Below are 57,671 nucleotides of genomic sequence, written 5' to 3'. Positions count from 1 at the left end.
ATCGGATTATATGAATGCAATTGATACGGCCATAGGCCAGCAATCGCAACATATTATTACAGATACAAGTCAAGATGCTCGACTGGCAATTGAGTGGTTGAAAAAGAAAAGGGTGGGAAGAGCTACCTTCCTTCCATTACAGGTTATGAAGTCTCGTAAATTAACGGAGCAAGCATTGGCCCCTATTAAACAGCATCCATCATTTGTAAATACTGCTGATATGCTAGTGAATTATAATCCTGATTATAAAATTATTATCGAAAGCCTGCTAGGAAATATCATTATAGCGACTGATCTAAAGGGTGCTAACGAAATGGCAGCCCGATTACAATATCGATATCGTTTTGTAACGTTAGATGGAGATGTAGTAAATGCTGGCGGTTCCTTGACTGGGGGTTCCGTGAAGCAGCAGTCATCCGTCTTTACTAGAAAAGCTGAGCTAGAACAATTGAATGACAAGCTAGTGGAGCTACAACAATCTGTTCTACAAGCCGAAAAATCCGTTTCCTTTAAAAGGCAACAGGTTCAGCAACTGAAAATAGAGCTAGAGGAAGCTCGTCTATCCGGAGAAGCATTGCGCGAGGAAGAGCATAAGCTTTTATCAGAAGACAGAGAATGTGTGGCAATTATTTCTCGGCTGACCAATCGATTATTAGAGTTTGACGAGGTGCAGACTGAAAAAAATCACCTACATGAGGATTTAGTCCGCAAAAAAGAACAAACAGCTAAACGTAGTGCAGAAATTAATGAATCATTAAATTCCATTCAGCAAACAATTGATCAATTGCAATTATTAAAACAACAGTCGATGCAGGAAAAAGACCAAGTACAAAATGAGCTTGGTGAACTTTTATCCTCTATTGCTGTAGTCAATGAACAAGTAAATCAGCAGGACAAAGAAAAGAAACAACTGGAACAAGAGATTCAAACTTGTTCACAAAAAATCGGTACATTAGAAAAAGAAATTAGCTGGTTTGAAAATGATGATCAGTCTGGACCGTCACCGGAAGAAATCAGTCAAATGATTATAAACTTTAAAGAGAAAAAAGATTATTTAATTGATCAAATCAAAACTGACAAAGAGAAAAGACTAGTACTTTCTCAAAAAGTTAATGATTCCGAAAATCATCTAAAGCAACTTCAGCAGCATGTAAATATATACGCCAATGATGAGCGTACATTAGAATTAAGGCTTGGAAAGCTAGAAGTAGAATCTAACTCGCTTCAAAATCAACTAGAAGAAACATATGAATTAACTTTAGAAGAAGCAAAACGAGATTACCCATTTAATATGGATGAGGAGCTTGCTCGTAAAAAGGTCAAATTGTTAAAGCGTTCTATTGAAGAGTTAGGTCCTATTAACTTAGGGTCTATACAAGAATTTGAACAAGTAAGTGAACGCCATTCTTTCTTGACTGAACAACGGGAAGATTTGCTTTCTGCTCAAGAGACACTTCATGAAGTCATTAAGGAAATGGATGAAGAAATGACCATCCGTTTCGAAACTACCTTTAATGAAATTCAAAGGAATTTTAAAGTGGTATTTAGACAATTATTTGGTGGAGGACAGGCAGACTTAGTGTTAACGGATCCTAGTTCAATGCTTGATACTGGTATAGATATCGTGGCGCAGCCACCAGGCAAAAAGCTCCAAAATCTTTCTCTCTTATCTGGTGGAGAGCGTGCGCTAACAGCTATTGCCTTATTATTTTCTATCCTGCACACACGTCCGGTTCCATTCTGTATTTTGGATGAGGTGGAGGCTGCACTGGATGAAGCTAATGTAACTCGCTATAGTGATTACTTGAAGAAATTTAGTCATGATACGCAGTTTATCGTTATTACTCATCGCAAGGGCACTATGGAGGGAGCGGATGTCCTGTATGGAATCACTATGCAGGAATCAGGAATATCCAAGCTCGTTTCTGTAAAATTAGAAGAAGAATTAGTAACTTAAAAGGAGTTTAACTATGAGCTTTTTTAAAAAAATGAAAGAAAAGATGTTAGGTTCTACACCAGAGGCGGAAGAAACAGTCTCCATTACCAATAAATTTAAAGAAGGTCTATCGAAAACACGAAATCAGTTTACTTCTAAAGTAAATGACTTAGTAGCAAAGTATCGTAAGGTCGATGAGGATTTCTTTGAGGAATTAGAAGAAATTTTACTTCAAGCAGATGTTGGATTTGAAACAGTAGTGGAGTTAATGGACAAACTCCGCTTTGAAGTTCAACGAAAAAACATCAAGGATACAGCTGGTATTCAATCGGTTATTTCAGAAAAATTGGTAGAAATTTATGAAGCTGGAGATAAAGATTTAACAGAGCTTCAGCTAGAAGAAGATGGGTTGACTGTTATTCTTTTTGTAGGAGTAAATGGAGTAGGAAAAACTACGACCATTGGCAAGCTTGCACATCGATTAAATAATGATGGCAAGAAAGTTATGCTTGCTGCTGGAGATACATTCCGTGCGGGCGCAATCGATCAGCTTCAGGTATGGGGAGATCGTGTAGGAGTTGAGGTTATTAAGCAGGCGGAAGGATCGGACCCTGCTGCTGTTATGTATGATGCAATTCGAGCTGCAAAGACAAGAAAGGCGGATGTCTTGATTTGTGACACTGCTGGTCGCCTACAAAATAAGGTCAATTTAATGAATGAATTAGAAAAGATCCATCGTGTCATTTCAAGAGAAGTACCAAATGCCCCTCATGAGGTATTATTAGCTCTAGATGCCACTACAGGTCAAAATGCGCTTGTTCAAGCTCAAACTTTCAAGGAAGCAACAAATGTTACCGGAATTGTTTTAACAAAGCTTGACGGCACGGCTAAGGGCGGTATAGTACTTGCCATTCGTAACAAACTGCATATTCCAGTTAAATTTGTTGGTCTGGGAGAGCAAATGGATGACCTTCAGCCTTTTGATGCAGAGAAATACGTATATGGATTATTTGCAGAAGGCTTAGAGTTAGAAGAAACAACAGAAGACAAGTAATTTTACTTGACAGTTAAAGACTCTGTTTATAAACTATAAGATGAACCATTACACATGGTAAGGAGAGATGGGCATGATTGAAAAAACAACTCGCATGAATTTTCTCTTCGATTTTTACCAGGCTTTATTGACAGATAAACAACGAAGCTATATGCAGCTTTATTATTTAGATGATTTATCACTTGGAGAGATTGCAGAAGAATATAATATCTCTAGACAGGCTGTTTATGATAATATTCGTCGCACTGAAGCAATGTTAGAAGAATATGAAGATAAATTAAATCTTCTATCTAAGTTTGAAAAACGACAAGAAACCATTAAACAGCTTTTACAAATAGCAAAAGATAAATCATCAGTAGAACTGACTCAACTCATTGAGCAATTAAAAGAATGGGATTAGGAGGCGAGCTTGCATGGCATTTGAAGGATTAGCTGAGCGTCTTCAAGGGACGATTCAGAAAATCAAAGGAAAAGGCAAAATTTCTGAGGCTGATGTCAAAGAGATGATGCGTGAGGTTCGCTATGCGTTATTGGAAGCGGACGTTAACTTAAAGGTAGTAAAAGAGTTCGTCAAAAATGTTTCAGAACGAGCTGTTGGTCAAGAGGTTATGAAAAGTCTAACTCCAGGTCAACAGGTCATTAAAATTGTAAAAGACGAATTGACCCAGTTGATGGGTGGAGAACAAAGTCAAATAGCTTTCTCTTCTAGACCACCAACTGTGATTATGATGGTGGGGCTTCAAGGTGCCGGTAAAACAACTACTACAGGTAAGCTAGCCAACGTACTTCGTAAAAAATACAATAAAAAACCTTTATTGATTGCTGCGGATATTTATCGTCCTGCTGCTGTTAAGCAGCTTGAAACAATTGGAAAACAGCTTTCTTTACCTGTTTTTCAACTTGGTACTGATATTTCACCAGTAGAAATAGTTAAAAAGGGTCTGGAGCATGCAAAAGAGGAGCATTATGACGTTGTGATCGTCGATACGGCTGGTCGCCTTCATATTGATGAGACTTTAATGCAAGAGCTTAAAGATATTCGCGCCTTAAAAGAACCAGATGAAGTATTCTTAGTAGTAGATGCAATGACAGGGCAGGATGCAGTCAATGTAGCTAATAATTTCAATGAATCGATTGGAATAACTGGGGTAGTTCTTACAAAGTTAGATGGGGATACTCGAGGCGGAGCAGCTCTTTCCATACGTTCAATCACTCAAAAACCGATTAAATTCGTCGGAATGGGAGAAAAAATGGATGCTCTGGAGCCGTTCCATCCAGAGCGCATGGCTTCTCGGATTTTAGGCATGGGCGATATGATGTCTCTAATTGAAAAAGCACAAGCGAATGTGGATGAAGAAAAGGCGAAGGAATTGGAAGAAAAATTCCGTACGCAGTCTTTTACATTCGATGACTTTTTAGAGCAGCTTAGCCAAGTTAAACAAATGGGTCCACTAGATGAAATTTTAAAAATGCTTCCAGGAGCAAATAAAATTAAAGGGTTGGAAAATGCAAAGGTCGATGAGAAGCAAATGGATCGTGTAGAAGCGATTATATACTCTATGACTACGCAAGAGAAGACGAATCCTGAGATTATTAATGGACCAAGAAAGAAAAGAATTGCTAAAGGGTCTGGAACAACAATTCAAGATATTAACAGACTTTTGAAGCAATTTGAAGACATGAAAAAAATGATGAAGCAAATGACTAATATGCAACAAAAAGGAAAGAAAAAGATGAAAATGCCTGGTTTTGACTCTCTTTTCAAGTAAATTTCCTAGAAAAAAATAAGGTGTTAAGAAAAAACACTTTACAAACAATTAAAACCTTGATAATATACTATCTTGTGTGAAACTATTCGGAGGTGCAATAAAAATGGCAGTTAAAATTCGTTTAAAACGTATGGGAGCAAAAAAATCTCCTTTCTATCGTATTGTAGTAGCAGACTCTCGCTCACCACGTGACGGTCGTCAAATTGAAACAGTAGGTACTTACAACCCACTTACTAAACCAGCAGAAGTTAAAATTAACGAAGAATTAGCGTTAAAATGGCTTCAAGATGGTGCAAAACCATCTGATACAGTACGTAACTTGTTCTCTGAACAAGGTATTATGGAAAAATTCCATAACGCAAAACTCGGCAAATAATCGGAGGGGACATTGTGAAGCAGCTGATCGAAGCAATCGTTAAACCATTAGTTGATTATCCGGACAAAGTTCAGGTGGAAAAGGAAGAAAGTGCAAACCGTATAGTTTACAAACTTTCTGTACATCCTGAAGATATGGGAAAAGTAATTGGCAAACAAGGAAGAGTAGCTAAATCTATTCGTACTATTGTTTACTCAGCAGCAGGCAGTCACCAAAAGAAAACATATGTCGACATATTAGATTAACTTCATTTTATAATGAAGCTAATACCACTAGCGAATATATTTTGCTTTAGGTAAATGTAATATTAAGAAGAGGGAGAACAATTTGTTCTTCCTTTTTTGATAGGAGGAAATATATTATATGGAATGGTACAATGTTGGAAAAATCGTCAATACCCATGGGATTTGGGGAGAGGTACGTGTCATTTCTACTACAGACTTTCCGGACGAGCGTTATCAGGTAGGAAATGAACTTGGACTTTTTAAGACAGATGGCTCTAAGCCGATTATCGTAAAGATTACAAGTCACAGAAAGCATAAAAACTTTGATTTGCTAACTTTTGAAGGTTATACATTGCTTAAGGATGTGGAAGCTTTCCGTGATGCGACATTGAAAGTATCAGAGAAATATCTGACAGAGTTAGACGAAAATGAATATTACTACCACGAAATTATTGACTGTACAGTTATTTCTACTGAAGGAGAAACAATCGGAACAGTTACTGAAATTCTACAAACGGGTGCGAACGACGTTTGGACAGTGCAACCTTCTAAAGGAAAGGCGCACTACATCCCTTACATTGAGGATGTAGTGAAGAAAATAGATGTGGACAAGAAGGAAATCACGATTGAAGTGCTAGAAGGTTTATTATCATGATGAAAATTCATATTCTTTCGCTATTTCCAGAAATGTTTACAGGTGTATTTAACTCATCTATTTTGAAAAAAGCGCAAGAGAAGAATGAAGTATCTATTGATGTAGTAAATTTCAGAGAGTATTCAGGAAACAAACATCATCAGGTGGATGATTATCCTTATGGTGGTGGAGCAGGTATGGTATTAAAGCCAGAGCCTATTTTTAATGCAGTAGAAGCTCTTCCTCCAAGTACTAATGGGAAAAGAAGAATTATATTGCTATGTCCCCAAGGAGAGCGTTTTAACCAGCAAAAAGCAGAGGAATTAGCGAAGGAAGAGGAGCTTGTTTTTATATGCGGTCATTATGAAGGATATGATGAGCGTATCAGAGAGCATTTAGTGACAGACGAAATTTCGATTGGCGATTTTGTTTTGACAGGTGGAGAATTAGCAGCAATGACAGTAGTGGATAGCGTTGTGAGATTACTGCCAAATGTTCTCGGTAAGGCTGCATCTCATGAACAGGACTCTTTCTCGACCGGACTTCTTGAGCATCCTCATTATACACGTCCAGTAGAATATCGTGGATATAAGGTACCTGATGTTTTATTGTCAGGTAATCATGCTGCTATAGATAAATGGAGAAGAGATCAGTCCTTAAAACGGACGTTCGATAGAAGAAATGATCTACTAGAGAATGCTGATTTAACTGAAGCAGAAAAACAAATGCTTCAATCTATCAAAGGGTTATAAATTATGATTGCATATTGCTAGTAGGTATGATATATTTTACTATGTGCTTTTATGTAAAGTACTGATTTTGGGTGTTCCGCTGCAACAGGTAATGTGTGTAAGAGCATTCTATATAAGGAGAGAAAATGATGCAAAACATTATTTCAGAAATCACAAAAGAACAATTACGTACGGATCTTCCAACTTTCCGTCCTGGTGACACAGTACGAGTACACGTTAAGGTTGTTGAGGGAACTCGCGAACGTATCCAAATGTACGAAGGTGTTGTAATCAAACGTCGTGGAGGCGGAATTAGCGAAACTTTTACAGTTCGTAAAATCTCTTCCGGTGTTGGTGTAGAACGTACTTTCCCAGTACACACACCAAAAATTGCAAACTTAGAAGTTATTCGTCGTGGTAAAGTTCGTCGTGCTAAATTGTACTACCTACGTGAACTACGCGGTAAAGCTGCTCGTATTAAAGAGCGTCGCTAATAGTGTAAGTAAGGCAGAAATGCCTAATGTAAATGTTGTAGTGGAAGTGAACTCACTTTTGCTACAACATTTTTTACTTTTAGGAATTTATAGTCTAGGTGTTTTATTAATCTAATATATAATTCTTGCGTTTTAGGGCATATATAATTAAATAGCTTTTAAAACTATGTCAAAAAACGCATTCATTTACCTCTGTTTGTTGTAATTACAATAATGGAGTACATAGTTCTAAATTTAAAATGACTTAAGCATTAAATTTATGAGAATTTATTATTGTCGATGGAAATCTTTTTGCCTCTCTAACATTTTCCTTGTACAATATAAAGAGTATATAAAGGGGGCAAATGAATGAGACAAGCACAAAAAGAAAAGAAGAATGAGTTATGGGAATGGTCAAAAGCACTTTTAATTGCTTTTGGACTAGCGGCAATAATTCGCCTCTTTTTGTTTACCCCTATAATTGTGGACGGAGAATCAATGATGCCGACCTTAGAAAACGGGGATAGTATGCTAGTTAACAAAATTGGTTATATAGTTGGTGAGCCAAAACGATTTGACATTGTTGTATTTCATGCTCCTGAGCAGAAAAATTATATTAAACGTGTAATTGGACTACCTGGTGATCATGTTGAATACAAAAATGACCAACTTTACATTAATGGTAAAGAAGTATCTGAACCCTATTTAGACCAGTATAAGGATGATATAACTGAGGGAACACTAACCGATGACTTTACTCTTGAAAGTATAACTGGGGATAAAGAAATTCCGGAAGGTTATGTTTTCGTAATGGGAGACAACCGCAGATATAGTAAAGATAGTCGAATGATTGGTTTAATTGAAATTGATGAAATTATAGGAAAAACAAACTTTGTTTTTTGGCCAATTGGTGAGGTTGGCTTTGTTAAATAAGCATTTACGAAAGTAAGGAGGTAATTACCTCTTCCGGCTATTTTGACGAATTAGCTGAGTGCTTCAAGAAGGAGGTGCGATATGACGATACAATGGTTTCCAGGTCATATGGCCAAAGCGAGAAGAGAAGTTACCGAAAACCTAAAGCTAGTAGATATTATATTTGAATTAATTGATGCACGTTTGCCTTTGTCTTCAAGAAATCCAATGTTAGACGAGGTAGTCCATCAAAAGACAAGGCTACTTATTTTAAACAAAATGGATATGGCAGACGATACTCAAACAAAAAAATGGATAGCGTATTTTGAATCAAAAGGGCATCCTACAGTAGCGATAAACTCTTTAGAAGGAAAAGGTCTACAAACTGTTTTTAAGGCCTCTAAAGAGCTTTTAAAGCCTAAATGGGACCGTATGAAAGAGCGTGGGATTAAACCGAGAGCTATTAGAGCCATGATAGTGGGTATTCCGAACGTAGGGAAATCCACATTGATTAATCGATTCGCTAAAAAGAACATTGCTAAAACTGGAAATACTCCAGGTGTAACAAAAAGACAGCAATGGATTAAGGTTGAGAAGGAAATAGAGCTGCTGGATACTCCGGGTATTTTATGGCCGAAATTTGAAGACCAAGAAATAGGTTACAAGTTAGCTCTTACTGGCGCTATCAAGGATGCGGTCATAAATATGGAAGACTTGGCGATATATGGACTGCGCTTTTTGGAGAGCCATTATCCGAGAAGAATGGAAGAACGATATAAAGTTACAACAGTGAGTGAAGACCTAGTGGAAACCTTTGATCATATCGGGAAGCTAAGAAGATGCTATGGACCCGGTGGAGAGGTTGACTACGATCAGGTTGCTGAGTTAATTGTTCGTGATATTAGAAATCAGCAATTAGGAAAGCTAACTTTTGACTTTGTAAATGAATATGAGTGAAAAATTTTACCCTTTTTACCTTTTGGTAAAGAGGGTTTTCTCGATTTATAATATTTTTAGCCGATACATATATAAATTGAAAGAAAGATGAAGTGAATAAAATGCTACGTTTACAGGAATTAAAAGAAAAATTAAACTTTGCAGATGGTACAGAATCGTGGATGAAAGAATTAGAACAGGATCCAAGGGCAGGGGCGCAGAAGTTATTAGGAAGCTGGAAAAGAAAACAGCTAATTCAGCAACTAGAAAGAGAAGCGCATATAGAGAAAGTAATGTTTGATAAGAGTTTTGACATTAACCAAAGTGGACTCATTGCAGGAGTAGATGAGGCAGGCAGAGGGCCATTAGCGGGCCCAGTTGTCACTGCCGCTGTGATTTTAAACGACAATACAGATAGCTTAATTGGCCTAAATGACTCTAAGCAGGTTTCTAGGGTTAAAAGAAACGAACTAGCTATGAAGATTAAAGAAAATGCTATAAGCTATTATGTACATTTTCAACCTGTTGAAAAAATTGATGAGTTAAATATTTATGAAGCAACGAAGCAATCGATGGTTGAAGCTGTCTATAACCTAAAAAAACAACCTGCTGTTGTATTAGTAGATGCTATGAAGTTGCCAATAGAAATAGAGAATCATTCCATAATTAAAGGCGATGCACAAAGCTTAGCGATTGCAGCGGCTTCCATTCTTGCCAAGACGGCAAGAGATGAATATATGGACGAACTTCATGAAAAGTTTCCTGTCTATCTATTTAACAAGCATGCTGGTTATGGAACGAAAGAACATATTGAAATGATTATGCAGCATGGTCCAACCGTGCACCACCGTAAAACTTTTGAACCGATTAAAACTTTATTGAGCGAGGTGAAACTATGACTGGATCCTCTTTTTCATCTATTCAAGCGCATATGCCAAACGCCATTTCTTCGAAAATGCCAATGACTATGAAAGATGGACAAGTAGTACATGGTACTATTAAGAAGCTTTTCCCAAATCAAACAGCAGAAGTTCAAATAGGTAATCAAAAGATTATTGCTAAGCTAGAGACTCCTTTGAAGGCAGGAGATGCTCACTTTTTTCAAGTAACTAAATCCGAACCTGAAGTACAGTTGAAAGTAGTCGCAGGTCCCTTAGGCGGAAACACAGCAGTGCAACAGGCACAGCAACTGCTACAGGCGATGAACCTGAACAAGTCTAGTGAACTACAAGCAATTGTTCAGTTTTTTATAAAAGAACAAATTCCTATTTCCAAGGAATTGCTATTACAGGCAGAACAGCTGATCAAGCAACTTCCTGCCAATATTTCTGTAAGAGAAGGATTGGAAGCAATTCAAAAAATGATAGACTTGAAGGTTCCTTTGACATCAAATATGTTTGAAACAATATTGAGTGGGAAATCTACTGATGGTTTTTCTTCCTTAATTGCTAACATGAAAAATGTATTACAACAGGATCAAATACTCTCTCCCTCCTCTAAAACACTTATTCTTCAAAGTCTACAGAAGGTAGGAGAACCTTTTAACATGCCCGTGGCAGGTGCTATTTTAGGTAAACAGCTGGAAATACTTCAAAATTTACAGCTTCCTACAAGCACCCGACTACCAATATTACAACAGTTGAAAAATGCTGCTATTTTACCTTCAGAAGCTACATTAAATAATCCTGTGCCAACTTCAAGCAAGCAGGCACTAACACAAACAGCGGGTGAAATAGTTAGTAAATTAATACAACCTAATATAGAAAATAGAGGTGGGGCTATAGAGCAAGTGCGTCAATGGATTCAAGCTCAGCCTTTGCTTACAGCAACACAAAAGGATCAAATTTTAGCAACCTTGAAAAATGGGGAAGTTAGTCCGAATGTTGTAGCACAATCCTTGGTAAAAGTTTTTTCAGAGCAAAGTCAACAAGCTATTTTTATGAGGGACTTAAATGGGTTTACGCCTAAAGATCACTTAGTTTCTTTGTTAGGAAAAGGTTCTTCAAATGAAATGATTAACCAATCCTTAGACCAAGTAAGCCTATTAAGTAAGGACTTATCCTTTGCTACTCAGAGAAATCATGCAGAGCAAGCAGTGCTAAGTCAATTAGATGGCAAGGCTTTTGAACACGCGATGAAAGAAGTATTAAAATCTCTTGGCTTTAGCTATGAGGGGAGTCTTGGAAGTGAAAAAGAAAATGTTAGACAACTAGCAAACCAGTTAAAGCCACAACTTGTTGAGCTACTGCAAATGTCTAATTTACCTAATGTCATTAGAGAAGGAGCAGAATCAATTCTTGGAAGAATGAATGGCTTGCAGCTCCTTTCTGGAGAAAATGGTCCACAGCATCAGTTACTAATGCAAATTCCGTTAGAATTTTTAGGCAAACGAATGGATGCGACATTAGAATGGAATGGAAGAATGAAGGAAGACGGGAAGATAGATTCAGAATTTGCAAGAATCATGTTCTATCTTCAATTAGACTCTCTAAAGGAAACGGTTGTTGATATGCAAGTTCAAAACAAGATTGTCACTATTAATGTCTTCAATGATGATCAAACGATTGGTATGATTGCTAATCAGTTTAAAGCTTCACTCAAGGATGGTCTCGCTTCCACAGGGTATCAATTATCTGGAGTTTTCGTAAAAACATTTGATGAACAAAAATCTAATGCGCTATGGAAACAAAAAAACACTTCTATAGAGCAAGGAGTGGATATACGAATATGACAGAGGGGAAGTTCGTCAGAAAAGAAGCAGTTGCTTTAACTTATAAACCAGGGAACAATGAAGCTCCAACAGTTGTAGCAAAGGGAAAAGGGAAGATCGCTGAGAACATATTAGAAAAAGCTAAAGAGCACTCAGTACCTATACAGGAGGATGCTAGCCTAGTGGAGCTCCTTGGACAACTAGATATTAATCAATCTATTCCAGAAGAGTTATACCAAGCAGTTGCTGAAGTTTTTGCATTTATATATAAGGTGGATAAAGAAAAGGGCAAAGTATAATATTTTTTCCTTTTTCGACATCTATTTTGAATATTCTATGTTTTTAAGAATCATTAGACTTTTGTGGACAAGTTGTGACAGCTTTATTACAATGATAGAGGTAGCAGATTAGTGACATTAGTTTGAGGGAGGATGTATAAATGAATATCCATGAATATCAAGGTAAACAGCTCCTTAGACAATATGGCGTAGCAGTTTCTAATGGAATCGTTGCTTTCTCACCAGAAGAAGCGGTGAAGGCAGCTAAAGAATTAGGCTCTGACGTTATTGTTGTAAAAGCGCAAATCCACGCAGGTGGACGTGGTAAAGCTGGTGGAGTTAAAATTGCAAAAAATTTGGACGAAGTACGTGAATATGCTAAAGAACTTTTAGGCAAAGTTCTAGTTACTCACCAAACAGGACCAGAAGGTAAAGAGATTAAACGTCTACTTATCGAAGAAGGTAGCAAAATTAAAAAAGAATATTATGTAGGCTTAGTATTAGACCGTGCAACTTCACGTGTAACATTAATGGGCTCTGAAGAGGGCGGTATGGACATCGAGGAAGTAGCAGCAAATTCTCCAGAAAAATTATTTTATGAAGAAATTGATCCTGTTATAGGATTAACTGGATTCCAAGCTCGTCGTATGGCATTCAACATGAATATTCCAGCGAAACTTGTGAACAAAGCAGCTAAATTTATGCTTGGTCTATACCAAGTATACAAAGAAAAAGATGCATCTATCGTTGAGATTAACCCATTAGTAGTAACTGAGGACGACAATGTTTTAGCGTTAGACGCAAAATTTAACTTTGACAGTAATGCATTGTACCGTCATAAAGACATTTTAGAACTTCGTGATTTCGATGAAGAGGATCCAAAAGAAATCGAAGCATCTAAATATGACTTAAGCTATATTTCTTTAGATGGGAATATCGGATGTATGGTTAACGGAGCAGGTTTAGCTATGGCAACTATGGATACAATTAGCTACTATGGCGGCTCACCCGCTAACTTCCTGGACGTTGGGGGCGGTGCTACAGCTGAGAAAGTAACTGAAGCATTCAAAATTATCTTAGCTGATCCAAACGTTAAAGGTATTTTCGTAAATATTTTTGGTGGAATTATGAAATGTGACGTTATTGCTGAGGGTGTTATCATCGCGGCAAAAGAAGTTGGACTTCAAGTACCACTAGTAGTTCGTTTAGAAGGAACTAATGTAGATTTAGGTAAAAAATTATTAAATGAATCAGGCTTAAACATTGTTGCGGCAGATTCAATGGCAGACGGTGCTCAAAAAATCGTTAATCTTGTAGGATAAGAAAGGCAGGGACATAAAATGAGCGTATATATTAATAAAGATACTAAAGTAATTGTTCAAGGAATTACGGGCTCAACTGCTCTTTTCCATACAAAACAAATGCTAGAATATGGTACAAAAATCGTTGCTGGGGTTACTCCTGGTAAAGGTGGAACAGAAGTAGAAGGCGTACCTGTATTCAATACAGTAACTGACGCTGTAAAAGCTACAGGTGCTAATGTATCTGTAATTTATGTACCAGCACCATTTGCTGCTGATGCGATTATGGAAGCTGTTGACGCTGAGCTAGATATGGCTATTTGTATTACAGAACATATTCCAGTTTTAGACATGGTAAATGTGAAGCGCTATATGGAAGGTAAGAAAACACGTTTAGTGGGACCAAACTGCCCAGGTGTTATCACTGCTGATGAGTGTAAAATTGGTATTATGCCAGGATATATTCATACAAAAGGTCATGTAGGAGTTGTTTCACGCTCTGGTACTTTAACATACGAAGCTGTTCATCAACTAACTCAAGAAGGCATTGGTCAAACTACTGCCGTTGGTATTGGTGGAGACCCAGTAAACGGCACAAACTTTATCGATGTATTAAAAGAATTTAATGAAGATGAAGATACTTATGCAGTTGTTATGATCGGAGAAATCGGTGGTACTGCTGAAGAAGAGGCTGCTGAATGGATTAAAGCTAACATGAAAAAACCAGTAGTTGGATTTATCGGTGGACAAACTGCACCTCCAGGTAAACGTATGGGTCATGCTGGAGCAATTATCTCTGGTGGCCAAGGTACAGCAGAAGGTAAGATTAAAGCAATGGAAGCAGCTGGCATGAAAGTAGCGGCTACACCATCTGTAATCGGTGAGACTTTAATCGAAGCTATTAAAGAAGCTGGAATTTACGACGCTTGTAAAACACATTAATAATATTTGTGCGGCTCATCAATGATGGGCCGTGCTTTTTAATAAAAATTAAAACAGCTAGTTATAATCATCCCTAACAATCCAATTATAAAGGAGCAAATAGATGACAGTACCTCGATTTAAAAACCGCATACTTGCCCTCCATTATGTATTCCCAGTCCCTCTTCCCAAAATATACTCACTTCTTAAGCAAGATCCGGATTTATCACAACTTGAAGAAATCCAACCAAGCCTACTAGCAAAATTGTGTAATATTACTATAGAACGAGCTAATCATCTGAAGAATATGTACAAAGAGTTTATTCGTCATCCAATCCTCGAAACATATGAGAAGCACAATATCCTTCCGATTATTTACAATGATGATATTTATCCAGAAAGTCTTCTAAATTTGTACGATCCTCCAGCTATTTTATACGTACAAGGGGATATTCGTTTCCTAGCAAACAAAAGGAAGATTGCTATAATTGGCTCTAGAAAGGCAACCTCTTATTCTGAAACTAGTATTGAGAAGATATTACCTCCTCTAATTGAAAATGATTTTATCATAGTAAGTGGACTAGCTAGCGGTGCAGACACAATAGCTCATCGGAAAACGATTGAAATGGGCGGCAAAACAATAGGAGTGCTAGGCACAGGGCTTTTTAATATGTATCCAAAAGATAATAAGGAACTAGCTAATTTTATGTCGAAGCATCACTTATTAGTAACAGAATACCCTCCATATATTACCCCTAAAAAGTGGAATTTCCCCATGAGGAATCGAATTATTAGCGGTTTGTCGTTAGGTGTCGTTATTACAGAGGCGAAAAAAAAGAGTGGTACAGTTTCTACAATGGAGCATGCCTTAGAAAATGGAAAAGAAATTTTCGCAATCCCGGGTTCAATCGATTCAGGTCTTTCAGAAGGGCCACATCACCTTATTTTAGAAGGCGCAAAGCCAATTTGGAACGGTCATCAAATCATAGAAGAATTGATCAAAATCACCTAAATTTTGCTTTTTAAAAATGAAAAGTCTTGCATTTCTCAGAAAACTGTTATACATTTTGCAACAGGTATTTGTTTTGCAGATTGAAGCGAGTTACCTTCTATAAGGAGGCACATCTATGTCGGATTATTTAGTAATAGTAGAATCGCCAGCGAAAGCAAAAACGATTGAGCGATATCTAGGGAAAAAATATAAAGTAAAAGCATCGATTGGACATGTAAGAGATTTACCTAGAAGTCAAATGGGTGTCGATGTGGAAAATAATTATGAGCCCAAATATATTACAATACGCGGTAAAGGTCCTGTCCTTCAGGATTTAAAAAATGCTGCCAAAAAAGCGAAGAAAGTTTATCTCGCAGCTGACCCCGACAGAGAAGGGGAAGCTATTGCTTGGCATTTAGCTAACTCTCTAAATGTGGATATAGATTCAGACTGTCGAGTTGTATTTAATGAAATAACAAAAGATGCTATACTAGAATCTTTTAAACATCCAAGACCACTTGATTTGGATTTGGTAGATGCACAGCAAGCAAGACGTGTTTTAGACCGTTTAGTTGGATACAATATAAGCCCTATTCTATGGAAGAAAGTAAAAAAGGGTCTTTCGGCGGGAAGAGTTCAATCAGTTGCTCTGCGTCTAATAATTGATCGTGAACAAGAAATAGAACGATTTGTTCCTGAGGAATACTGGTCTATCGAAGCTGAATTTGAAAAGGGTAAAAAAACCTTTGAAGCGCTTTATTTCGGAAAAGAAAAAGAGAAAGCTAAGCTTACTAACGAAGATGAGGTTAATGCAGTATTAAAACTCATGAAGGGCAAAAAGTTTGAAGTCACTAATGTGACGAAAAAAGAAAGAAAACGTAATCCAGCTCCATCATTTACTACTTCTTCCTTACAGCAGGAGGCAGCAAGAAAGTTAAACTTTAGAGCAAGAAAAACAATGATGCTTGCGCAACAACTATATGAAGGAATAGATCTTGGTAAAAAAGAAGGTACCGTCGGTCTAATAACTTATATGAGAACGGATTCTACTAGAATCTCAGATACAGCTAAGACAGACGCTGCTGAATTTATTAAAAATGAATATGGCTCAGAGTTTCTTTCGATTAAGAAAGCTGAAAAACAAGATAAGAAAGCGCAGGATGCACATGAGGCTGTTCGACCTACAAGTGTATTAAGAACACCTGAGTCCTTAAAGGCTATATTATCACGTGATCTTTTCCGCTTATACAAACTGATTTGGGAAAGATTTATAGCAAGCCAAATGGCTCCAGCAACATTAGATACCGTTGCTGTGGACCTTAAAAATGGAGAAGTTATTTTTAGAGCAAATGGTTCCCAAGTGAAGTTTCCTGGTTTTATGAAGGTATATGTAGAAGGCTCGGATGACCAGACGGATGACAAAGATAAATTGTTACCTGTTATGGAAGTTGGAGATAAAGTTAACGCTATAGAAATTGAGCCTAAGCAGCATTTTACTCAGCCTCCACCGCGTTACTCCGAGGCAAGACTTGTTAAAACACTTGAAGAACTGGGCATAGGTAGACCATCTACATATGCTCCAACATTAGATACAATTCAAAAAAGAGGTTATGTGACTCTAGAAACGAAGAGATTTGTTCCTACTGAACTAGGAACAATCATCCATCAACTTGTATTAGAATTCTTCCCAAATATCGTAGATATAAAATTTACTGCCCAAATGGAAAAAGATTTGGATAGTATAGAGGAAGGGCAAGTGGAATGGAAAAAAATAATAGACGAATTCTATGTAGAATTTGAAAAACATTTGAAGCATGCTGAAGCTGAAATGGAAAAAATAGTGATTAAAGATGAGCCTACTGGTGAGGACTGTGAAGAATGCGGTTCTCCTATGGTTTACAAGCTTGGTCGTTATGGTAAATTCATGGCATGTAGTAATTTTCCAGATTGTAGAAATACAAAAGCTATCGTTAAAGAAATTGGAGTTAAGTGCCCAGCGTGTGAAGAAGGACAGATCGTTGAACGAAAAAGTAAAACGAAACGCTTATTCTATGGCTGCGATCAATATCCTACGTGTGATTTCTTATCATGGGATAAGCCGATAAGTAGACAATGTCCAAAATGTAATGAGATGCTGGTAGAGAAGAAGTTGAAAAAAGGAATACAAATACAATGTGTTGCGTGTGATTATAAAGAAGATCCGCAAAGTTAGAAAGAAGGATACGACATGACTGAAATAGTAAACGTTATTGGTGCTGGCTTAGCAGGAAGCGAGGCGGCATGGCAAATAGCTAGTAGAGGTGTGAAGGTACGCCTCTATGAAATGCGACCTGTTAAACAGACACCGGCTCATCATACTGATAAATTTGCTGAATTGGTTTGTTCCAATTCATTAAGAGCAAATAATTTAACTAATGCTGTAGGCGTTATTAAAGAAGAAATGCGTATGCTCAACTCCCTCATCATATCATCGGCAGATAACAGTAGTGTGCCGGCTGGTGGCGCACTTGCGGTAGACAGACATGACTTTGCGGGAAGAGTAACTGATTCAATTAGAAACCATCCGTTAATAGAAATAATAAATGAAGAGGTAACTGAAATACCTGAAGGAATAACAGTTATAGCTACTGGTCCTTTGACATCTCCTGCACTAGCAGAAAAAGTGAGAGAAGTTACTGGACAAGAATATCTTTACTTTTATGATGCTGCTGCGCCAATCGTAGAAAAAGACAGTATTGACATGGATAAGGTATACTTAAAGTCTAGATACGACAAAGGAGAAGCAGCTTACCTAAACTGTCCGATGACTGAGGAGGAGTTTAACCGCTTCTACGACGCATTAATCGAGGCAGAGGTTGTTCCTTTAAAAGAATTTGAAAAAGAAATTTATTTTGAAGGTTGTATGCCAGTAGAGGTAATGGCGGCAAGAGGAAGAAAGACGCTGTTATTTGGGCCAATGAAGCCAGTTGGTCTTGAAGACCCTAAAACCGGTAAACGACCATATGCGGTAGTCCAGCTTAGACAGGACGATGCTGCAGGGACTCTATATAATATTGTAGGGTTTCAAACACATTTAAAATGGGGACCTCAAAAGGAAGTATTAAAGTTAATTCCTGGTCTTGAAAATGTAGAAATCGTTCGTTATGGCGTGATGCATCGAAATACGTTCATTAATTCGCCATATGTTTTAAAGCCGACATACCAACTAAAAGCCAACCAAAATGTGTTCTTTGCTGGACAAATGACAGGTGTCGAAGGCTATGTAGAGTCTGCAGGAAGTGGTTTATTAGCAGGCATAAACGCTGCGAAATTGGCAAAAGGTGAAGACCTAATTGTGTTCCCAGCCGAGACGGCTCTAGGCAGCATGGCGCGTTACATCACTGAGGCAAACCCGAAGAATTTCCAGCCGATGAATGTTAACTTTGGTTTGTTTCCTGAACTACAACCGAAAGTTAGAGACAAAAAAGTTAGAACTGAACAACTTGCAAATAGAGCGTTGACAACAATTCAAAATTTTATGAAAAATACAGCGATATAATTGCTAAAAGCCTCTAAAAAGTTGTATACTTTTAGAGGCTTTTACAATGTATAAATTGGAGTGGTTAGTTGTGATTGGGAAAGATGAACTTCATTCTTTTATTGCACACATACAACTGGAAAAAAATTATTCTAATCTTACAGTCCGAGAGTATGAAAAAGATATTATTCAATTTTTAAAGTTTTTAGAAGCTGAGGGTGTTGAGGAATTAAATGACGTCGAATATATTCATGCGCGATTGTATATTACTAAGCTATATGAAGAAAAATTAGCAAGGACGTCTATTTCTAGGAAAATTTCATCCATAAGATCATATTATAAATTTTTAAACAAGGAATATAGTATTCGAGACGACGCTTTCCAGTCATTGTATCATCCAAAAAAAGAAACAAGATTGCCACAGTTTTTCTATGAAGAAGAAATAGAGAAGTTATTTGAAGAAAATAAAGGGACGGATTTATTGTCTGTTCGAAATATTGCCATACTTGAATTATTATATGCAACTGGAATGCGTGTGAGCGAACTTATTTCGATTGAAAACAGTCATATAGATAGTAGCTATGGAATAGTGCGGGTAATGGGTAAGGGAAGGAAAGAAAGATACATACCTGTTGGAGATTATGCACTTGCTGCGGTAGAAGAATATATGCAAAATAGTCGACCAAAATTGATGAAAAAAACTACTCATCCATACTTATTTGTAAATAGTCGAGGTGAGCATCTTACCACAGATGGTGTACGTTACATTCTTAATAGCATGATTAAAAAAGCTTCTCTGCATACGAAAATATATCCTCATATGCTACGCCATACATTTGCTACTCATCTGCTTAATAATGGAGCAGATTTAAGGAGTGTCCAAGAATTGTTGGGACACACTCATCTTTCCTCGACTCAAGTTTATACACACGTTACGAAAGAGCATCTAAGAAAAACATATATGAATGCCCATCCAAGGGCGTAATTATAGGAGGTCATACAAATGAGTTCAATTCATGCAACTACTATATTTGCGGTAAGTCATAATGGAAGTTGTGCAATGGCAGGCGATGGTCAAGTTACTTTAGGAAATCAAGTGGTAATGAAGCATACTGCTAAAAAAGTTAGAAGACTGTTTAACGGTCAAGTCATAGCAGGTTTTGCGGGATCTGTCGCAGATGCATTTACGCTTTTTGAAATGTTTGAAGGTAAACTGCTAGAGTATAACGGCAATCTTCAAAGAGCAGCGGTTGAGCTAGCCAAACAGTGGCGTGGTGATAAAATGCTCCGTCAGTTAGAAGCAATGCTATTAGTGATGGACAAAAACAATTTATTGCTTGTATCAGGTACAGGAGAGGTTATAGAACCTGATGACGGAATATTAGCCATTGGTTCCGGTGGTAATTATGCACTGGCAGCAGGTAGAGCGTTGAAGCAATTTGCGGGTGATAAATTAACTGCAAAGGAAATAGCAAAGGCCTCTTTAACAACGGCGGCAGACATTTGTGTTTTTACAAACCATCAAATAGTTGTGGAGGTATTAGGTGAACATGAAGGAAACTAACTTAACCCCGAAACAAATAACTGAGCACTTAAATAAGTATATTGTAGGCCAGGAAACGGCTAAAAAAGCAGTGGCAGTTGCTTTACGAAATCGTTATAGAAGACAACTGCTAGACGAGGAATTAAGAGCAGAAGTAATTCCTAAAAATATTTTAATGATTGGTCCTACAGGAGTAGGGAAAACAGAAATAGCTAGAAGAATTGCTAAACTGACTAAAGCTCCTTTTGTAAAGGTTGAAGCGACTAAATTCACAGAAGTAGGGTATGTAGGTAGAGATGTAGAGTCTATGGTTAGAGATCTAGTAGAGGCTGCTATACGTATCGTTAGAGAAGAAAAAATGGAAGAGGTAAAGGATCAGGCTGTTCGATTGGCCAATGATGCCATTGTAAAGCTTCTTGTACCTTCCTTAAAGAAAAAGAATGTTACGCAAAATCCATTTGAGGCTCTGTTCGGTGGAAAACCTGAAGATGATTCATCTGACAATGATGATACAGAAGTAAGTATAAAACGATCCCAAATTGCCGAAGACTTAAGAGATGGCAAGCTGGAAGATGAAATGGTAACAGTTGAAGTGACAGAACAAGCTCCTTCCATATTTGATGCATTGCAAGGCGGCGGTATGGAAAGTATGGGAATGAATATGCAAGATGCTTTTTCTAACTTAATGCCAAAGAAAAAGAAAAAAAGAAAAATGAAAGTAAAAGATGCAAGAAAAGTATTAATTCAAGAAGAAGCGGGTAAATTAATAGATAACGATGAGTTGTCACAAATTGCCATTGAAAAGACTGAACAAACGGGTATTATTTTTATAGACGAGATGGATAAAATCGCTAGCAAAAGTGGTGGAAGCTCTTCTGTTGACGTCTCTCGCGAAGGTGTCCAAAGAGATATTTTACCAATTGTAGAAGGTTCGACGGTGACGACAAAATATGGAGCAGTTAGAACGGACTATATATTATTTATAGCTGCTGGAGCTTTCCATATGTCTAAGCCTTCTGATTTAATTCCAGAGCTTCAAGGACGCTTTCCTATTCGTGTAGAGCTTGAAAAGCTTTCGAAGGAAGACTTTGTCCGAATTCTAAAGGAACCTCATCAATCGCTTATAAAGCAATATGAAGCACTGCTACAAACGGAGGAAGTGAGTATTACTTTTTCTGATGATGCGATTGAAAGAATCGGAGATATAGCATATCAGGTAAACCAAGAAACAGATAACATTGGAGCAAGACGTCTTCATACGATTCTAGAGAAAATATTAGAAGACCTTTCTTACGAGGCTTCGGAGATTTCTCCGGCACAGATTCAAATTACTCCTGCTTATATTGACTCTAAACTTGACAATATTGTGAAAAACAAAGATTTATCACAATTTATATTATAAAAACCGATTCTTATTACTTTCAAAAACAATTAAAAACCTTTAGAATATTAAAATAAATATGAAAACTACAATGGAGGATTTATTCAATGAACTTATTAGACAAAACACGCAAAATTAACTCGATGTTACAAGCATCTGCTGGGAAACCAGTTAACTTTAAAGAGATGGCTGCAACATTAAGTGAAGTTATAGAATGTAATGCATTTATCGTTAGTAGAAAAGGAAAATTATTAGGGCATGAAGTACATCAACAAATCGAAAATGACCGTATTATTAAAATGATGGAAGAGCGTCAATTCCCAGAGGATTACACTAAAAACCTTTTCCATGTTAATGAAACATCTTCTAACCTAGATGTGTACAGCGAACATTCTGTATTCCCAGTTGAAAATAGAGAATTATTTAAAGATGGCTTAACTACTATTGTGCCGATTATCGGTGGTGGTGAGCGTCTTGGTACTTTAATACTTGGACGTTTGAAAAACGAATTCCAAAATGATGATTTAATTCTTGGTGAATACGGTGCTACTGTTGTTGGTATGGAAATCTTACGTGAAAAATCAGAAGAAATCGAAGAGGAAGCAAGAAGCAAGGCTGTCGTTCAAATGGCTATCAACTCATTGTCATACAGTGAATTAGAAGCTATTGAGCATATCTTTGAAGAGTTAGACGGTAACGAAGGCCTGTTAGTAGCTTCTAAAATCGCTGACCGCGTAGGAATCACTCGTTCAGTAATCGTAAATGCACTACGCAAATTAGAAAGTGCAGGAGTTATTGAGTCAAGATCATTAGGTATGAAAGGAACTTATATTAAAGTTCTAAATGATAAATTCTTAGCTGAACTTGCTCAGCTTAAAATGCGATAATTTACTAAAAAATGGAGCCAATTCTAGATTTTTCTAGAATTGGCTCTTTTTATTTATTGAAAAGTAGGGTAGAATTTGTAATTGCATGCTAAATTTCGTCAAGGTTCCCCAAATGTGACAAATGTTTTGACGAACAATAAGAAAAAAAGGAAAAAAGACCTACAAAAATGCAAAAAATAGAATAGACACTGTGCATCTAATTCTTTACAATTAAATTATTGTGATTTTAACAGATTATTACTAAAATTAGGACGTAAGAAAAATAGGGGTGAGTAATTTATGGGTATTTTTGGTGGTACAATTGAGAATTTAGAACGAGGTCTAAATTTCTCAACTATGAAACAAAAGACTATTGCGCAAAATATAGCGAATGTTGACACGCCGAATTACAAGGCAAAAAGCGTAAGTTTCAATGATTATTTAGAAAACGCTAAGAAAACATCAATTTCTGCTTATCGAACAGAAGAGAAACATATTAACTTTCAAGCTAGTTCTAGTTCTTCCGCAGTATTCGATTATTCCAATCTAAGATATAGCAGCAATGGCAATGGAGTAGATATGGATAAGGAGCAGGCGAACCTAGCAACCAATCAACTCTATTACAATGCTTTAGTAGATCGAATGAGCGGAAAGCTGAACACCTTACAAACGGTGATTAAAGGAGGCAGTTGATAATGTCAATATTTCACGGGATGAATACTACAGCATCAGCTCTTACTGCTCAGCGTTTACGTATGGATGTTATCTCATCTAATATGGCTAATGCAGAAACAACTAGAGCAAAAATGGTTGATGGTGAATGGCAAGCATATAGACGGAAAACAGTAACATTGCAACCAAATGAAGGTTCATTTTCAAATTTTTTAAATGTAGCAAGAGGCACATCAGATAAAAATGGTGTTGGTAATGGAGTAAAGGTATCTCAAGTAAAAGAGGATACTGAAACACCATTTAAGCTCGTATATGATCCGAGTCATATGGACGCAAACGAAGAAGGTTATGTTGAAATGCCTAATGTAGATCCTTTAAGAGAAATGGTTGACCTAATTTCAGCTACTCGTTCTTATGAGGCAAACGTCACTGTGTTTAACGCGAATAAAGCAATGCTTTCAAAGGCTCTTGAAATTGGAAAATAGGAAAGAAGGTTTAACTCTTTATGGCTATTGAATCAGTATCAATGTTTAATGTTGCTCAGGTAAATGCACCCATGGCGACTAATAAGGTAAGTTCGTCGCAGGCACAAGAAAACTTTGGAGATTTCCTACAAAGTGCTATTAACTCGGTGAATGAGACACAGAAAGCTTCAGACGTTGCAACAAATAAGCTAATCAATGGTGGAAATATAGAACTTCATGAAGTGATGATTGCTTCACAGAAATCAAGTATTGCTTTAAATGCTACATTAGAAATTCGGAACAAAGTCGTGGAGGCTTATCAAGAAATCATGCGTATGCAAGTTTAGTCCTCGGTTAAAGTTAATATATCGAGCTAAAATATTCACCATAACCGGAGGATAAAAATGAATGAACGTATAAAGAAAATAAAAAATGATATAACAGTCTTTTGGAAAAGTCGTTCTAAAGGCCAAAAAGGAATTATGATAGGCGGTCTTTTAGGAGTAATAGCTCTTGCAGCTGTACTAACTTTTTTCCTGACAAAAACTGAAATGGTTCCTCTATATTCAGAAGTGACCCCTTCGGAAGTAGGGCGCATTAAAGAAAATTTAGATTCAAAAGGCATACCAAATGAAATTGCAGCTGGCGGGACTTCTATATTAGTTCCAAAGGAACAGAAGGATACACTGCTAGTTCAAATGGCGGCCGAAGGATTTCCACAATCGGGAATGATAGATTATAGCTTTTTCTCTCAAAATGCAGGTTTTGGGATGACCGATAACGAGTTTAATGTACTCAAGCTTGCCACTACACAAACAGAGCTAGCGAATTTGATTGGAAGTGTAGAAGGGGTTAAAGAGGCTAAGGTAATGATTACATTGCCTGAAGAAGGGGTATTTTTATCTCAAAGCAATGAATCCGCTAGTGCATCTATAGTACTTAACACAGAACCAGGGTATCAATTTTCAGAAACTCAAATAGCGTCCTTATATAATTTAGTATCTAAATCTATACCTAATTTATCTACTGAAGATATCGTTATTAGAAATCAATTCCTAGAATACTTTGATTTGGAGCAGGCAAACGGTTCTGGCGGGACAAATGTTACAGATCAAATGACATTAAAGAAAACCATTGAGCGTGACCTTCAACGCCAAGTACAAACAATGCTAGGTACTTTGATGGGGCACAATAAAGTTGTTGTATCTGTAACTACAGATATCGACTTTAAACAAGAAAACCGAGAAGAGAATCTAGTGGAACCTGTTGATGTCGAAAATATGGCAGGTATTGAAATTAGTGCTCAACGAATCTCTGAAACTTTTACTGGTAATAATCCATTAACGGGTGGTACTCCTCAATCAGAAGACGCTACTGATAATTTTACTAATTATGTGGAAGGTTCTACAGCAGATGGTGACTATGAGAGAACAGAAGATACGATTAACAATGAAGTAAATCGTATTAGGAAAGAAATAGTCGAGAGCCCATATAAAATAAGAGATATAGGTATTCAAGTAATGGTTGAACCACCTCAAGCTGACGATGTTACTTCTTTACCAGCAGATGTCCAAGGAGATATAGAACAGATTCTTGCAACGATTGTTCGCACATCTATTGATAAGGAAGCTGGCGAACTAACGGAGGAACAGATTGAAGAAAAAGTTGTTGTCTCCGTTCAAGAGCTTAAAGGGAAAAATGAACTCGCTGATGTCCCTTCTTCAACAATTCCTTGGTGGATTTATGTGATTCTTGGAGTATTCCTTGTAGCTATTATTCTCCTTGTAGTATCGTTGCTACGATCTAGACGAAGTGAGGAAGAGGAAGAACTAATTATCCTTGAAGAAGCAAAAGAAATACCAGAAGTTGATGATATTAATAATGAAAAAGAAACAGAATCTACTTTAAGACGTAAGCAACTTGAAAAAATGGCAAAAGATAAGCCTGAAGACTTTGCTAAATTGTTACGTACTTGGATAGCAGAGGATTAAGGGGGGACGGCTATGAACAAAAAAGAAAAAGGACTAACTGGTAAGCAAAAAGCCGCGCTCTTATTAATTTCTCTAGGACCGGAAGTGTCTGCTTCTATTTATAAACATTTAAATGAAGAAGAAATCGAGAGATTAACTCTAGAAATCTCTGGAGTGAAAAGAGTAGAGCCAGAAATAAAAGAAGACATCATAGAAGAGTTTCACAATATTGCCTTAGCGCAGGATTATATTTCACAGGGTGGTATTGGTTACGCTAGAACTGTTCTTGAAAAGGCGCTAGGCAGTGAACATGCACAAGCTATCATTAACCGCTTGACATCTTCACTCCAGGTTCGCCCTTTCGATTTTGCAAGAAGAGCAGAGCCAACCCAATTGTTTAATTTCATTCAAAATGAGCATCCGCAAACTATTGCCCTTATTTTATCGTATCTTGAACCGCAGCAAGCAGGGATTATATTATCGTCCCTGCCACAGGAGGTACAAGCGGATATAGCAAGAAGAATTGCTACGATGGACTCCACTTCTCCTGAAGTGATAAGTGAAATTGAAGCCGTGTTAGAACGTAAGCTTTCATCCACAGTTACACAAGATTATACAGAAACCGGTGGAGTAGATGCGGTAGTAGAAGTCCTTAATGGAGTAGACCGTACTACAGAGAAAACGATTTTGGATGCACTTGAAATTCAAGATCCAGAGCTTGCAGAAGAGATTAAAAAGAGAATGTTCGTATTCGAAGATATTGTTACTTTGGACAATCGTTCTATACAACGAGTTATTCGTGATTGTGAAAACGAGGATCTTATTCTGTCCATGAAGGTGTCGAGTGAGGAAGTTAAAGATATAATCTTCCGCAATATGTCTACACGCATGGCGGAGACATTCAAAGAAGAGATGGAAATCATGGGACCTGTTCGACTACGCGACGTAGAAGAAGCGCAGAGCAGAATTGTGTCAGTAATCAGACGCTTAGAAGACGCTGGTGAAATCATTATTGCCCGTGGTGGAGGAGATGACATTATTGTCTAGAATTTTCCGAAACGTACAAATAAATGAGAACTCTGAAAAAATTCGTCCCATTCACATAAAAAATCTTTATATGGAAGAGGATACAACAGAAGAGTCAGTTGTACATGAAAATTTTTCTGCTGATCGAAACAGAATGTTAGAGGAAGTAGATCAGGAAATAGCTAAAAAACAACAAGAACTTCAACAAGAAATAGAACAAACAAGGAACATTATTCAAAACGAGTTAAATGAGTGGAACGAGCAAAAGCTTAGTTATCAAAAAAGTGCTTATGATGAGGGTTTTGCGCAGGGACTAGAAGAGGGAAGATTAAAGGCTATGGCTGACATGCAAAATAAGCTAGCCGTAGCCAATGAAGCAATGCAAACAGCGTATATGAATGCCGCTGCTTACTTACAGCAACAAGAACAGGTGATTCTTGAGTTAAGTATTCGAAATGCGGAACGTATTTTGGGTGTTAAGTTAGAAGATGAACACGAGTTGTTTTTATCTATTGTTAGAAGAGGATTAAAAGAAGCTAGAGAAATGAAAGAAATTAAAATATATGTTTCTCCAGTATACTTTTCACTAGTCTCTGAGAATCGAGAAGAGCTTGCATCTATTTTTCCGGTAGACGTACCTTTTATGATTTTTGTTGATGAGGAAATGAATGATACCGATTGCTATATTGAGACAAACCATGGTCGGATTGTTGTAAGTATTGATGAACAAGTAAAAGAATTAAGACGTAAGCTAGTCGATATTCTTGAAAGTATGGAGTGAAAGTAAATGAAGGCAATCGATTTAATTCAACACATACCAAACGTATCCACCTTTAAAAAGTATGGTCGCGTAAATCGTGTTGTTGGATTAATGATTGAATCCCAAGGCCCCGAGAGCTCCATTGGTGATGTATGTAAAATTCATATTAATTCCGTTAAAAATGGACCGTCAGTAATACTTGCTGAGGTAGTCGGTTTTAAAGAGGAAATAGTTATTTTAATGCCTTATACAAACATTCGCGAAATTTCAACAGGTTGCTTAGTGGAAGGAACTAATAGTCCTTTAGAGATAAAAGTAGGGCCAGAGCTGATAGGTAAAGTACTAGATTCTATGGGAAACCCGATAGATGGAACAGTATTACCTAAAGGGTTAAGCACGGTTGGTACCGAACAAGATCCGCCAAATCCATTAACGAGACCACCTATCCATGAGCAAATTGAGGTGGGTGTGAAGGCGATTGATGGTATGCTTACAGTCGGAAAGGGACAAAGGGTTGGTATATTTGCTGGTTCGGGTGTAGGTAAAAGTACCTTGTTGGGAATGATAGCAAGGAATACTAACGCTGATTTAAACGTTATAGCACTAATTGGAGAACGTGGAAGAGAGGTTCGAGAGTTTATCGAACGAGATCTAGGCAAAGAGGGACTGGAAAAATCTATAGTTGTTGCAGCTACATCTGATCAACCAGCACTTATGCGTATAAAGGGAGCTTTTACTGCGACTGCTATTGCAGAATATTTCCGTGATAAGGGCTTAAATGTCATGCTGATGATGGATTCTGTTACCCGTGTGGCAATGGCTCAACGTGAAATTGGACTAGCGGTAGGTGAGCCACCAGCAACAAGGGGGTATACACCTTCTGTTTTCTCTATTCTTCCCAAGTTGTTGGAGAGAACAGGTACAAATGAACGAGGAACTATTACTGCTTTCTATACAGTTTTAGTAGATGGTGATGATATGAATGAGCCGATAGCAGATACTGTACGAGGGATATTAGATGGGCATATTGTTCTGGATAGATCTCTTGCTAATAAAGGGCAATTTCCTGCCATCAATGTGTTGAAAAGTATTAGTCGCCTAATGAACCATATTTCAGATGAAGACCATGTAAAAGCAGCAGAAAGACTTAGGGAGCTCTACTTTACTTACAATAAATCAGAGGATTTGATCAATATCGGTGCATATAAACGTGGAACCTCTCGAGAAATCGATGAGGCGATTCAATTTGAACCTTTAATAACCTCCTTTTTAAAGCAAGGATATCTTGATAAGGTTTCTTTGGAAAATAGCGTGAATGAATTAGTGACATTATCAGGTGGTGGAGCTTAAGATGGTTGCATATCAATATAAATTTGCTAAAGTACTTACGGTTCGAGAACAAGAAAAGTCAGAGACAGAAATAGCATATAAGGAATCGGTGAATTCTTTTGAAGAGGTTGCTACTGAGCTATATAATCTTTTGAAAAAAAGAGAAAATACATTAGATGCACAAAATAATCTTTTAGTAAATGGTTTAAGTATAGATGGAATACATCATTACTCCAACTTTTTGGAAGGCTTACAAAAAAGAATTGAAGTAGTGCAGAAGGAAGTAGTTCAAGCTAGAGCAAAGATGAATTGGTATGAAGAAAAGTTATTAGAAAAAAGCTTAGAAGTTCGTAAGTTTGAAAAAATGAAAGAAAAAGATTTTGAAAGCTTTCAACAAGAACAGTTTCGATTAGAGTCAATTGTATTAGATGAGATATCTTCCTTAAAGTTTCAAAACAAAGAGATTAGGTGAGTAAAGGCATGGCTAAACCGAATAACAAAAAGAAAAGCGTACAAACGATGGACAACGAGCCGAAGAAAGCGGGCTTAGGCAAGAAAATACTATATTTGTTTATCATACCGCTTCTCTTTGCTTTGGCTCTCCTTCTAACTTTTGCTCAGATAACACATATAAATGTTTTTGAAAAAGCTAAAGAACTTACTTCTCTTGGTCAGGAAGAGTCCATAGGTGAAAACAAGAAAACGAATCGTTTAGAGGAGAGAGTTGTTTCTCTTCAAGCAGAGATCCAGCAAAAGGAAGTCCAAATCGATAAACTCCAAGCCGAAGTAGATGGTTCAGAGAAATCTCAAGAATCATTGTTATTGGAACAGGAGAGTCTATTACAGCAAATTGAGGAATTAAAGAGACAAAACGAACAATCTAAAAGAGATTATGCAGAAGTAGTTTCTACTTTTGAAAAAATGTCAGCGAAGACAGCAGCACCTGTTATTACGAATATGAGTGATGCTGAGGCATTGAGAATCTTAGCAAGCTTAAAACCAGATACAGTTGCAAAAATTTACGAAAAAATGTCCCCTCAGGATGCAGCAAAATACACCGAGTTAATGACCAAACAATAGAGTATGCTTATTGTATTTGAAGGGAGGTGAAAAAATGAACATAGCGGCGATGGTTAATATGGGAAATTCAGTAGCAGAACAATCCAAACCACAGTTACAAGCAGGTAACGGACAGGCTTTTGGTAATGTATTTGGGCAAATTCTTTCTAGCCAAACTTTGCAACTGCCAAATGTATCGAATGGTGCAGATAAAGAGCTAGATTTTATTCAAGATTTACTTTCCCTTCTAGATGTGCAATCTATTGAAGAAGCACAGGAGTTGCTACAAGCTAATGATTTAACAGTAGATTCAAGTTCACTAAAACAATTGTTAAATAAGCTTCTAGGCGAAACTGATAATTTGTCCGAGCTGGAAGATCAAAAACAGGACATATGGGATATTCTCGCTGTCGTATCGGAACAACCTAATAAGCTTGTTGAATCTATTCTTTTATCTTTGAATGGACAAGCGGGGGCAAACTCGGTAATGGCAAACCAAGTTGAGGCTAAGCAATCAGTCGTAAGCCCTGTTGAAGCAAAACAAGCAGTGGAGCTTTTAAAAATTGCTCAACTTATCGGTAACAAAAGTGATTTAACTTTTAAGCAAGAATCTACGCTGTTTGATTTAAAGCAAACGTTAGAAACATTAAAGGAAAACTTAATGAATGTCTCTCTTAATCAAGGAAAGAGTACAATTCCTATTCCTAAAGCCTTTTTACAGCAAATGGTGATGAATCAAACTGTTGTAAAAGGAGCGAATACAGAAGTAGTGACGGAAAGTAAAGAGATAACTTCTTTGGTTCAAGGTCAAACGACTACTGTACAAACAAAGGTAGAAACTGTAACAATGACTCTTCCTACAGAAAAACCTGCTCAATCAGAGGAGTTTTTGAAAGAGCTTCAAAAGGTTATGAACCGAGTACAATTTGGACAAGCTGGGGGAGCTAATAGATTAGTTATTAAACTATATCCAGAACAGCTTGGGACGATTCGTATCGAGTTGATCCAAAAGGATGGAATCCTTACTGCAAAAATGTTAGCCTCAACTGCTTTAGGGAAAGAAATGCTAGATACCCATTCCGGCCAACTAAGACAAGGATTGGCAAATCAGAACATCCAGGTTGAAAAACTTGAGATTACTCAAGCGTTGCAGGACACTGCTAAGCAACAAAGAAATGAAAGCTTCCAAGACTCTTCCTTTAAGCAGCAACAAGAGCAGGAGCAACAAGATTCTAATCCAGAGAATCAGGATACTCAAACTACGTTCCAAGAATTTTTAAATGAAATTGAGGTATAACTATGGCCGACTTATCACCAATTACGAGTAATATGTATTTATCTTCAAAGAAAACTACTAAAACTACGGGAAATAGTACACTTGGTAAAGATGAATTTTTAAAAATATTAATGGCTCAGCTTCAAAATCAGGATCCTACAAATCCGATGAAGGACAATGAATTCATTGCCCAAATGGCTCAATTTTCCTCCTTAGAGCAAATGACAAACCTTACTAAGGCATTTGAGAAGTATGCAGAGGCACAAGAGCAAACTCAAATGATTGAATATAGCAATTTCGCTGGTAAACAAGTGAAATGGCATGAGCTGACAGATAAGCTAGATGAAGCTGGTAAACCGATCACAACTGAAGGTACAGGTTTAATCACAGGAGTAAAATTCGTGAATGGGAGTGTTGAATTTACGCTTTCGGACGGAAAGAAAATCACACCTGGTAATATATCTGAAGTACTATCAAACAATGCAAACTCTAATAGCTTAGTAGAAGCGAGTATGATGATTGGAAAAACTGTTAGCTACACTGCTGATTCTGCGGAAGCTACAGGTGTTGTTCAATCAGTATCTAAAAAAGAAGGAGTAATTGTTTTTAATCTTGATGGAGGTAAGACGATTACAGCAGAAAAAATAAATTCTATTCAATAATAAATAGAACGGAGACATGCAATGGACCAAGTTACTATTAACCGCGTCACGCTGCAGCCAGGAATCCGTCAACCAATTACATCTAAACAAGTCACATCGTCGAAGCAAGCGTTTTTACAGCATTTACATGAAGCCACGGTTAAAACGGAATTAAAGGTAAGCAAACATGCTAATCAGCGATTAATAGAAAGAAATATTCATATATCAGATGCGCAGTGGCAGCTTGTAAGTGATAAAGTAACAGAAGCGCGCTCAAAGGGTGTCAATGACTCATTAGTATTGATGGATCAAGCAGCTCTAATCGTAAGTGCAAAAAATGCAACGGTTATAACTGCCATGGATCGCACGGAAGCGAAAAACCAATTGTTTACTAATATTGACGGCACAATTGTGCTAGGATAGCAGGACCTTTATAGGATGCTATGTGCAGTGGACTGATTGAAGCTAGCACACAAATCGAAGGGAGAAATTAATCAATGATTCGTTCAATGTACTCAGGTATCTCAGGACTTAAAAACTTTCAAACAAAATTAGATGTAATAGGTAACAATATCTCAAACGTAAATACTTACGGTTTTAAAAAAGGTCGTACCATCTTCAAAGACTTAATCTCACAAACTACCGCTGGTGCTTCTGCAGCTACAGGGACACGTGGGGGAGTAAACCCAAAACAAGTAGGCTTAGGATCTCAATTATCTGCAATTGATACAATTCACTCAGGAGGTTCAATGCAATCTACTGGAAATACATTAGACCTTGCTATTTCTGGAGATGGATTCTTTCAAGTAGCGGACTCAACTAATGCTAATCGAGGTGGATTTGTTAATCCTTTATATACTCGAGCAGGTAATTTCTATATGGACAATGAAGGTTATTTAGTAAATAGTGATGGTAAATTTTTAGTTGGCGGCGTTACTAAAGTTAATCCTGAATTACTAGCAGAAGCTCAAACAGCTGCAAGTGATTTAATAGAACCCGCGAAGGAAGCAGCAGATGCTGCGAAGGAAGCAGCAGAAGCATTAGCTGCTGAATTGAAGACACTGAACCAGAATATAACAGATGCAAAAACTGCACTTGCAGATGCCAAGGTAGCTGATCCAACTGCAGATCACTCGGATCTAGAAAAGGCAGTGGTCGATGCAGAACTAGCTTTAAAGGAAGCTATGGACCATACAAATCCTAATAGTACACTTGCAAAAGATGCTTTTGATAAAAAAGCAGCGGCAACAACTGCGGCAGAAGCTCTAACTGCTGCAAATGCTGCAGTTATAAGTTTGTCATATCCAGATGCATCTAGTGTTGAAAGAAACTGGGAAGCTTCTGGCAACCTTAATACTGGTGGTAGTTATTTACCTGATACACCACTGACTGTAGGTGGGGAGTATCGACCAATAAAGATACCAACAGATGCACAAAGTATGAATATCGGTCAAGATGGAACAGTAACATTTGTTGACAAGGAAGGTACGTTGCGTTGGGCAGGTCAACTTGTTCTTGCAAAATTTCCAAATGCGGGAGGCCTAGAGAAAGTAGGAGCAAACTATTTTAAAGACACTTCCAATTCTGGAGAGCCAATTCTTCAAACTGCTACACAATCAGGTATGGGTACTGTAAACTCTGGCTTCCTAGAAATGTCCAATGTTGACTTATCTGAAGAGTTCACAGATATGATCGTGGCACAACGTGGATTCCAAGCAAATACTCGTATTATTACAACTTCAGATCAAATTCTAGAAGAATTAGTTAACTTAAAACGATAATCTGATAGTTTCAATGTAAGGGAGGGTTGGGCCGTTCCTTGAACGGTCCGGCCCTTAATAAATGATTAGTTTGACTCGTTTAAACGGTAAAGAGTTTTCGTTAAATGCATTATACATAGAGACGGTTGAATCTTTTCCGGATACTACGATAACGCTAACGAATGGTCATAAATATGTGGCGTTAGAATCTCGAGAAGATGTGTATTATAAAATCGCTCAGTTTTACAAGGAAATACATATTTTATCGAATCCTTATTTAAGAGGTGAACAGGATGAAGAGTAACAGCAAGGTATTGACTATTATGTTAATAATTTTAGTTTCACTTACTTTAGTAGGTGTAGTTGCACTTATTGTATTTTTACAATTGAATAACGGGGATGAAAGCAAAGAGCCTACAATAGATGAAATTGTCGAATCCTCTGTAGACATTCAGGAAATCACAACCAATTTAGCTGGCGACAAATTTATCCGAATTTCTATGAAGGTACAAACGGATAGTACTGAGGCAGCTGAGGAGCTTACAAAACGTGATTTTCAAGTGAAAAATATTCTAATCACTGAGCTTTCAGAAATGACGCCAGAGGATTTAGAAGGTAAGCAAGGAAAGTTAACATTGGAATCGTCTTTAAAAACTAAAATAAACGAATTAATGGATGATGGGGAAGTACAGCAAGTATATATTACTTCCTATATTATTCAGTAAAGTACTTTTTTGAATGGAGGTGGGCAGATTGGCAGGAGATATATTATCTCAATCAGAAATAGATGCATTGTTAAGTGCCCTTTCAACCGGTGAAATGACAGCAGATGAAATGAAGAGCGAACAAGAATCAAAAAAAATTCGTTCCTACGATTTTAAAAGAGCTCTGCGTTTCTCGAAAGATCAAATACGCAGTCTTACTCGTATACATGAAAATTTTGCTCGTCTTTTAACCACATTTTTTTCTGCCCAGTTAAGAACATATGTCCAAATATCTGTAGTATCGGTTGACCAAATCCCTTTTGAAGAGTTTATACGTTCTGTACCACATATGACTCTTATAAATGTTTTTGAGGTACCACCATTGGAAGGAAATATTCTAATGGAGATTAACCCAAACATCGCCTATTCTATGCTAGATTTGTTGATGGGTGGGAAGGGACAGGCGCATACAAAGGTAGATAATTTAACAGAGATTGAAACGAAAATAATGACTAATTTATTCGAACGTTCCTTTGATAACCTGAGAGAAGCCTGGGTTAATATAGCAGATATCGATCCTATATTGACGGAGTTAGAGGTAAATCCTCAATTTCTTCAAATGATTTCGCCAAATGAAACAGTGGTTGTCATATCCTTTAATACTGTTATTGGTGAAACTAGCGGAATGATAAATATTTGTATCCCTCATGTAGTATTAGAGCCGATTGTGCCAAACCTTTCTGTACGTTACTGGATGCAGACTAATAAGAAAGAGGTATCCCCAGAGCAATTGGCTGTATTGAAAAAACGAGTTAAATCTGCCGAAATACCAGTCGTAGCTGAGCTTGGTTCCACTGATATATCGATTGAAGATTTATTATATTTACAGCTTGGGGATGTTGTACAGCTAAACGCTAAAATTGAGGACGCTCTTACAATAAAAGTAGGAGACATACCAAAATTTAGAGCGCAACCAGGAAAACTAAAGAAACATATGGCAGTACAAATTATTGAAACTTTGAAAGGAGGAGAGGATGATGATGAGTGATGATATGCTCTCCCAAGAAGAAATTGAAGCCCTCCTACGTGGAACGGTTGACAATGTAAAGGAAAATGATGCAGAAACAAATACAACAAATGTAGAAGACTATTTAGATTCTTTCGCAATAGATACTTTAGGAGAAATTGGTAATATATCCTTTGGAAGCTCAGCGACTGCTTTATCTTCGCTATTGGGTCAAAAAGTGGATATTACAACTCCAAATATAAGCATGATTAATAGAAGTAAATTAGTAGAGGAGTTTCCACATCCGTATGTTGCTGTACAAGTTCAATATACTGCTGGATTAATAGGTATGAATCTATTAGTCATTAAGCAATCAGATGCAGCAATAATTGCAGATTTAATGTTAGGTGGAGATGGAATAGATCCTAGTCCTCAACTAAGTGAAATTCAATTAAGTGCAGTTCAAGAAGCAATGAACCAAATGATGGGTTCGGCTGCTACTTCTATGTCAACTGTATTCAATAAAAAAGTGGACATCTCCCCACCTTCCATAGACATTCTAAATTTATTAGAAGGTGAAGGCGAAGAAGCAATTCCTAATGATGACTTACTAATTAAAGTGTCATTTAGATTACGTGTAGGAAGTTTAATAGACTCCAATATTATGCAGCTAATCCCACTAGAATTTGGTTTGAATCTTGTCAAATCATTGTTGGGAGAGGAAGAAGCAGAACCAGAAGCTGCGGCCACTGTGTACGAAGAAAGAGTTAATAACAATCACGTATCTGCACCGGAACCAGATTATTATGAGGCACCACAGATTCAACAGCCCGTTGCTCCACAGCAACCTCAACAATCTAGACAAAGTAATACACGTCCGGTAGAAGTGCAACAAGCGCAATTTGCAAGCTTTGAAGCATCAAACCTAACTCCTAACGAGTCAAGAAATTTAAATTTACTTCTTGATATACCGCTTCAAGTAACAGTAGAATTAGGACGTACTAGAAGAACGGTAAAGGAAATTCTGGAACTTACTAGTGGTTCAATCATAGAACTGGACAAATTGGCAGGAGAGCCTGTAGATATTCTTGTCAATAATCGTCATATTGCAAAAGGCGAGGTAGTAGTAATTGATGAGAACTTTGGTGTTCGTATTACAGATATTCTAAGCCAAGCAGAACGAATTAATAATTTACGATAAGTACTGGAGGAGACATATTATGTCGAAAAGAATTTTAATAGTGGACGATGCTGCATTTATGCGCATGATGATTAAGGATATTTTATCTAAAAATGGTTTTGAAGTAGTAGGTGAGGCGGCTGACGGGGCACAAGCAGTTGAAAAATACGCTGAACTTAAACCAGATTTAGTGACAATGGATATCACTATGCCAGAAATGGACGGTATTGCTGCATTGAAGAAGATTAAAGAAAAAGATCCTAGCGCAACAATTATCATGTGTTCAGCAATGGGGCAACAAGCAATGGTTATTGATGCCATTCAAGCTGGAGCAAAGGATTTTATCGTTAAACCATTCCAAGCAGATCGAGTAATTGAAGCAATCTCAAAAGCGATAGGGTAATTAATGATGTGGAAGCTTTACCTCAGTATTTGTACCGCATTGTTTTTATTAGTTTTACCTTTTCCAATGGGAGCAGAAGCTTCTGTAGATTCAAATGAAAGCATCAAAGAACATCTGGAACGTGTAAATAACGAATCCGATGCAACTAAAAAGTCAGAAGAAAATATGGAGGAAGATACTGCGTTAGTACCTGAAGAAAATACTTCGCAAGATTCGAAGTCAAGTGGAGTATCTATTACAGCTTGGGATTACATCAAAATGATATTCGCTTTGTTATTTGTGATTGCATTACTTTATGGACTATTACGTTTCCTCAATAAAAGAAATAGAAGCTTCCAACATAACCAACTCATCCATAATCTTGGAGGAGTTGGAATGGGGCAGGGAAAATCAATTCAATTAATGCAAGTGGGCAACTCACTCTATTTAGTTGGAATTGGAGAAAATATTAACTTATTAAAAGAAATCACTGATCCTCAAGAAATAGAAGAGTTAACTAAGATATATGAAGATAAGCTTGGTAGTGGGCCAACACTACCTCATGTAATGGAATTAATGAACAAAGTGATTAAAAACAAGAATAGTTCTACTAAAAATAATGAAAATCCTTCATTCAATGAAACGTTCCAAAAGAAATTAGAAGATATTAAAAGAGACCGTAGTGAAGTATTAAAGGATTGGAAGACAAAGGAGCGCAAAAACAATGAATGATTTCGTCCAATTTTTCTCGGACAGCGATCCGTCAAATGTCTCCACTTCTATCAAATTAATGCTATTACTTACGGTCTTGTCTTTGGCGCCGAGTATATTAATATTAATGACATCTTTTGCAAGAATCATTATAATTTTGTCTTTTGTTCGTACTGCTCTAGCAACACAGCAAATGCCACCAAACCAAGTATTAGTTGGATTGGCACTTTTCCTGACGTTTTTTATCATGGCGCCAACGCTCCAGGAAGTGAATGAAACAGCCTTAACTCCTCTATTTGACGAAGAGATAACTTTGGAAGAGGCATACGAAAATGCTAGTGGACCTTTTAAAGAGTTTATGAGTGAGCATACAAGGCAAAAGGATTTAGAGTTATTCTTAAGATATACCGAGGCAGAAAGACCTGAAACGATTGATGATATTCCATTAACGGTGATGGTTCCAGCTTTTGCTTTAAGTGAGATTAAGACAGCCTTTCAAATAGGCTTTATGATTTTTATCCCTTTCCTAGTGATTGACATGATTGTCGCTAGTGTATTGATGTCTATGGGGATGATGATGTTACCTCCGGTAATGATTTCATTACCATTTAAGATTTTACTATTTGTGTTAGTAGATGGATGGTATTTAGTCATGAAATCCATCTTACAAAGTTTTTAGGAGCTGATTGTATTGAGTAATGAAATGGTAATATCAATTGCAGAAAGAGCCATTTGGGTCATTCTTCTTGCATCAGGTCCTCTTTTGTTGGTTGCTTTAATAACTGGTCTTGCGGTGTCTATCTTTCAGGCTACCACACAGATTCAGGAACAAACTCTTGCATTTGTTCCTAAAATTATTGCAGTATTAGTGGCTATTGTCTTTTTTGGGCCATGGATGCTGTCACAAGTAACCTCCTATGCAGCAGATATTTTTGAAAATTTAGTGAGATATATTGGTTAGTTCAATGGAAGAAATAATACCAAGCCTAACTATATTATTATTGATCATTGCAAGAGTTTCTGCGTTTTTTGTTACTTTACCTTTTTTTTCACATCGTACTATTCCAGCCACGCATCGGATAGGCTTTGCAATTGTTCTTTCATGGATGATGTATTATACGTTGGATGTTACACCATTTGAAATAAATGGAGAGTACATATTACTAATTATAAAGGAAGTTATGGTTGGGTTATTTATAGGGTTACTTGCTTACATAATTCTTTCTGCCATACAAATTGCTGGTGGATTTATCGATTTCCAAATGGGATTTGCGATAGCGAATGTTATAGACCCCCAAACGGGAGCTCAAAGTCCTCTAATCGGTCAATTTCTAAACATTATTGCTCTTCTTCTATTACTAGCATTAAATGGGCATCATTTACTATTAGATGGAATTTTTTATAGCTATCAATTTATTCCTATGGAAACTTCATCGCTAGCATTTGGGCAAGAAAACTATGTGGAGTTCATCATGAAGACATTTGCAGGAGTGTTTGCAGTTGCCTTCCAGATGTCCATTCCTATAGTAGCAACTTTGTTTTTGGTTGATATAGCATTAGGGATAACTGCTCGTACAGTTCCTCAACTGAATATATTTGTAGTGGGTTTCCCTATTAAAATAGGAGTTACATTTATTGTTTTGTTAGTTATGATGGGAGTTTTACTAGCAGTTATGCAGAAAATGTTTGAAATCATGATTATAAGTATGCGAGATTTAATGATTATTTTAGGTGGTGGCTAATATGTTGATGCTCCGATTGGATTTACAGTATTTCGCAGGAGAAAAAACAGAAAAAGCTACTCCTAAAAAACGGCAGGATTCTAGAAAAAAAGGACAAGTGTTAAAGAGCCAGGATGTTACAAGCGCCATTGTGTTGCTTGCAGTATTCCTCTTCATGTTTTTCTTTGCGGGCTTTTTACGCAATGAAATATTTACATTTTTTAATGTTACTTTTACTAAATATATGCTGATGGATACAGTAACTATAGAAATAGCCTTAGAAATTTATAAAGATATGCTGATGGAAATGGCTTTTATCTTGTTACCTATCATGCTGGTAGCTGTGGTTGCAGCTATTGCAGCTAATTTTTTTCAGTTTGGGTTGCTCTTTACGACTGAGCCCTTAAAGTTTGACTTAAAAAAAATAGACCCTATAAAAGGGTTAAAACGAATCTTCTCTATGAAGGCAATAATTGAACTATTAAAGTCCATTCTTAAAATTTCTTTTATTGGATCGGTTACGACTCTTATTATATGGATGAATCTGGAGCAAGTGCTTTCTCTTTCTTTTAAAACTGCTTGGGATACCTTATCTACCATCGGATGGCTTACAGGAATGATGGGAATAGCAGCTTCCTTTGTATTGTTGTTTATATCGATCTTAGATTTCTTCTATCAACGCTTTGATTATGAGAAAAATTTGAAGATGTCTAAGCAGGATATAAAAGACGAGCATAAGAACACAGAGGGAGATCCTATCATTAAATCCCGAATTCGTCAGCGTCAAAGAGAAATGGCCATGCGGAGAATGATGCAGGAAATTCCAACAGCAGATGTTGTTATTACGAACCCTACCCATTTTGCAATTGCTTTAAAGTATGATGATTCCTCTATGGATGCGCCAGTAGTAATAGCTAAGGGAGCAGACTTTGTTGCTCAGAAGATTAAATTGATTGCTAAAGAAAATAATGTAGTCATGGTTGAAAACCGGCCACTTGCTAGAGCAATGTATGATCAAGTAGAAATTGGTCAAAGAATTCCTGATGAATTCTTTAAGGCTGTTGCAGAGGTTCTAGCTTATGTATATCGCATTAAACAAAAAATTTAAAGATTGAGGTGGAAGTATATGCAAGTTCGCGATATATCCGTATTAGCAGCAGTAATTTCTATTGTGGCTATGCTCGTGATACCTCTTCCTCATTGGTTATTGAGTTTTTTAATAATCGTTAATATTACTATAGCTTTATTAATTTTAATGACCGCAATGAATATGCAGGAGGCGCTACAATTTTCCGTCTTTCCTACACTGTTATTACTAGTAACTTTGTTTAGGCTTGCACTTAATGTCTCAACGACACGTGCGATTTTGTCCGAGGGAGATGCAGGGAAGGTAGTTGAAACCTTTGGTACTTTTGTAACCGGGGGGAATATGTTAGTTGGTCTAGTCGTTTTTGCTATTTTAGTAATTATTCAATTCATTGTAATAACAAAAGGTGCTGAGCGTGTATCAGAGGTTGCTGCGCGCTTTACATTAGATGCTATGCCTGGTAAACAGATGAGTATTGATGCGGATCTTAATGCTGGGATGATTTCTGAAAAAGAAGCAAGAGAACGACGTGAAAAAGTCAGCGGAGAAGCAGATTTTTACGGTGCAATGGACGGTGCTACGAAATTCGTAAAAGGTGATGCTATTGCGGGTATTATTATCGTAATTATCAATCTTCTATTTGGTGTCATCATTGGAGTCGTTCAGTTTGGTTTGCCTTTTGGAGAAGCAGCGGTATTATTCTCTACATTGACTGTAGGGGACGGACTTGTGTCACAAATTCCAGCGCTTTTAATCTCTACCGCGACGGGTATAGTTGTTACAAGAGCTGCGTCAAAAGGAAATTTGGGCGGAGATATTACTGGACAGCTATTGAATCAGCCTAAGCTTCTTTATGTAGCTGCGGGGACAATTGCACTTCTAGGGATAGTAACCCCTATTGGACTTCTTTTAACTTTACCTATTTCTCTTATACTTGTCATTGGCGCTTATATGATGAGTAAGGCAGAAAAAGAAGACCCAGAAGAGCTAGAGGAATTTCAAGAGGAAGCAGCCACAGATAATATGAAAAGTCCAGAGAATGTTATTAATCTATTAAACGTAGACCCAATAGAATTTGAGTTCGGCTATGGGTTGATACCACTTGTGGATACTGCACAGGGCGGAGATTTACTTGATCGAGTAGTTATGATAAGAAGACAGCTAGCATTAGAGCTTGGAATAGTTATACCGGTTGTACGGATACGAGACAATATCCAGCTTCAGCCAAATGAGTACCGTATAAAGATTAAAGGGAACGAGATGGCTCGAGGAGAACTATTGCTCGATCATTATTTGGCGATGAGCCCTGGTGATGACGATACAATCGATGGAATAGACACAGTAGAACCATCTTTCGGTCTTCCAGCTAAATGGATAACAGAGGCTGTCAAAGAGGAAGCAGAGATAATGGGCTATACAGTGGTTGACCCACCAAGCGTAGTATCAACGCATATGACGGAAATTATTCGAAATCATGCACATGAATTATTAGGTAGACAGGAAACTAAGCAATTAATCGATCATATTCGCGAGACTTCACCTATATTAGTGGATGAATTAACTCCAACTCCGATGACTATAGGAGAGATTCAAAAGGTTTTAGGTAACCTGCTAAGAGAGCATGTGTCGATAAGAAACTTACCTATTATTTTTGAAACACTAGCTGATTATTCAAAAATGACATCTGATGTCGATATATTAACTGAATATACGAGACAAGCATTAGCGAAGCAAATAACTTCTCAATATGCTGGTAATAGTAATGTGCTGAAAGTTTTAACAGTATCTGGTAGAGTTGAAAAAATTGTCGCGGATTGTATTCAACAAACGGAGCATGGGAATTACCTTTCCATCGATCCGAATGACTCACAGGCTATTTTAGAATCTATGGCTAGAGAAATTGAACGTGCTTCACTGATGGAGCAGTCACCAATTATACTCTGCTCTCCAGCAGTAAGAATGTATTTAAGACAAATGACAGAGAGATATTTCCCTCAAATACCGATTCTTTCCTATAACGAGTTAGAATCATCAATTGAGGTACAAAGCGTCGGGGTGGTGAATGTGGAGTGAAGATGAAAAAATATGTAGCAGCTACAATGCCAGAAGCGATGAAGGCTATTCGAAATGAATTGGGTGAGGAAGCGGTAATCTTAAGCTCTAAAGTAGTATATTCAAAGGGCTTCATTGGAATGTTCAAAAAGAAGTCTATTGAAGTATTAGCTGGCATAGACACAATTGAACCTCCAGTTCATACACCTGATTATCCCGTCTTTAAGCAAGAGCCCGACGTTAACCATGCGTCAGAGATAAAAAAAGAACTAGAAGACTTAAAGAAAATGGTGAAATCTATCCAACGTCCGCAGCTAGAGCAGCAATACCCGGAAGAATTTCAAATACTTATAAATCATCTTAAGCAGCAGGAATTGGCAGAGGAGCTTATCACTAGCATGAGTGATGAGCTTTTTGTGCATGAAATAAATAGAGATTCTATAAATATAGAGGAACAGATTGAGCTTACAAAAGACTATATTTATAACTTGCTTAAGGATCTCCCTTTTGGAGGTATTTCCTATGAAAGAAAATTCATCAATGTGTTAGGTCCAACTGGGGTCGGTAAAACAACGACTATAGCAAAAATGGCTGCTCGTGCTGTATTAGAGAAAAAGAAAAAGGTTGGATTCATCACAACTGACACTTATCGGATTGCTGCTATTGAACAGTTGAAGACTTACGCTGGTCTTCTTCAGGCACCCATTGAAATAGTTTACAGTCCTAAAGATTTTCAGCAAGCTGTTGAGAAGTTTGAATCATTGGACCTTGTATTTATAGACACCGCTGGTCGGAATTACAAGGAAATGAAATTCGTTGAGGATTTACAAAAGCTGATAGATTTTAAGAGTAATACAGAAACGTATCTTGTTCTCTCTTCAACCTCAAAAGAAACAGACATGAGTGTAATTATAGAACAATTTGTAGATTTTCCTATTGAAAAATTAATTTTTACTAAAATAGATGAAACAAATTCTATTGGCTCCATTATTAATTTAATGGTTAAATATAACAAGGGACTTGCGTACTACACAGATGGTCAAGAAGTACCTGAAGATATCGTTGAAGCTAGTCTAGAAGAATTACTCGATTTATTATTAAAGGGGATTCACTATGAGAGATCAAGCTGAGGAATTAAGAATGAAGATGCTTCGAAGCCACAGTAAATTAGGTCGCTCTATAGCTGTTGTAAGCGGTAAAGGGGGAGTAGGTAAAAGTAATTTTTCAACCAACTTTACAACAATGCTTAGTGCCCAAGGGAAAAAAGTAGTACTAATAGATATGGATATCGGTATGGGTAACATCCATATTTTACTAGGTAAAACTGTTCCTACTAATTTAAAGGATTATTTACTTGGAGAAAAATTATTGGAGAGTGTCATGTATGAAGGGCCATGCGGACTTCAATATATCTCAGGAGGATCTGGATTAAATGGTGTTATGGAATGGACCGATACTATGTTTCAACGACTGATTGAAGCCTTTGAATATCTTCAAAAATCCTTCGATTTTATCGTGTTTGATATGGGAGCCGGAGCAACTTCACAGGCATTAGATTTAATTGTTGCAGTGGATGATATTATCGTTATTTCAACTGCTGAGCCTACTTCGATTACAGATGCTTATTCTATGATGAAATATATACATTATAAGGATCCTGAAAAGAACTTTTTTCTTTTGTGTAATCGAGCGTTTTCAGAGGAGGAGGGAAAAGACACTACTGCTAGACTTAAATTGGCAATGTCTAAATTTCTCTCTAAGGAAGTATTAGTCCTTGGTTCCTTGCCAGAAGATCCATATGTTCGCAAAGCTGTCCAACAACAAGAACCATTTTCTGTTTTATATCCACAGGCAGAAATTAGTAAAAAGCTTTACAAGATAGTAAACAAATTTACAGAAGTACAAATAGAGGAGATACCCTCAAAACCTAGTAAATTTATCGATAGACTAAAGAGTATCTTTAAAGGGAGGCCTTAAAGATTTGGCATGATTCCTAAAAAAAAATTACTTATAGTAGATGATTCAGCCTTCATGCGCAAATTGATAGGAGATTTTTTTAAGGAAAGTACCCTAATCGAGGTAGTCGGTATCGCGCGCAATGGAGCCGATGCCATTCGAAAGATTAAATCACTTCGACCAGATGTAGTTACTATGGACGTTGAGATGCCAGAAATGAATGGACTAGAGGCTTTAAAGCAAATCATGTCTGAAACTCCTGTTGCAGTTATCATGCTGTCTAGCAATACTCAACGGGGAACAGAAAGTACATTGCTTGCTATGGAATATGGAGCAGTAGATTTTGTAGCTAAACCAAGCGGTACCATTTCACTAGACTTACATAAGATTAAAGATGAATTGGTTGAAAAGGTAGAGCATGCAGCAACCATTCCTATTACGAAAATAAAAACACGTGCATTACTACCTTCAAACAAGCAAGAGGAAAGAGAAATACAACCAATTAAGTATTCATGGAACAAAAACAAAAAAAAGATGGTTTTGATTGGTACTTCCACTGGAGGTCCGAGAGCATTACAAGAAGTTCTACCTAACTTACCAAAAGATATGAAGGCACCTGTTCTCATCGTTCAACATATGCCTGCAGGGTTTACTAAATCACTAGCGGATAGACTAAATCAACTATCCGAAATTGAGGTGAAAGAGGCCCAGCAAGGGGATATCATTCGAGATGGACATGCTTATATTGCTCCAGGCGGCTTTCATATGAGAGTTCAAAAAACAGGAAGTGTTTATACGATTAAACTAGACGACATAGAACCACCTAGAGGAGGGCATAGGCCATCTGTAGACGTACTCTTAGAGGATAATAGTATGTATAATGATTTCGATAAAATTACAGTCATTATGACAGGAATGGGGTCAGATGGCTCCAATGGCCTCAAGCAATTAAAGAAGATGGGAAATGTAGTTGCTATAGCTGAATCCGCAAGTACGTGCATTGTATATGGAATGCCTAAGGCAGCGGTGGAAACAAAATTAGTAAATGATGTAGTAGATTTAGATAAAATTGCAAACACAATAATACAATACTTGCCTTAAAGGGGTGTTAAGTTCATGGATACAAATCAATATTTAGAGATGTTCATTGAAGAAAGTAAGGAGCATTTACAAGCTTGTAATGATCATTTGCTTGAGCTAGAGAAAAATCCTCAAAATCTATCAATCGTAAATGAGGTATTTCGTTCTGCCCACACATTAAAAGGTATGTCTGCAACGATGGGATACGAGGATATTGCCAATTTAACGCATAAAATGGAGAATGTTCTCGATGAAATTAGAAACAGTCGTTTAGATGTTACACCGGAATTACTTGATGTAGTTTTTGTTGCAGTAGATCAACTGGAAGAAATGGTTTTTAATATTGCGGATGGTGGAGATGGCAAGCTAGACGTTGAAGAAACCGTTCGAAAACTTCATTTAATCGAAAAAGGTGAAATGGAAGTTGCTGCTACTGTTATGAGTAAAGTAGATAACACTGAAAAACACGAGAATTTTTTATCCTATGACGACTATGAAATGACTGTTCTTCAACAATCGGCGGAGCAAAACTATTTTACATATGAAATCTCGGTAAAGCTACGCGAGGATTGCTTGTTAAAAGCTGCACGTGTTTATATGGTGTTTGAGCTCTTAGAAAAAATGGGTGATGTTATCAAATCCTCACCTACAGTTGAAAGATTAGAGGATGAAGACTTCGATGAGCAGTTCTACATTGCAATTGTTACGACTGAAGAGCAAGAAGATGTTCAAAAGAAACTGATGAAAGTATCGGAAGTTACAGAGGTAATAGTAAATCCGGTTAGTATAGAGCAGCTAAAAACTCGTCAAAACGAAGAGTTTGAGAAGCAAGAGAGTAAAAAAGAAGAGATAAAGATTGAGGAAAAACCTTCTTCAGAAGTGAAAAAAGCGGAAGAAAAGCAAGCATCACCTAAAAATGGGCAAACCCATGGTAACAAAACAATCAGAGTAAATATCGAGAGATTAGATATTTTGATGAACTTGTTTGAAGAGCTAGTAATCGATAGAGGTAGACTTCAATCTATCTCAGAAAACCTTCATGATAGTGAATTAGAAGAGACTGTAGAACGAATGGCTAGAATTACAGGAGACTTGCAAAACATCATTCTTAACATGCGTATGGTACCTGTAGATACGGTCTTTAACCGATTCCCTAAAATGGTTAGACAATTAGCTAGAGATTTAAACAAAAAAATCAATCTCCAAGTCATTGGAGCAGAAACAGAACTAGATCGTACAGTTATTGATGAAATCGGCGATCCCCTTGTTCATCTCATTAGAAACTCGTTAGATCATGGTATTGAGAGTCCTGAGATTCGTAAGGCAAATGGAAAGCCTGAGGAAGGTACCGTAGTTCTTCGAGCTTATCACAGCGGAAACCATGTGTTTATAGAAATCGAGGATGATGGAGCAGGTATCAGTCGTGAAAAAGTATTGAAAAAAGCTATAGCTAAAAATATTGTTACGCCAGAAGCTGCTGCTTTATTGTCGGATAAACAGGTAGCAGAGCTAATTTTATCTTCTGGTTTTTCAACTGCGGAAGTCATATCCGATGTATCTGGTCGTGGTGTAGGATTAGACGTAGTGAAAACAACCATTGAATCTTTAGGCGGTTCAATTGAGATTTCGTCAACAGAAGGGAAAGGCTCCTTATTCTCTATTCAATTACCTTTAACATTGTCTATTATATCAGTTATGTTAGTAGAGCTAGGTGAAGAGATTTATGCTGTTCCTCTTTCTTCTATCATTGAAACGGCTATCATTCGATCTTCTGACATTTTGAACGCACACAATCAAAAAGTAATTGATTTCCGTGGGAAGGTCGTTCCACTTGTCTTTTTAGAAGAGGTGTTTGAAGTACCTAGAGCACACAAGGAAGAAGAGTTCCATTCAGTTGTTTTAGTTCGCAAAGGAGATAAAATGGCTGGTCTTGTTGTAGACTCATTCATTGGTCAACAAGAAATTGTTCTAAAATCTCTAGGAACCTATTTGTCTAGTGTATTTGCTATTTCAGGTGCAACTATTTTAGGAAATGGAAAAGTGGCTCTTATAGTAGATTGTAACGCGTTAATTATGTAAGGAGGAGAAACAATGGCAGAAGCTTTAGATTTACAAAACTTAAAAGTAGTTGTTTTTCAGTTAGCTGACAAAGAATATGTTATTCCTGTTAGTCAAGTCCAAGGAATTGAAAAACTAATCCATATAACTAGAGTTCCAAAAACTCCTTCATTTGTAAAAGGAGTTATTAATCTTCGTGGTGTAGTCACACCTATTATTGACTTAAAGAGCAGATTCAATCTAGGAGAGAGCACGTTAGATGAATCTTCTCGAATTATTATTATCTCTTTAGAGGATATGAATGTTGGAGTAATCGTGGACTCTGCAAATGATGTATTAGATATACCGATGGACTCCATAGAGCCTCAGCCAGAAGTTGTAGGAGGATTAGAACAAGATTTTATCGCAGGAGTTACTAAAATTGATAAACGTTTATTGATTTTGCTACATCTTGACTTAGTATTAAATCCTATTAAGGCTGGAGCTTAGTATATGTTTGAAAATAAGATTACGTCTATGCATCTTGATGTATTAAGGGAAATAGGTAACATTGGTGCAGCGCATGCTGCTACTGCATTATCCACCCTGTTGAATAAGAAAATAGACATGAATGTCCCTAAAGTTGAGATGGTAACTTTTGATGAAATGATGGATCTTGCTGGTGGAGCAGAAAGCGTAGTTGCTGGTATCTATCTTCGCATCGATGGAGATGTCAATGGTAGTATGTTTTTTGTTTTACCCGTTGAGCAGGCAAACCAATTCATCAGAAGATTGATCCAAGATGAAAGTTTAGACTTTGAAAAGGGACAGGTTACAGAGATGGGAGCGTCTGCGCTTCAGGAGCTAGGAAATATCTTGTCCGGTTCATATTTGTCTGCGTTGTCCGATTTCACTAAACTTAGTATTTATCCAACAGTTCCAGCACTTTGCGTTGATATGGTGGGAGCTATCATAAGTTTTGGGCTTGTAGAGCTTTCACAAGTAAGTGATTATGTCATTGTGATCGATACCGCTATTCATGAAGATGAAGATGAGAGTGGGAAAATTGTTCATGGTCATTTCTTTTTATTGCCAGAGCCGGATTCATTTCAAGCTATTTTCCGAGCATTAGGAGTAGAATAATATGATTGAACAAAGTCAAATTGGTCACGTAGTAAAAGTCGGGATAGCTGATATGAATATAGCAAAGGCACCGCATACGATAAGGACATCTGGATTGGGCTCATGTGTAGGAGTTGTTCTTTACGATGATAGAAATCAAACAGCCGGCATGGTGCATGTAATGCTTCCGAATTCTAGTTTAGGAAGATCTGAAAAGATTAATATTGCCAAATTTGCTGATACTGGTATACCAGCGCTTATTGAACTATTAAAAATGGAAGGGTTGGTTCCTTCAAGACTCCGCGCTAAAATAGCTGGCGGTGCTCAAATGTTCCAATTCTCTTCCAGTAGAGATACTATGCGAATAGGTCCTAGAAATGTGGAGGCAGTAAAAGAGTATTTACACAAATACTCTATTCCCATTATATCTGAAGATACTGGGGGAAATAGTGGACGTACTATTGAGTTTGATCCATCCACAAAGCTATTGAACGTTAGAACGGTAAATCAGGGAGTGAGAGACATTTAATGGCAGGTTCAATTTTATTTAATTGCTGGGTAGCTCTTCTTGCATTTAGTTGTTACTTTCTTTTTTCATACCCCTTTGTAGAAGGGATTGTTATTTTAATACCATCTCTTATATGTGCACTATTATTTTTTATATTAGCCTTTTTTGGAAGAGCGGCTATATCATATGTTCTAGAAGACAAAACCAAAAAAGTAGAGGAAGAGGTCCTTTTATCTCAAAATACCTCTTCCTCACCAATAGATTCATCAAAAGAATACGCTAACATTATAAAAAACATGCTAAATAATGAATCATAAATGGGGGGCGATATATTTTCGCCTCCCCTTTTTATACGAAATTTTGGTATAATATCCATATATATAATGGAAAAGGTCGAAAGGGGGATTATTGTGTCAAAACTAAATTCGACAGAGGAGCAGCTCCTTTGGAAGAAATGGACAGAAAGCAAGGATCCTCAAGCAGGAGATTTACTTCTAAGAAAATATACTCCTCTTGTAACCTATCATGTGCAGCGTATTGGAGCTGGCATTCCTCAAAATGTTTCAAGAGATGAACTGAAAAGCCTTGGTATGATGGGACTATTTGATGCTTTAAATAAATTTGATCATTCCAGAGATTTAAAGTTCGATACGTACGCATCCTTTCGTGTTAGAGGTGCAATAATAGACGGCTTGAGAAAAGAAGACTGGCTACCAAGGTCCTCACGTGAAAAGGCAAAAAAGCTAGACCAGAAGATTGAAGAGCTAGAACAAAAACTAATGCGTCATGCAACACCTGAGGAAATAGCACAATTTGTAGAGGTTTCGGTTGAAGAAGTTTATCAGACAGTGCAGGAGCATTTCTTCTCTAATGTTCTATCGATCGATGAACAGCTACATGACCAAGATGAAATGGATAATAAGGCATTTGTCATTAGAGATGATACGCAGACTACGCCTGAGCAGCAGCTTGTCAAGGGCGAGTTACTCAATGACCTAGTGAGCCAAATTCAACACTTAAATGAGAACGAACAATTAGTTTTAAGCTTATTTTATACTGAAGAGTTAACCTTGACGGTTATAGGTGAAATGCTAGGCCTATCAACCTCCAGAATTTCTCAAATACATTCCAAAGCTCTTTTTAAGCTTCGGAAGCTTTTGGCAAGTGAAATGATGAATTCATAATATGCGGAGGGAAATTCTATGAGCTTAAAAGTTGTTGAACTACAGATTGCTATACCGAAAACATTTGATGCGGGTAAAATGTCTGAGCAAATGCAGCAACAAAGTGCTATAAACCAAGCGAATGCTCAAGCTGCAACTGAAAGGCAAATTGAGAGAAATAGAGAAACAGTTATTAAATCTAATAATATAGAAGCAGACGCCGAACAAGGCTCAAAGCAACAAACTGAGCAAGAAAATGAAAAAAGAGAAAAAAAAGATCAAGAAAATAAAGAGACAAAGCACCCCTTTAAAGGTAACTTTGTAGACTTTAGCGGATAGGAGTAAAAATGACGACTATAATTTTAACAGTTCTATTTCTACTCCAAATAATTAGTTTTTATTTCATCGCATTGTTGAATATGAAAATTTCTAAGTATAAGGGTATGGAAGACAAGCAAGAGCAGATGATTAAAGAAATAGAAAATTCTTTTAGTGCGTACATTGCAGAAATCAAGGACGAAAATGATCGCCTTTTACATGAGCTCAAAGAACAAAATAATTACTCGTCTGAAAAGAAGGAAGTAATCTCTATTGCTAAAAAAGAGATTTCATCTGCTTCAAACGAGGAAAGCCAATCATTAATAATATCAAGACCACTAGTTTCAAAACAAAAGGCAGCTAGTAGTTATGTTCAATCTTCCAATTTACCAGAAAAAGAGATCCCAATTACTTTAAAGGAAAAAGTATTGTATTATTCGGAAGAAGGTAAAAACCCTACAGAAATAGCTAAGTTGCTCCAAATCGGAAAGACAGAAGTCGAGCTCTTCTTGAAATTTCAGGATTAAAATAGTTGAAAGTTAATTATATCTATGGTATATTACAAGACGGTATGAATATACACGCATTTCTGATGGAATTGGCAGGTGCTCTTACAAAAGAGTAGCCGATGAAAAATGAAGAATGCGGAAGACTAAACCAAACCAGGAGGAAATAAAATGTCAGTAATCTCTATGAAACAATTACTTGAGGCTGGTGTACACTTCGGTCACCAAACTCGCCGTTGGAATCCAAAAATGAAAAAATACATTTTTGTTGAGCGTAACGGAATCTACATCATCGATCTTCAAAAAACGGTGAAAAAATTAGAAGAAGCTTATGACTTCATGCGCCAAGTAGGTCAAGATGGCGGGAAAGTTCTTTTCGTTGGAACTAAAAAGCAAGCTCAAGAAGCTATTAAAGAAGAAGCAGAACGTTCAGGAAACTACTATATTAACCAACGTTGGTTAGGTGGTACTTTAACTAACTTCGGTACAATTCAAAAACGTGTATCACGCTTAAAAGCAATTGAAAAAATGGAAGAAGACGGAACTTTCTCTGTACTTCCTAAAAAAGAAGTAGTTCAACTTAAAAAAGAACACGAACGTCTAGTTAAATTCTTAGGCGGTATCCGTGACATGAAAGCTATCCCGGATGTAATGTTCGTAGTTGACCCACGTAAAGAGCGTATTGCAGTTGCAGAAGCTCGTAAATTGAACATTCCATTAGTAGGAATCGTTGATACAAACTGTGATCCAGATGAAATCGACTATGTAATTCCTGCAAATGACGATGCAATTCGCGCAGTGAAATTATTAACTGCTAAAATGGCGGATGCATTACTAGAAGCAAGACAAGGTGAAGATGCAGAAGTAGCTTCAGCTGAAGTTGCTGCTGAGTAAGACACATGTAAGTAACAGGTGATAAGCGGCCAAACCACTTATCACCTTTTTTTGAGAAAATGACATTTAATTGTACTAGGAGGAATTTATAATGGCAGTTACAGCACAAATGGTAAAAGAATTGCGTGAAAAAACTGGCGCAGGTATGATGGATTGTAAGAAAGCTCTAGTTGAAACAGATGGCAACTTAGAAGCAGCAATTGACTTCTTACGTGAAAAAGGTCTTTCTTCTGCAGCTAAAAAAGCTGATCGTATCGCAGCTGAAGGTACAACTTTCATCGAAATCGATGGCAATAAAGCTGTATTATTAGAAATGAACGCAGAAACTGACTTCGTTGCCAAAAATGAAGGCTTCCAACAATTAGTTAAACAAGTAGCTTCTCATTTATTAACTACTGAACCAGCTTCAGTTGAAGAAGCATTAGCTTCTAACATTGAAGAAGGCGTTACAGTTGAAAATGCTATTTCTAACGCAGTAGCTAAAATTGGAGAAAAAATTACTCTTCGTCGCTTTGTTATTGAAACAAAAACAGATGCGGATGCATTTGGTCCATACCTTCACATGGGAGGTCGTATCGGAGTTCTTACAGTTCTTGAAGGTTCTACTGATGAGCAAGCGGCAAAAGACGTTGCAATGCACATTGCTGCTTTAAACCCATCATACATTTCTCGTGATGAAGTATCTGCTGAGGAAGTAGAGCACGAGCGTAAAGTATTAACAGAACAAGCATTAAACGAAGGTAAGCCAGAAAATATTGTAGCTAAAATGGTAGAAGGCCGTCTTGGTAAATATTTTGAAGAAGTGTGCTTATTAGACCAATCTTTCGTTAAAAATCCAGATCAAAAAGTTCGTACATTTGTGGAATCAACTGGTGGTAAACTAGTTTCATTCACACGCTACGCTGTTGGTGAAGGAATTGAGAAACGTGAAGATAACTTTGCTGAAGAAGTAATGAGCCAAGTTAAAGGTAAATAATAAAAAATAAATAGTAAGAACGTATGTTGTTCTTATTTTATAGAAAAACTCTAGGGAGCACGTAATTTGTGTTCCCTATTTTTCAAGAAAAGAGATGGAGGATATCTATGAGCACACCACAATATAAAAGAATTGTTTTAAAACTAAGTGGCGAAGCATTGGCTGGAGAAAAAGGTTTTGGATTGTCTCCTGAGATTATTAAATCAGTAGCGGAACAAGTGAAGGAAGTTGTTGATCTTGGAGTTGAAGTTGCTGTTGTAGTTGGAGGAGGCAATATTTGGAGAGGTAAAATAGGCAGCGAAATGGGAATGGACCGTGCTAATGCCGATTATATGGGCATGTTGGCTACGGTTATGAATTCATTGGCACTGCAAGATTCTCTAGAACAATGTGGAGTTGAGACGCGTGTACAGTCTTCCATTGAAATGCGTCAAGTGGCAGAACCGTACATAAGAAGAAGAGCGATTCGTCATTTAGAAAAAAAACGTGTAGTAATATTTGCAGCGGGAACGGGTAATCCATACTTCTCGACTGATACTACAGCAGCTTTAAGAGCAGCTGAAATAGAAGCTGATGTTATCTTAATGGCTAAAAACAATGTAGATGGTGTGTATTCAGCTGATCCAAAAATGGATAAAACAGCAGTGAAATATGATGAATTGTCTTTCTTGGAAGTAATTCAGCAAGGCCTACAGGTGATGGATTCAACGGCTTCCACTTTATGTATGGACAATGATATTGCACTTATTGTATTCTCAATTATGGAAAATGGAAATATTAAACGGGCTGTCCTAGGTGACTCTATTGGAACAGTCGTTAGGAGGAATTCATAATGCCGAAACAAGTAATAGAGCAAACAAAAGACAAAATGGCTAAAACAATTCAAGTGTATACAAGAGAGCTAGCTTCTATCCGTGCTGGTCGTGCAAGCGCATCTTTACTTGATAAAATTACTGTGGACTACTATGGTGCGCCAACACCGATTAACCAAATGGCTGGTATATCGATACCAGAAGCGCGCTTACTAACAATTCAACCTTATGATAAATCCATTCTGGGAGATATCGAAAAAGCAATTATGAAATCAGACTTAGGAATCACTCCTACAAACGATGGTAATCTTATTCGTATTGCTATTCCTGCACTGACAGAAGAGCGCCGTAAAGAATTAGTAAAACAAGTTAAAAAAGAAGCTGAAGAAGCTAAAGTGAATATCCGTAATGTACGTCGTGATGGGAACGACGACCTGAAAAAAATGGAGAAAGCTGGAGAAATCACAGAAGATGATTTAAGAAGCTACACAGAAGAAATCCAAAAAATTACGGATGCAAATATTGATAAAATCGATGCAATCACTAAAGATAAAGAAAAAGAAATTCTAGAGGTTTAAGATACTCTTCTAGCAAGTAGTACAGTTGAACCTTTATCCGAAGAAGGCGTCCTTTTAGAAGGACGTCTTTTTATATTCGTTTTTATTTGTTATGATAAGACTATATGCTTCGATAAGGTTTAAAGTGGAGGTTAATGCATGCTAAAAAAACTTATTCGTAAAAATGATAAAGCGATAAGTATCTATTTAAATGAACGAGTGGAAAATGCACAAAAAGAACAGTTGCCAGACCATATCGCCATTATTATGGATGGTAATGGCAGATGGGCTAAAAAGAGAGCCTTGCCAAGAGTAGCTGGACATCATGAAGGAATGCAAACTGTAAGGAAAATAACTAGATTTGCCAATGAAGTGGGTATAAAAACGCTCACATTATATGCATTTTCAACAGAGAACTGGAAAAGGCCTAAAATTGAAGTTGAATTTTTAATGCGTTTACCTGAAGAATTTTTAAACTCCTATCTACCTGAGTTAATGGAACAAAATATTCAGGTAAGAATGATGGGTAATATTGAACTTTTGCCAGAGCATACTAAGAAGGCTGTTACAAAAGCAATGGAGCAAACTGCCGAAAATAACGGTCTCATATTAAACTTTGCTCTAAACTATGGAAGCAGAGATGAAATTGTTCAAGCGGTAAAAAAAATTGCTCTAGATATTCAAGAAGGTAATATGGAGATAAATGATATTACAGAAAATAATATTAATAGTTATTTAATGACGAAAGATTTAAGTGAACCAGATTTACTGATTAGAACTAGTGGGGAAGTACGTTTAAGTAACTTCATGCTTTGGCAACTCGCATATACAGAATTCTGGTTTACAGACACATTGTGGCCAGATTTCGATCAGGAATGTTTGATAGAAGCTATTGAAACCTTTCAAAAGCGAAATAGAAGATATGGTGGAATTAAGGAGGAAGAAACAAATTGAAAACAAGAATTATCACGGGTGCCGTCGCTTTAGCACTCTTTCTTCCAATAGTTCTGCTAGGAGGACCTGTATTTACTGTTCTTATATACGCAATTGCTACAGTAGGATTATATGAAATACTAAAAATGAAGGGTTTAAGTCTCTTTTCTTTTTCAGGTATCATATCGCTACTTCTTTTGTTTTTACTATTATTCCCTTCAGCTTATACAGAAAATATAGTTAACCTTACAGGTCATACAAAGCTCGAATGGATATTCGTAGCTGTTTTTCTCTTGCTTATTTTCACTGTGCTAACGAAAAACAGTTTTACATTTGAGGATGCCTCCTTCGTGCTTGTGAGTACTTTATATGTAGGGATAGGTTTTTATTATTTTATTGAAACTCGAGAAAGTGGATTGGCATATCTCATATTTGCGTTACTGATTGTATGGACTACTGATTCAGGTGCTTATTTTACAGGTAGAAAAATTGGGAAACGAAAACTATGGCCAGAGATTTCTCCAAACAAAACAGTAGAAGGATTTGTAGGAGGGATACTATGGGCAATAATCACTGCTCTAATTATCCAATGGATTAATCCACTTACTTCCTCATACATTGTCCTAATCGGGATTACTATTATAGCCTCCATTTTTGGACAACTGGGGGATTTGGTTGAATCGGGTATTAAAAGACACTTTAATGTAAAAGATTCAGGTAAACTACTACCTGGACACGGTGGAATATTAGATCGCTTTGACAGTCTTCTTTTTGTCTTGCCATTATTGCACTTTTTACATTTTATATAAGGGAGACGACATTATTTCATGGGTAAAAGAATAAGTTTATTAGGTGCAACTGGTTCTATTGGGCTCCAAACTTTGGATATAATAAGAGAGCACCCAAATAAGTTTCAATTAGTTGCATTTTCGGTAGGTAAAAATATAGAAGAAACAAGAAAGATACTAAATGAGTTTCATGTAGAAGTTGTATCTGTACAAAAAGAAGAAGATGCACTTTTACTGCAACAAGAATATCCAAAAATAGAAGTAGTTTTTGGAGATGCCGGCTTGATACAAGTTGCAGCTCATACGAACGCGGATGTTCTAGTAAATGCGGTTTTAGGGAGTGTAGGTTTAAGACCAACATTAGAAGCTATTAAAAAGGGAATTACCATTGCTATTGCAAACAAAGAGACATTGGTTACGGCTGGTCATTTAGTTATGCAAGCTGCCCAACAATATAATGTGCCAATCCTGCCTGTTGACAGTGAACATTCTGCGCTATTCCAAGCGATGAATGGAGAAAAGAAAAGCGAGGTTTCCAAGCTTATTATTACTGCATCTGGAGGTAGCTTCAGAGATCGAACACGTGAAGAATTAAAAAGTGTCACTGTAAAAGAAGCGTTAAACCATCCTAACTGGTCAATGGGTTCAAAAATTACGATTGACTCAGCTACGATGATGAACAAAGGGTTGGAAGTAATTGAAGCTCATGTCCTGTTTGATATTTCCTATGATGACATTGAAGTGTTATTACATCGTGAAAGTATTATCCACTCCATGATTGAATTTAAAGATACTAGTGTTATAGCCCAATTAGGGACGCCGGATATGAGGGTGCCTATTCAATATGCGTTGTCCTATCCAGATCGTCTAGAACGATCAAATGCACACCGATTAAACTTAGCGGAAATTGGCAAGCTTCATTTTCAAGAGATGGACTACAAGAGATATCATGCATTAAAGCTGGCGATTGACGCAGGACGAGCAGGCGGAACAATGACAACTGTATTAAATGCGGCTAATGAAGCAGCAGTTAGTCTATTTTTAAAAGAAAAGATTACATTCTTAGAAATTGATGAATTAATTGAGCGAGCAATGGACGAGCATTCGAATGTTTCTTCACCAGATTTAGATACTATATTATTTGTTGATAGCCAAACGAGAAAAAGTGTACAAAACATGGTAAAATGATGTATTGAGGAAAGACAAGCAGGAGAAAAAGGTGGGGTATAATGGAAACAGCCATTGCGTTTATAATCATATTTGGAAGTATTGTTTTTTTTCATGAACTAGGGCATTTTATTTTTGCAAAAAAAGCTGGAATAATGGTTAGAGAATTTGCCATTGGTTTTGGACCTAAAATTTTTGGTATGACAAAAGGGGAAACACTGTATACAATCCGTTTATTACCTTTGGGTGGTTATGTACGGATGGCTGGAGAAGATTTAGATTCTATTGAATTACAGCCTGGATATCGTCTAGGTGTTCGCTTAAATGAGAACAATGAAATAGATCAAATTGTACTCAACCAGAACAAACAATTCCCTGATATGCTCTTTCTAGAAGTAGAAAGATCTGATTTGATGAAAGAAATGTATATCGAAGGCTACGATGAAGAAGAGCGTTTAGTTCGTTATCAAGTTGCAAGAAAAGCTGTTATTATTGAAAATA

Annotated in this window: 65 protein-coding genes (2 of these 65 only partly in view); all 65 read left to right on the top strand. The window is 37.1% G+C overall.

The features are described 5' to 3' along the window. Positions 1 to 1,957, top strand: partial view of a chromosome segregation protein SMC gene (gene smc, locus H9650_RS01250; RefSeq protein ID WP_191696391.1) — the 3' portion only. The gene continues 1,598 nt to the left of window position 1, outside the view; only the last 1,957 of its 3,555 coding nucleotides appear in the window; its start codon lies off the left edge, out of view; its stop codon occupies positions 1,955 to 1,957. 13 nt (positions 1,958 to 1,970) lie between these two features. Beyond that, a complete protein-coding gene (gene ftsY / locus H9650_RS01245) occupies positions 1,971 to 2,990 on the top strand; it encodes a signal recognition particle-docking protein FtsY (RefSeq protein WP_151110576.1) in 1,020 nt (339 codons plus the stop codon). A 73-nt stretch (positions 2,991 to 3,063) separates the two neighbouring features. Then, positions 3,064 to 3,390 (top strand): putative DNA-binding protein, encoded by a 327-nt coding sequence (locus H9650_RS01240; RefSeq protein WP_144538029.1) that lies wholly within the window; start codon positions 3,064 to 3,066, stop codon positions 3,388 to 3,390. Positions 3,391 to 3,403: 13 nt separating this feature from the next. Continuing rightward, positions 3,404 to 4,759, top strand: coding sequence for a signal recognition particle protein (ffh, locus tag H9650_RS01235; protein ID WP_151110574.1), 1,356 nt, complete (start codon positions 3,404 to 3,406; stop codon positions 4,757 to 4,759). Between the two features lie 103 nt (positions 4,760 to 4,862). Beyond that, positions 4,863 to 5,135, top strand: a complete 273-nt coding sequence (gene rpsP / locus H9650_RS01230; protein WP_053590001.1) for a 30S ribosomal protein S16 — start codon at positions 4,863 to 4,865, stop codon at positions 5,133 to 5,135. Between the two features lie 14 nt (positions 5,136 to 5,149). Then, the gene (locus H9650_RS01225) at positions 5,150 to 5,380 is read left to right on the top strand and encodes a KH domain-containing protein (RefSeq protein WP_144538031.1); all 231 of its coding nucleotides are present in this window, start codon (positions 5,150 to 5,152) and stop codon (positions 5,378 to 5,380) included. A 118-nt stretch (positions 5,381 to 5,498) separates the two neighbouring features. Beyond that, on the top strand, positions 5,499 to 6,014 hold the full coding sequence (gene rimM / locus H9650_RS01220; RefSeq protein WP_191696390.1) for a ribosome maturation factor RimM: 516 nt from the start codon (positions 5,499 to 5,501) through the stop codon (positions 6,012 to 6,014). Further along, positions 6,014 to 6,745 (top strand): tRNA (guanosine(37)-N1)-methyltransferase TrmD, encoded by a 732-nt coding sequence (gene trmD / locus H9650_RS01215; RefSeq protein WP_144538250.1) that lies wholly within the window; start codon positions 6,014 to 6,016, stop codon positions 6,743 to 6,745. Before rimM ends, trmD begins: the two co-directional genes overlap by 1 nt. 128 nt (positions 6,746 to 6,873) lie before the next feature. Further along, complete coding sequence (rplS, locus tag H9650_RS01210) at positions 6,874 to 7,218, top strand: 50S ribosomal protein L19 (RefSeq protein ID WP_144538033.1); 345 nt, start codon at positions 6,874 to 6,876, stop codon at positions 7,216 to 7,218. A gap of 348 nt (positions 7,219 to 7,566) precedes the next feature. Beyond that, positions 7,567 to 8,130, top strand: a complete 564-nt coding sequence (lepB, locus tag H9650_RS01205) for a signal peptidase I (protein ID WP_144538034.1) — start codon at positions 7,567 to 7,569, stop codon at positions 8,128 to 8,130. 81 nt (positions 8,131 to 8,211) lie between these two features. Then, positions 8,212 to 9,066 carry a ribosome biogenesis GTPase YlqF gene (gene ylqF, locus H9650_RS01200; protein ID WP_144538035.1) on the top strand — a complete coding sequence of 285 codons (855 nt, stop codon included), beginning with the start codon at positions 8,212 to 8,214 and terminating at the stop codon, positions 9,064 to 9,066. A gap of 101 nt (positions 9,067 to 9,167) precedes the next feature. Continuing rightward, complete coding sequence (locus H9650_RS01195; protein WP_144538251.1) at positions 9,168 to 9,944, top strand: ribonuclease HII; 777 nt, start codon at positions 9,168 to 9,170, stop codon at positions 9,942 to 9,944. Beyond that, entirely contained in the window at positions 9,941 to 11,776 is a 1,836-nt protein-coding gene (locus tag H9650_RS01190; RefSeq protein ID WP_191696389.1) for a hypothetical protein, read from the top strand. Before H9650_RS01195 ends, H9650_RS01190 begins: the two co-directional genes overlap by 4 nt. Further along, the gene (locus tag H9650_RS01185; protein ID WP_144538037.1) at positions 11,773 to 12,054 is read left to right on the top strand and encodes an EscU/YscU/HrcU family type III secretion system export apparatus switch protein; all 282 of its coding nucleotides are present in this window, start codon (positions 11,773 to 11,775) and stop codon (positions 12,052 to 12,054) included. The genes H9650_RS01190 and H9650_RS01185 overlap by 4 nt, the downstream gene beginning before the upstream one ends. Before the next feature lie 140 nt (positions 12,055 to 12,194). Beyond that, positions 12,195 to 13,355, top strand: coding sequence for an ADP-forming succinate--CoA ligase subunit beta (gene sucC, locus H9650_RS01180; protein ID WP_151110564.1), 1,161 nt, complete (start codon positions 12,195 to 12,197; stop codon positions 13,353 to 13,355). Between the two features lie 18 nt (positions 13,356 to 13,373). Beyond that, on the top strand, positions 13,374 to 14,276 hold the full coding sequence (sucD, locus tag H9650_RS01175) for a succinate--CoA ligase subunit alpha (protein WP_144538039.1): 903 nt from the start codon (positions 13,374 to 13,376) through the stop codon (positions 14,274 to 14,276). Between the two features lie 103 nt (positions 14,277 to 14,379). Next, positions 14,380 to 15,267, top strand: coding sequence for a DNA-processing protein DprA (dprA, locus tag H9650_RS01170; protein WP_144538040.1), 888 nt, complete (start codon positions 14,380 to 14,382; stop codon positions 15,265 to 15,267). A 115-nt stretch (positions 15,268 to 15,382) separates the two neighbouring features. Then, complete coding sequence (topA, locus tag H9650_RS01165; RefSeq protein WP_144538041.1) at positions 15,383 to 17,458, top strand: type I DNA topoisomerase; 2,076 nt, start codon at positions 15,383 to 15,385, stop codon at positions 17,456 to 17,458. Positions 17,459 to 17,473: 15 nt separating this feature from the next. Next, complete coding sequence (trmFO, locus tag H9650_RS01160) at positions 17,474 to 18,784, top strand: FADH(2)-oxidizing methylenetetrahydrofolate--tRNA-(uracil(54)-C(5))-methyltransferase TrmFO (protein WP_144538042.1); 1,311 nt, start codon at positions 17,474 to 17,476, stop codon at positions 18,782 to 18,784. 46 nt (positions 18,785 to 18,830) lie between these two features. Then, positions 18,831 to 19,748 (top strand): tyrosine recombinase XerC, encoded by a 918-nt coding sequence (gene xerC / locus H9650_RS01155; RefSeq protein ID WP_191696388.1) that lies wholly within the window; start codon positions 18,831 to 18,833, stop codon positions 19,746 to 19,748. Positions 19,749 to 19,766: 18 nt separating this feature from the next. Next, positions 19,767 to 20,327 (top strand): ATP-dependent protease subunit HslV, encoded by a 561-nt coding sequence (gene hslV, locus H9650_RS01150; RefSeq protein ID WP_144538044.1) that lies wholly within the window; start codon positions 19,767 to 19,769, stop codon positions 20,325 to 20,327. Continuing rightward, positions 20,314 to 21,708, top strand: a complete 1,395-nt coding sequence (gene hslU / locus H9650_RS01145) for an ATP-dependent protease ATPase subunit HslU (protein ID WP_191696686.1) — start codon at positions 20,314 to 20,316, stop codon at positions 21,706 to 21,708. Before hslV ends, hslU begins: the two co-directional genes overlap by 14 nt. An 86-nt stretch (positions 21,709 to 21,794) precedes the next feature. Further along, entirely contained in the window at positions 21,795 to 22,574 is a 780-nt protein-coding gene (codY, locus tag H9650_RS01140) for a GTP-sensing pleiotropic transcriptional regulator CodY (protein WP_144538045.1), read from the top strand. Between the two features lie 279 nt (positions 22,575 to 22,853). Continuing rightward, on the top strand, positions 22,854 to 23,246 hold the full coding sequence (gene flgB, locus H9650_RS01135; RefSeq protein WP_191696387.1) for a flagellar basal body rod protein FlgB: 393 nt from the start codon (positions 22,854 to 22,856) through the stop codon (positions 23,244 to 23,246). Positions 23,247 to 23,248: 2 nt separating this feature from the next. Next, the gene (flgC, locus tag H9650_RS01130; RefSeq protein ID WP_144538047.1) at positions 23,249 to 23,710 is read left to right on the top strand and encodes a flagellar basal body rod protein FlgC; all 462 of its coding nucleotides are present in this window, start codon (positions 23,249 to 23,251) and stop codon (positions 23,708 to 23,710) included. Positions 23,711 to 23,730: 20 nt separating this feature from the next. Beyond that, positions 23,731 to 24,036, top strand: a complete 306-nt coding sequence (gene fliE, locus H9650_RS01125; protein WP_151110560.1) for a flagellar hook-basal body complex protein FliE — start codon at positions 23,731 to 23,733, stop codon at positions 24,034 to 24,036. 57 nt (positions 24,037 to 24,093) lie between these two features. Then, positions 24,094 to 25,680 (top strand): flagellar basal-body MS-ring/collar protein FliF, encoded by a 1,587-nt coding sequence (gene fliF / locus H9650_RS01120; protein WP_151110558.1) that lies wholly within the window; start codon positions 24,094 to 24,096, stop codon positions 25,678 to 25,680. A gap of 12 nt (positions 25,681 to 25,692) precedes the next feature. Further along, positions 25,693 to 26,706, top strand: coding sequence for a flagellar motor switch protein FliG (gene fliG / locus H9650_RS01115; RefSeq protein ID WP_151110556.1), 1,014 nt, complete (start codon positions 25,693 to 25,695; stop codon positions 26,704 to 26,706). Continuing rightward, complete coding sequence (fliH, locus tag H9650_RS01110) at positions 26,690 to 27,466, top strand: flagellar assembly protein FliH (protein WP_151110554.1); 777 nt, start codon at positions 26,690 to 26,692, stop codon at positions 27,464 to 27,466. The genes fliG and fliH overlap by 17 nt, the downstream gene beginning before the upstream one ends. 6 nt (positions 27,467 to 27,472) lie before the next feature. After that, positions 27,473 to 28,795 carry a flagellar protein export ATPase FliI gene (gene fliI, locus H9650_RS01105; RefSeq protein ID WP_151110552.1) on the top strand — a complete coding sequence of 441 codons (1,323 nt, stop codon included), beginning with the start codon at positions 27,473 to 27,475 and terminating at the stop codon, positions 28,793 to 28,795. Position 28,796: 1 nt separating this feature from the next. Next, positions 28,797 to 29,246: a flagellar export protein FliJ gene (gene fliJ / locus H9650_RS01100; protein WP_144538053.1), complete on the top strand. Its 450-nt coding sequence runs from the start codon at positions 28,797 to 28,799 to the stop codon at positions 29,244 to 29,246. 8 nt (positions 29,247 to 29,254) lie between these two features. After that, entirely contained in the window at positions 29,255 to 29,854 is a 600-nt protein-coding gene (locus tag H9650_RS01095; RefSeq protein ID WP_191696386.1) for a MotE family protein, read from the top strand. A 34-nt stretch (positions 29,855 to 29,888) separates the two neighbouring features. Beyond that, entirely contained in the window at positions 29,889 to 31,130 is a 1,242-nt protein-coding gene (locus H9650_RS01090) for a flagellar hook-length control protein FliK (RefSeq protein ID WP_191696385.1), read from the top strand. Positions 31,131 to 31,132: 2 nt separating this feature from the next. Beyond that, entirely contained in the window at positions 31,133 to 31,771 is a 639-nt protein-coding gene (gene flgD / locus H9650_RS01085; RefSeq protein ID WP_191696384.1) for a flagellar hook assembly protein FlgD, read from the top strand. A 21-nt stretch (positions 31,772 to 31,792) separates the two neighbouring features. After that, complete coding sequence (locus H9650_RS01080) at positions 31,793 to 32,173, top strand: TIGR02530 family flagellar biosynthesis protein (protein ID WP_151110544.1); 381 nt, start codon at positions 31,793 to 31,795, stop codon at positions 32,171 to 32,173. Positions 32,174 to 32,247: 74 nt separating this feature from the next. After that, positions 32,248 to 33,531, top strand: a complete 1,284-nt coding sequence (locus tag H9650_RS01075) for a flagellar hook-basal body complex protein (protein ID WP_191696383.1) — start codon at positions 32,248 to 32,250, stop codon at positions 33,529 to 33,531. Between the two features lie 61 nt (positions 33,532 to 33,592). Beyond that, positions 33,593 to 33,814, top strand: a complete 222-nt coding sequence (locus H9650_RS01070; RefSeq protein ID WP_151110541.1) for a flagellar FlbD family protein — start codon at positions 33,593 to 33,595, stop codon at positions 33,812 to 33,814. After that, positions 33,804 to 34,235 carry a flagellar basal body-associated protein FliL gene (gene fliL, locus H9650_RS01065; protein WP_151110539.1) on the top strand — a complete coding sequence of 144 codons (432 nt, stop codon included), beginning with the start codon at positions 33,804 to 33,806 and terminating at the stop codon, positions 34,233 to 34,235. Before H9650_RS01070 ends, fliL begins: the two co-directional genes overlap by 11 nt. A 28-nt stretch (positions 34,236 to 34,263) precedes the next feature. Next, on the top strand, positions 34,264 to 35,262 hold the full coding sequence (gene fliM / locus H9650_RS01060; protein WP_191696382.1) for a flagellar motor switch protein FliM: 999 nt from the start codon (positions 34,264 to 34,266) through the stop codon (positions 35,260 to 35,262). Continuing rightward, on the top strand, positions 35,255 to 36,421 hold the full coding sequence (gene fliY, locus H9650_RS01055) for a flagellar motor switch phosphatase FliY (RefSeq protein WP_191696685.1): 1,167 nt from the start codon (positions 35,255 to 35,257) through the stop codon (positions 36,419 to 36,421). The genes fliM and fliY overlap by 8 nt, the downstream gene beginning before the upstream one ends. 19 nt (positions 36,422 to 36,440) lie before the next feature. Continuing rightward, a complete protein-coding gene (locus H9650_RS01050) occupies positions 36,441 to 36,803 on the top strand; it encodes a response regulator (RefSeq protein ID WP_144538062.1) in 363 nt (120 codons plus the stop codon). 6 nt (positions 36,804 to 36,809) lie between these two features. Then, on the top strand, positions 36,810 to 37,514 hold the full coding sequence (locus H9650_RS01045) for a flagellar biosynthetic protein FliO (RefSeq protein WP_191696381.1): 705 nt from the start codon (positions 36,810 to 36,812) through the stop codon (positions 37,512 to 37,514). Next, on the top strand, positions 37,507 to 38,172 hold the full coding sequence (gene fliP / locus H9650_RS01040) for a flagellar type III secretion system pore protein FliP (protein ID WP_144538064.1): 666 nt from the start codon (positions 37,507 to 37,509) through the stop codon (positions 38,170 to 38,172). The genes H9650_RS01045 and fliP overlap by 8 nt, the downstream gene beginning before the upstream one ends. Positions 38,173 to 38,184: 12 nt before the next feature. Beyond that, a complete protein-coding gene (gene fliQ, locus H9650_RS01035; protein WP_144538065.1) occupies positions 38,185 to 38,454 on the top strand; it encodes a flagellar biosynthesis protein FliQ in 270 nt (89 codons plus the stop codon). Positions 38,455 to 38,458: 4 nt separating this feature from the next. Continuing rightward, positions 38,459 to 39,235, top strand: a complete 777-nt coding sequence (gene fliR / locus H9650_RS01030; protein ID WP_191696684.1) for a flagellar biosynthetic protein FliR — start codon at positions 38,459 to 38,461, stop codon at positions 39,233 to 39,235. Position 39,236: 1 nt separating this feature from the next. Beyond that, the gene (flhB, locus tag H9650_RS01025) at positions 39,237 to 40,322 is read left to right on the top strand and encodes a flagellar biosynthesis protein FlhB (RefSeq protein ID WP_144538067.1); all 1,086 of its coding nucleotides are present in this window, start codon (positions 39,237 to 39,239) and stop codon (positions 40,320 to 40,322) included. An 18-nt stretch (positions 40,323 to 40,340) separates the two neighbouring features. Then, positions 40,341 to 42,374, top strand: coding sequence for a flagellar biosynthesis protein FlhA (gene flhA / locus H9650_RS01020; RefSeq protein ID WP_191696380.1), 2,034 nt, complete (start codon positions 40,341 to 40,343; stop codon positions 42,372 to 42,374). Then, positions 42,371 to 43,483, top strand: coding sequence for a flagellar biosynthesis protein FlhF (locus H9650_RS01015; RefSeq protein WP_191696379.1), 1,113 nt, complete (start codon positions 42,371 to 42,373; stop codon positions 43,481 to 43,483). Before flhA ends, H9650_RS01015 begins: the two co-directional genes overlap by 4 nt. After that, positions 43,467 to 44,330, top strand: a complete 864-nt coding sequence (locus H9650_RS01010) for a MinD/ParA family protein (RefSeq protein ID WP_144538070.1) — start codon at positions 43,467 to 43,469, stop codon at positions 44,328 to 44,330. The genes H9650_RS01015 and H9650_RS01010 overlap by 17 nt, the downstream gene beginning before the upstream one ends. Before the next feature lie 9 nt (positions 44,331 to 44,339). Then, the gene (locus tag H9650_RS01005) at positions 44,340 to 45,410 is read left to right on the top strand and encodes a protein-glutamate methylesterase/protein-glutamine glutaminase (RefSeq protein WP_191696378.1); all 1,071 of its coding nucleotides are present in this window, start codon (positions 44,340 to 44,342) and stop codon (positions 45,408 to 45,410) included. A 15-nt stretch (positions 45,411 to 45,425) separates the two neighbouring features. After that, positions 45,426 to 47,468 (top strand): chemotaxis protein CheA, encoded by a 2,043-nt coding sequence (locus H9650_RS01000; RefSeq protein ID WP_144538072.1) that lies wholly within the window; start codon positions 45,426 to 45,428, stop codon positions 47,466 to 47,468. A gap of 12 nt (positions 47,469 to 47,480) precedes the next feature. Continuing rightward, positions 47,481 to 47,936 (top strand): chemotaxis protein CheW, encoded by a 456-nt coding sequence (locus H9650_RS00995; RefSeq protein WP_144538073.1) that lies wholly within the window; start codon positions 47,481 to 47,483, stop codon positions 47,934 to 47,936. A 3-nt stretch (positions 47,937 to 47,939) separates the two neighbouring features. Beyond that, complete coding sequence (locus H9650_RS00990) at positions 47,940 to 48,569, top strand: chemotaxis protein CheC (protein WP_144538074.1); 630 nt, start codon at positions 47,940 to 47,942, stop codon at positions 48,567 to 48,569. A gap of 1 nt (position 48,570) precedes the next feature. After that, on the top strand, positions 48,571 to 49,077 hold the full coding sequence (locus H9650_RS00985; RefSeq protein ID WP_191696377.1) for a chemotaxis protein CheD: 507 nt from the start codon (positions 48,571 to 48,573) through the stop codon (positions 49,075 to 49,077). A 362-nt stretch (positions 49,078 to 49,439) separates the two neighbouring features. Beyond that, on the top strand, positions 49,440 to 50,240 hold the full coding sequence (locus tag H9650_RS00980; protein ID WP_225215855.1) for a FliA/WhiG family RNA polymerase sigma factor: 801 nt from the start codon (positions 49,440 to 49,442) through the stop codon (positions 50,238 to 50,240). 18 nt (positions 50,241 to 50,258) lie between these two features. Then, positions 50,259 to 50,558, top strand: a complete 300-nt coding sequence (locus tag H9650_RS00975) for an RNA polymerase subunit sigma (RefSeq protein ID WP_191696375.1) — start codon at positions 50,259 to 50,261, stop codon at positions 50,556 to 50,558. A gap of 8 nt (positions 50,559 to 50,566) precedes the next feature. Then, positions 50,567 to 51,064 carry a hypothetical protein gene (locus tag H9650_RS00970; protein ID WP_191696374.1) on the top strand — a complete coding sequence of 166 codons (498 nt, stop codon included), beginning with the start codon at positions 50,567 to 50,569 and terminating at the stop codon, positions 51,062 to 51,064. 150 nt (positions 51,065 to 51,214) lie between these two features. After that, positions 51,215 to 51,937, top strand: a complete 723-nt coding sequence (rpsB, locus tag H9650_RS00965; RefSeq protein ID WP_191696373.1) for a 30S ribosomal protein S2 — start codon at positions 51,215 to 51,217, stop codon at positions 51,935 to 51,937. A gap of 91 nt (positions 51,938 to 52,028) precedes the next feature. After that, positions 52,029 to 52,913 (top strand): translation elongation factor Ts, encoded by an 885-nt coding sequence (gene tsf, locus H9650_RS00960; RefSeq protein WP_144538081.1) that lies wholly within the window; start codon positions 52,029 to 52,031, stop codon positions 52,911 to 52,913. A 107-nt stretch (positions 52,914 to 53,020) separates the two neighbouring features. Further along, positions 53,021 to 53,746 (top strand): UMP kinase, encoded by a 726-nt coding sequence (pyrH, locus tag H9650_RS00955; protein WP_144538082.1) that lies wholly within the window; start codon positions 53,021 to 53,023, stop codon positions 53,744 to 53,746. After that, on the top strand, positions 53,746 to 54,303 hold the full coding sequence (frr, locus tag H9650_RS00950; protein WP_144538083.1) for a ribosome recycling factor: 558 nt from the start codon (positions 53,746 to 53,748) through the stop codon (positions 54,301 to 54,303). Before pyrH ends, frr begins: the two co-directional genes overlap by 1 nt. 138 nt (positions 54,304 to 54,441) lie before the next feature. Continuing rightward, entirely contained in the window at positions 54,442 to 55,236 is a 795-nt protein-coding gene (locus H9650_RS00945) for an isoprenyl transferase (RefSeq protein ID WP_151110515.1), read from the top strand. Then, positions 55,233 to 56,024, top strand: coding sequence for a phosphatidate cytidylyltransferase (locus H9650_RS00940; RefSeq protein WP_144538085.1), 792 nt, complete (start codon positions 55,233 to 55,235; stop codon positions 56,022 to 56,024). Before H9650_RS00945 ends, H9650_RS00940 begins: the two co-directional genes overlap by 4 nt. An 18-nt stretch (positions 56,025 to 56,042) precedes the next feature. Next, on the top strand, positions 56,043 to 57,191 hold the full coding sequence (gene dxr, locus H9650_RS00935) for a 1-deoxy-D-xylulose-5-phosphate reductoisomerase (protein ID WP_144538086.1): 1,149 nt from the start codon (positions 56,043 to 56,045) through the stop codon (positions 57,189 to 57,191). Positions 57,192 to 57,232: 41 nt separating this feature from the next. Further along, positions 57,233 to 57,671 carry the beginning of an RIP metalloprotease RseP gene (rseP, locus tag H9650_RS00930; protein ID WP_191696372.1) on the top strand. 821 nt of this gene lie beyond the right edge of the window, so only the first 439 of its 1,260 coding nucleotides appear in the window; it begins with the start codon at positions 57,233 to 57,235; its stop codon lies beyond the right edge, outside the window.

The sequence above is a fragment of the Psychrobacillus faecigallinarum genome (assembly GCF_014836595.1).
Taxonomy (GTDB): Bacteria; Bacillota; Bacilli; order Bacillales_A; family Planococcaceae; genus Psychrobacillus; species Psychrobacillus faecigallinarum.
This window is presented reverse-complemented; position numbering and strand designations above follow the sequence as displayed.

What these genes read in the sequence shown, in the direction of transcription:
- flgC (WP_144538047.1), top strand. Translation starts at nt 23,249, where the DNA reads ATGTCAATATTTCACGGGATGAATACTACAGCATCAGCTCTTACTGCT.
- hslV (WP_144538044.1), top strand. Translation starts at nt 19,767, where the DNA reads ATGAGTTCAATTCATGCAACTACTATATTTGCGGTAAGTCATAATGGA.
- codY (WP_144538045.1), top strand. Translation starts at nt 21,795, where the DNA reads ATGAACTTATTAGACAAAACACGCAAAATTAACTCGATGTTACAAGCA.
- fliL (WP_151110539.1), top strand. Translation starts at nt 33,804, where the DNA reads ATGAAGAGTAACAGCAAGGTATTGACTATTATGTTAATAATTTTAGTT.
- fliR (WP_191696684.1), top strand. Translation starts at nt 38,459, where the DNA reads ATGGAAGAAATAATACCAAGCCTAACTATATTATTATTGATCATTGCA.
- hslU (WP_191696686.1), top strand. Translation starts at nt 20,314, where the DNA reads ATGAAGGAAACTAACTTAACCCCGAAACAAATAACTGAGCACTTAAAT.
- H9650_RS00975 (WP_191696375.1), top strand. Translation starts at nt 50,259, where the DNA reads ATGAGCTTAAAAGTTGTTGAACTACAGATTGCTATACCGAAAACATTT.
- H9650_RS01005 (WP_191696378.1), top strand. Translation starts at nt 44,340, where the DNA reads ATGATTCCTAAAAAAAAATTACTTATAGTAGATGATTCAGCCTTCATG.
- H9650_RS01050 (WP_144538062.1), top strand. Translation starts at nt 36,441, where the DNA reads ATGTCGAAAAGAATTTTAATAGTGGACGATGCTGCATTTATGCGCATG.
- H9650_RS00985 (WP_191696377.1), top strand. Translation starts at nt 48,571, where the DNA reads ATGATTGAACAAAGTCAAATTGGTCACGTAGTAAAAGTCGGGATAGCT.
- dprA (WP_144538040.1), top strand. Translation starts at nt 14,380, where the DNA reads ATGACAGTACCTCGATTTAAAAACCGCATACTTGCCCTCCATTATGTA.
- fliF (WP_151110558.1), top strand. Translation starts at nt 24,094, where the DNA reads ATGAATGAACGTATAAAGAAAATAAAAAATGATATAACAGTCTTTTGG.
- H9650_RS00995 (WP_144538073.1), top strand. Translation starts at nt 47,481, where the DNA reads ATGGCAGAAGCTTTAGATTTACAAAACTTAAAAGTAGTTGTTTTTCAG.
- flhB (WP_144538067.1), top strand. Translation starts at nt 39,237, where the DNA reads ATGTTGATGCTCCGATTGGATTTACAGTATTTCGCAGGAGAAAAAACA.
- dxr (WP_144538086.1), top strand. Translation starts at nt 56,043, where the DNA reads ATGGGTAAAAGAATAAGTTTATTAGGTGCAACTGGTTCTATTGGGCTC.
- rplS (WP_144538033.1), top strand. Translation starts at nt 6,874, where the DNA reads ATGCAAAACATTATTTCAGAAATCACAAAAGAACAATTACGTACGGAT.
- H9650_RS01240 (WP_144538029.1), top strand. Translation starts at nt 3,064, where the DNA reads ATGATTGAAAAAACAACTCGCATGAATTTTCTCTTCGATTTTTACCAG.
- fliE (WP_151110560.1), top strand. Translation starts at nt 23,731, where the DNA reads ATGGCTATTGAATCAGTATCAATGTTTAATGTTGCTCAGGTAAATGCA.
- H9650_RS01045 (WP_191696381.1), top strand. Translation starts at nt 36,810, where the DNA reads ATGTGGAAGCTTTACCTCAGTATTTGTACCGCATTGTTTTTATTAGTT.
- sucC (WP_151110564.1), top strand. Translation starts at nt 12,195, where the DNA reads ATGAATATCCATGAATATCAAGGTAAACAGCTCCTTAGACAATATGGC.
- flgB (WP_191696387.1), top strand. Translation starts at nt 22,854, where the DNA reads ATGGGTATTTTTGGTGGTACAATTGAGAATTTAGAACGAGGTCTAAAT.
- ftsY (WP_151110576.1), top strand. Translation starts at nt 1,971, where the DNA reads ATGAGCTTTTTTAAAAAAATGAAAGAAAAGATGTTAGGTTCTACACCA.
- trmD (WP_144538250.1), top strand. Translation starts at nt 6,014, where the DNA reads ATGAAAATTCATATTCTTTCGCTATTTCCAGAAATGTTTACAGGTGTA.
- H9650_RS01095 (WP_191696386.1), top strand. Translation starts at nt 29,255, where the DNA reads ATGGCTAAACCGAATAACAAAAAGAAAAGCGTACAAACGATGGACAAC.
- H9650_RS01000 (WP_144538072.1), top strand. Translation starts at nt 45,426, where the DNA reads ATGGATACAAATCAATATTTAGAGATGTTCATTGAAGAAAGTAAGGAG.
- H9650_RS01070 (WP_151110541.1), top strand. Translation starts at nt 33,593, where the DNA reads ATGATTAGTTTGACTCGTTTAAACGGTAAAGAGTTTTCGTTAAATGCA.
- flhA (WP_191696380.1), top strand. Translation starts at nt 40,341, where the DNA reads ATGCAAGTTCGCGATATATCCGTATTAGCAGCAGTAATTTCTATTGTG.
- H9650_RS01185 (WP_144538037.1), top strand. Translation starts at nt 11,773, where the DNA reads ATGACAGAGGGGAAGTTCGTCAGAAAAGAAGCAGTTGCTTTAACTTAT.
- fliP (WP_144538064.1), top strand. Translation starts at nt 37,507, where the DNA reads ATGAATGATTTCGTCCAATTTTTCTCGGACAGCGATCCGTCAAATGTC.
- H9650_RS01190 (WP_191696389.1), top strand. Translation starts at nt 9,941, where the DNA reads ATGACTGGATCCTCTTTTTCATCTATTCAAGCGCATATGCCAAACGCC.
- flgD (WP_191696384.1), top strand. Translation starts at nt 31,133, where the DNA reads ATGGCCGACTTATCACCAATTACGAGTAATATGTATTTATCTTCAAAG.
- sucD (WP_144538039.1), top strand. Translation starts at nt 13,374, where the DNA reads ATGAGCGTATATATTAATAAAGATACTAAAGTAATTGTTCAAGGAATT.
- fliY (WP_191696685.1), top strand. Translation starts at nt 35,255, where the DNA reads ATGAGTGATGATATGCTCTCCCAAGAAGAAATTGAAGCCCTCCTACGT.
- tsf (WP_144538081.1), top strand. Translation starts at nt 52,029, where the DNA reads ATGGCAGTTACAGCACAAATGGTAAAAGAATTGCGTGAAAAAACTGGC.
- fliG (WP_151110556.1), top strand. Translation starts at nt 25,693, where the DNA reads ATGAACAAAAAAGAAAAAGGACTAACTGGTAAGCAAAAAGCCGCGCTC.
- topA (WP_144538041.1), top strand. Translation starts at nt 15,383, where the DNA reads ATGTCGGATTATTTAGTAATAGTAGAATCGCCAGCGAAAGCAAAAACG.
- fliJ (WP_144538053.1), top strand. Translation starts at nt 28,797, where the DNA reads ATGGTTGCATATCAATATAAATTTGCTAAAGTACTTACGGTTCGAGAA.
- xerC (WP_191696388.1), top strand. Translation starts at nt 18,831, where the DNA reads ATGTATAAATTGGAGTGGTTAGTTGTGATTGGGAAAGATGAACTTCAT.
- ylqF (WP_144538035.1), top strand. Translation starts at nt 8,212, where the DNA reads ATGACGATACAATGGTTTCCAGGTCATATGGCCAAAGCGAGAAGAGAA.
- H9650_RS00970 (WP_191696374.1), top strand. Translation starts at nt 50,567, where the DNA reads ATGACGACTATAATTTTAACAGTTCTATTTCTACTCCAAATAATTAGT.
- ffh (WP_151110574.1), top strand. Translation starts at nt 3,404, where the DNA reads ATGGCATTTGAAGGATTAGCTGAGCGTCTTCAAGGGACGATTCAGAAA.
- fliI (WP_151110552.1), top strand. Translation starts at nt 27,473, where the DNA reads ATGAAGGCAATCGATTTAATTCAACACATACCAAACGTATCCACCTTT.
- H9650_RS00980 (WP_225215855.1), top strand. Translation starts at nt 49,440, where the DNA reads ATGGAAAAGGTCGAAAGGGGGATTATTGTGTCAAAACTAAATTCGACA.
- rpsP (WP_053590001.1), top strand. Translation starts at nt 4,863, where the DNA reads ATGGCAGTTAAAATTCGTTTAAAACGTATGGGAGCAAAAAAATCTCCT.
- lepB (WP_144538034.1), top strand. Translation starts at nt 7,567, where the DNA reads ATGAGACAAGCACAAAAAGAAAAGAAGAATGAGTTATGGGAATGGTCA.
- pyrH (WP_144538082.1), top strand. Translation starts at nt 53,021, where the DNA reads ATGAGCACACCACAATATAAAAGAATTGTTTTAAAACTAAGTGGCGAA.
- frr (WP_144538083.1), top strand. Translation starts at nt 53,746, where the DNA reads ATGCCGAAACAAGTAATAGAGCAAACAAAAGACAAAATGGCTAAAACA.
- H9650_RS01010 (WP_144538070.1), top strand. Translation starts at nt 43,467, where the DNA reads ATGAGAGATCAAGCTGAGGAATTAAGAATGAAGATGCTTCGAAGCCAC.
- fliH (WP_151110554.1), top strand. Translation starts at nt 26,690, where the DNA reads ATGACATTATTGTCTAGAATTTTCCGAAACGTACAAATAAATGAGAAC.
- rpsB (WP_191696373.1), top strand. Translation starts at nt 51,215, where the DNA reads ATGTCAGTAATCTCTATGAAACAATTACTTGAGGCTGGTGTACACTTC.
- rimM (WP_191696390.1), top strand. Translation starts at nt 5,499, where the DNA reads ATGGAATGGTACAATGTTGGAAAAATCGTCAATACCCATGGGATTTGG.
- H9650_RS00990 (WP_144538074.1), top strand. Translation starts at nt 47,940, where the DNA reads ATGTTTGAAAATAAGATTACGTCTATGCATCTTGATGTATTAAGGGAA.
- H9650_RS01195 (WP_144538251.1), top strand. Translation starts at nt 9,168, where the DNA reads ATGCTACGTTTACAGGAATTAAAAGAAAAATTAAACTTTGCAGATGGT.
- H9650_RS01075 (WP_191696383.1), top strand. Translation starts at nt 32,248, where the DNA reads ATGATTCGTTCAATGTACTCAGGTATCTCAGGACTTAAAAACTTTCAA.
- trmFO (WP_144538042.1), top strand. Translation starts at nt 17,474, where the DNA reads ATGACTGAAATAGTAAACGTTATTGGTGCTGGCTTAGCAGGAAGCGAG.
- H9650_RS01080 (WP_151110544.1), top strand. Translation starts at nt 31,793, where the DNA reads ATGGACCAAGTTACTATTAACCGCGTCACGCTGCAGCCAGGAATCCGT.
- H9650_RS01090 (WP_191696385.1), top strand. Translation starts at nt 29,889, where the DNA reads ATGAACATAGCGGCGATGGTTAATATGGGAAATTCAGTAGCAGAACAA.
- H9650_RS00945 (WP_151110515.1), top strand. Translation starts at nt 54,442, where the DNA reads ATGCTAAAAAAACTTATTCGTAAAAATGATAAAGCGATAAGTATCTAT.